The 55776-nt window shown below is 70.2% G+C and carries 53 protein-coding genes (2 of these 53 cut by a window edge); 32 read left to right on the top strand and 21 right to left on the bottom strand.

All coding sequences use genetic code 11. From position 1 onward, the window contains the following. Positions 1-636, top strand: partial view of a DUF4142 domain-containing protein gene (locus LPC10_RS08120; RefSeq protein WP_231346239.1) — the 3' portion only. Its footprint begins 75 nt before the window's first position; the window shows 636 of its 711 coding nt (coding positions 76-711); the start codon falls outside the window, past its left edge; its stop codon occupies positions 634-636. Positions 637-829: 193 nt separating this feature from the next. On the opposite strand, the gene LPC10_RS08115 is transcribed toward LPC10_RS08120, so the two are convergent. The 3 genes from LPC10_RS08115 to LPC10_RS08105 all read right to left on the bottom strand — a co-directional run bounded on the left by LPC10_RS08115 (position 830) and on the right by LPC10_RS08105 (position 3068). Next, complete coding sequence (locus LPC10_RS08115; RefSeq protein ID WP_231346238.1) at positions 830-1516, bottom strand: carbonic anhydrase; 687 nt, start codon at positions 1514-1516, stop codon at positions 830-832. A gap of 238 nt (positions 1517-1754) precedes the next feature. Continuing rightward, entirely contained in the window at positions 1755-2291 is a 537-nt protein-coding gene (locus LPC10_RS08110) for an NUDIX hydrolase (RefSeq protein WP_231346237.1), read from the bottom strand. Positions 2292-2303: 12 nt separating this feature from the next. Then, positions 2304-3068, bottom strand: coding sequence for a DUF429 domain-containing protein (locus LPC10_RS08105; RefSeq protein WP_231346236.1), 765 nt, complete (start codon positions 3066-3068; stop codon positions 2304-2306). 102 nt (positions 3069-3170) lie between these two features. Here LPC10_RS08105 and dut point away from each other — a divergent pair, with 102 nt between their 5' ends. Together dut and LPC10_RS08095 are read left to right on the top strand one after the other, a co-directional pair. Then, positions 3171-3665, top strand: coding sequence for a dUTP diphosphatase (gene dut / locus LPC10_RS08100; protein ID WP_231346235.1), 495 nt, complete (start codon positions 3171-3173; stop codon positions 3663-3665). Between the two features lie 201 nt (positions 3666-3866). Further along, entirely contained in the window at positions 3867-4067 is a 201-nt protein-coding gene (locus LPC10_RS08095; RefSeq protein WP_096484556.1) for a hypothetical protein, read from the top strand. Between the two features lie 27 nt (positions 4068-4094). Here the strand turns inward: LPC10_RS08095 and LPC10_RS25675 are convergent, their stop codons facing one another. Then, positions 4095-4469 (bottom strand): hypothetical protein, encoded by a 375-nt coding sequence (locus LPC10_RS25675; protein WP_370644717.1) that lies wholly within the window; start codon positions 4467-4469, stop codon positions 4095-4097. A gap of 306 nt (positions 4470-4775) precedes the next feature. Here LPC10_RS25675 and LPC10_RS08085 point away from each other — a divergent pair, with 306 nt between their 5' ends. Further along, positions 4776-5402: a TetR/AcrR family transcriptional regulator gene (locus tag LPC10_RS08085; RefSeq protein WP_231346234.1), complete on the top strand. Its 627-nt coding sequence runs from the start codon at positions 4776-4778 to the stop codon at positions 5400-5402. Between the two features lie 38 nt (positions 5403-5440). Here the strand turns inward: LPC10_RS08085 and LPC10_RS08080 are convergent, their stop codons facing one another. The 3 genes from LPC10_RS08080 to LPC10_RS08070 all read right to left on the bottom strand — a co-directional run bounded on the left by LPC10_RS08080 (position 5441) and on the right by LPC10_RS08070 (position 7252). Further along, positions 5441-5785 (bottom strand): DUF1330 domain-containing protein, encoded by a 345-nt coding sequence (locus LPC10_RS08080; RefSeq protein WP_231346233.1) that lies wholly within the window; start codon positions 5783-5785, stop codon positions 5441-5443. A 2-nt stretch (positions 5786-5787) separates the two neighbouring features. Beyond that, positions 5788-6486, bottom strand: a complete 699-nt coding sequence (gene pyrF, locus LPC10_RS08075; RefSeq protein WP_231346232.1) for an orotidine-5'-phosphate decarboxylase — start codon at positions 6484-6486, stop codon at positions 5788-5790. A 133-nt stretch (positions 6487-6619) separates the two neighbouring features. Continuing rightward, a complete protein-coding gene (locus LPC10_RS08070) occupies positions 6620-7252 on the bottom strand; it encodes a uracil-DNA glycosylase family protein (protein WP_231346231.1) in 633 nt (210 codons plus the stop codon). Between the two features lie 156 nt (positions 7253-7408). Here LPC10_RS08070 and zwf point away from each other — a divergent pair, with 156 nt between their 5' ends. From zwf to LPC10_RS08040, 6 genes are all read left to right on the top strand, one after another. Further along, a complete protein-coding gene (gene zwf, locus LPC10_RS08065) occupies positions 7409-8884 on the top strand; it encodes a glucose-6-phosphate dehydrogenase (RefSeq protein ID WP_231346230.1) in 1476 nt (491 codons plus the stop codon). 331 nt (positions 8885-9215) lie between these two features. Beyond that, complete coding sequence (locus LPC10_RS08060; RefSeq protein ID WP_231346229.1) at positions 9216-10589, top strand: SWIM zinc finger family protein; 1374 nt, start codon at positions 9216-9218, stop codon at positions 10587-10589. Further along, positions 10589-12172 carry a DUF5691 domain-containing protein gene (locus tag LPC10_RS08055; protein ID WP_231346228.1) on the top strand — a complete coding sequence of 528 codons (1584 nt, stop codon included), beginning with the start codon at positions 10589-10591 and terminating at the stop codon, positions 12170-12172. The genes LPC10_RS08060 and LPC10_RS08055 overlap by 1 nt, the downstream gene beginning before the upstream one ends. Then, on the top strand, positions 12169-13269 hold the full coding sequence (locus LPC10_RS08050) for an AAA family ATPase (protein WP_231346227.1): 1101 nt from the start codon (positions 12169-12171) through the stop codon (positions 13267-13269). Before LPC10_RS08055 ends, LPC10_RS08050 begins: the two co-directional genes overlap by 4 nt. An 8-nt stretch (positions 13270-13277) precedes the next feature. Continuing rightward, positions 13278-15605, top strand: coding sequence for a DUF5682 family protein (locus LPC10_RS08045; protein WP_231346226.1), 2328 nt, complete (start codon positions 13278-13280; stop codon positions 15603-15605). Continuing rightward, positions 15602-16771 (top strand): VWA domain-containing protein, encoded by a 1170-nt coding sequence (locus LPC10_RS08040; protein ID WP_231346225.1) that lies wholly within the window; start codon positions 15602-15604, stop codon positions 16769-16771. Before LPC10_RS08045 ends, LPC10_RS08040 begins: the two co-directional genes overlap by 4 nt. A 28-nt stretch (positions 16772-16799) precedes the next feature. On the opposite strand, the gene LPC10_RS08035 is transcribed toward LPC10_RS08040, so the two are convergent. Beyond that, entirely contained in the window at positions 16800-18164 is a 1365-nt protein-coding gene (locus LPC10_RS08035) for a hypothetical protein (protein WP_231346224.1), read from the bottom strand. Positions 18165-18572: 408 nt separating this feature from the next. Between LPC10_RS08035 and LPC10_RS08030 the strand changes: the two genes are divergently transcribed. The 3 genes from LPC10_RS08030 (at position 18573) to mqo (ending at position 22267) form a co-directional block, all read left to right on the top strand. Further along, positions 18573-19664, top strand: coding sequence for a hypothetical protein (locus LPC10_RS08030; RefSeq protein WP_231346223.1), 1092 nt, complete (start codon positions 18573-18575; stop codon positions 19662-19664). Beyond that, entirely contained in the window at positions 19661-20335 is a 675-nt protein-coding gene (locus LPC10_RS08025; RefSeq protein WP_231346222.1) for a hypothetical protein, read from the top strand. Before LPC10_RS08030 ends, LPC10_RS08025 begins: the two co-directional genes overlap by 4 nt. A 267-nt stretch (positions 20336-20602) precedes the next feature. After that, positions 20603-22267, top strand: coding sequence for a malate dehydrogenase (quinone) (gene mqo, locus LPC10_RS08020; RefSeq protein ID WP_231346991.1), 1665 nt, complete (start codon positions 20603-20605; stop codon positions 22265-22267). A 159-nt stretch (positions 22268-22426) separates the two neighbouring features. Here mqo and LPC10_RS08015 read toward each other — a convergent pair whose 3' ends face one another. Both LPC10_RS08015 and LPC10_RS08010 read right to left on the bottom strand, forming a co-directional pair. Beyond that, on the bottom strand, positions 22427-23617 hold the full coding sequence (locus tag LPC10_RS08015) for an AI-2E family transporter (protein ID WP_231346221.1): 1191 nt from the start codon (positions 23615-23617) through the stop codon (positions 22427-22429). A 72-nt stretch (positions 23618-23689) separates the two neighbouring features. Then, entirely contained in the window at positions 23690-24142 is a 453-nt protein-coding gene (locus LPC10_RS08010; protein WP_108939489.1) for a molybdenum cofactor biosynthesis protein MoaE, read from the bottom strand. Positions 24143-24290: 148 nt separating this feature from the next. Between LPC10_RS08010 and LPC10_RS08005 the strand changes: the two genes are divergently transcribed. Then, positions 24291-25313 carry a gamma carbonic anhydrase family protein gene (locus tag LPC10_RS08005; protein ID WP_231346220.1) on the top strand — a complete coding sequence of 341 codons (1023 nt, stop codon included), beginning with the start codon at positions 24291-24293 and terminating at the stop codon, positions 25311-25313. Between the two features lie 49 nt (positions 25314-25362). Beyond that, positions 25363-26355: an iron exporter MbfA gene (gene mbfA, locus LPC10_RS08000; protein WP_231346219.1), complete on the top strand. Its 993-nt coding sequence runs from the start codon at positions 25363-25365 to the stop codon at positions 26353-26355. Between the two features lie 7 nt (positions 26356-26362). Here the strand turns inward: mbfA and LPC10_RS07995 are convergent, their stop codons facing one another. Continuing rightward, positions 26363-27061, bottom strand: a complete 699-nt coding sequence (locus tag LPC10_RS07995; protein WP_231346218.1) for a DsbA family protein — start codon at positions 27059-27061, stop codon at positions 26363-26365. Positions 27062-27166: 105 nt separating this feature from the next. On the opposite strand from LPC10_RS07995, the gene LPC10_RS07990 reads away from it, so the two are divergent. After that, the gene (locus LPC10_RS07990; RefSeq protein WP_231346217.1) at positions 27167-27424 is read left to right on the top strand and encodes a type II toxin-antitoxin system Phd/YefM family antitoxin; all 258 of its coding nucleotides are present in this window, start codon (positions 27167-27169) and stop codon (positions 27422-27424) included. Between the two features lie 192 nt (positions 27425-27616). Here LPC10_RS07990 and LPC10_RS07985 read toward each other — a convergent pair whose 3' ends face one another. Continuing rightward, on the bottom strand, positions 27617-31033 hold the full coding sequence (locus tag LPC10_RS07985; RefSeq protein ID WP_231346216.1) for an acyl-[ACP]--phospholipid O-acyltransferase: 3417 nt from the start codon (positions 31031-31033) through the stop codon (positions 27617-27619). Between the two features lie 281 nt (positions 31034-31314). On the opposite strand from LPC10_RS07985, the gene LPC10_RS07980 reads away from it, so the two are divergent. From LPC10_RS07980 to hisG, 4 genes are all read left to right on the top strand, one after another. Beyond that, positions 31315-31827 carry a TetR/AcrR family transcriptional regulator gene (locus LPC10_RS07980; protein WP_231346990.1) on the top strand — a complete coding sequence of 171 codons (513 nt, stop codon included), beginning with the start codon at positions 31315-31317 and terminating at the stop codon, positions 31825-31827. A gap of 316 nt (positions 31828-32143) precedes the next feature. Further along, on the top strand, positions 32144-33031 hold the full coding sequence (locus LPC10_RS07975) for a TIGR01459 family HAD-type hydrolase (RefSeq protein ID WP_231346215.1): 888 nt from the start codon (positions 32144-32146) through the stop codon (positions 33029-33031). A gap of 106 nt (positions 33032-33137) precedes the next feature. Continuing rightward, complete coding sequence (locus LPC10_RS07970; protein ID WP_231346214.1) at positions 33138-34292, top strand: ATP phosphoribosyltransferase regulatory subunit; 1155 nt, start codon at positions 33138-33140, stop codon at positions 34290-34292. After that, positions 34289-35266, top strand: a complete 978-nt coding sequence (gene hisG / locus LPC10_RS07965) for an ATP phosphoribosyltransferase (protein WP_231346213.1) — start codon at positions 34289-34291, stop codon at positions 35264-35266. The genes LPC10_RS07970 and hisG overlap by 4 nt, the downstream gene beginning before the upstream one ends. A gap of 148 nt (positions 35267-35414) precedes the next feature. On the opposite strand, the gene LPC10_RS07960 is transcribed toward hisG, so the two are convergent. The 3 genes from LPC10_RS07960 to hemE form a co-directional block, all read right to left on the bottom strand. Then, positions 35415-35756 (bottom strand): lysozyme inhibitor LprI family protein, encoded by a 342-nt coding sequence (locus LPC10_RS07960; protein WP_231346212.1) that lies wholly within the window; start codon positions 35754-35756, stop codon positions 35415-35417. A gap of 86 nt (positions 35757-35842) precedes the next feature. Next, complete coding sequence (hemJ, locus tag LPC10_RS07955; protein WP_231346211.1) at positions 35843-36283, bottom strand: protoporphyrinogen oxidase HemJ; 441 nt, start codon at positions 36281-36283, stop codon at positions 35843-35845. A gap of 40 nt (positions 36284-36323) precedes the next feature. Further along, on the bottom strand, positions 36324-37424 hold the full coding sequence (gene hemE / locus LPC10_RS07950; RefSeq protein WP_231346210.1) for a uroporphyrinogen decarboxylase: 1101 nt from the start codon (positions 37422-37424) through the stop codon (positions 36324-36326). A 675-nt stretch (positions 37425-38099) separates the two neighbouring features. Between hemE and LPC10_RS07945 the strand changes: the two genes are divergently transcribed. From LPC10_RS07945 to LPC10_RS07905, 9 genes are all read left to right on the top strand, one after another. After that, the gene (locus tag LPC10_RS07945; protein ID WP_108939478.1) at positions 38100-38930 is read left to right on the top strand and encodes a pyruvate, water dikinase regulatory protein; all 831 of its coding nucleotides are present in this window, start codon (positions 38100-38102) and stop codon (positions 38928-38930) included. A gap of 10 nt (positions 38931-38940) precedes the next feature. After that, positions 38941-40077 carry a DUF563 domain-containing protein gene (locus LPC10_RS07940; RefSeq protein WP_231346209.1) on the top strand — a complete coding sequence of 379 codons (1137 nt, stop codon included), beginning with the start codon at positions 38941-38943 and terminating at the stop codon, positions 40075-40077. Between the two features lie 19 nt (positions 40078-40096). Continuing rightward, on the top strand, positions 40097-40711 hold the full coding sequence (locus tag LPC10_RS07935; protein WP_231346208.1) for a nucleoside triphosphate pyrophosphatase: 615 nt from the start codon (positions 40097-40099) through the stop codon (positions 40709-40711). A gap of 14 nt (positions 40712-40725) precedes the next feature. Beyond that, entirely contained in the window at positions 40726-41727 is a 1002-nt protein-coding gene (locus LPC10_RS07930; protein ID WP_231346207.1) for a cation diffusion facilitator family transporter, read from the top strand. A 28-nt stretch (positions 41728-41755) separates the two neighbouring features. Beyond that, positions 41756-42592 (top strand): shikimate dehydrogenase, encoded by an 837-nt coding sequence (locus tag LPC10_RS07925; RefSeq protein ID WP_231346206.1) that lies wholly within the window; start codon positions 41756-41758, stop codon positions 42590-42592. Further along, complete coding sequence (gene coaE / locus LPC10_RS07920; RefSeq protein WP_231346205.1) at positions 42589-43209, top strand: dephospho-CoA kinase; 621 nt, start codon at positions 42589-42591, stop codon at positions 43207-43209. The genes LPC10_RS07925 and coaE overlap by 4 nt, the downstream gene beginning before the upstream one ends. Before the next feature lie 71 nt (positions 43210-43280). Then, complete coding sequence (gene dnaQ / locus LPC10_RS07915; protein WP_231346204.1) at positions 43281-43991, top strand: DNA polymerase III subunit epsilon; 711 nt, start codon at positions 43281-43283, stop codon at positions 43989-43991. Positions 43992-44193: 202 nt separating this feature from the next. Next, on the top strand, positions 44194-44643 hold the full coding sequence (locus LPC10_RS07910) for a CopG family transcriptional regulator (protein ID WP_231346989.1): 450 nt from the start codon (positions 44194-44196) through the stop codon (positions 44641-44643). Positions 44644-44734: 91 nt separating this feature from the next. Beyond that, a complete protein-coding gene (locus LPC10_RS07905; RefSeq protein ID WP_231346203.1) occupies positions 44735-45991 on the top strand; it encodes a PHB depolymerase family esterase in 1257 nt (418 codons plus the stop codon). Positions 45992-45995: 4 nt separating this feature from the next. Here the strand turns inward: LPC10_RS07905 and LPC10_RS07900 are convergent, their stop codons facing one another. Both LPC10_RS07900 and LPC10_RS07895 read right to left on the bottom strand, forming a co-directional pair. After that, the gene (locus LPC10_RS07900) at positions 45996-46187 is read right to left on the bottom strand and encodes a hypothetical protein (protein ID WP_231346202.1); all 192 of its coding nucleotides are present in this window, start codon (positions 46185-46187) and stop codon (positions 45996-45998) included. Further along, positions 46169-47002 (bottom strand): 4'-phosphopantetheinyl transferase superfamily protein, encoded by an 834-nt coding sequence (locus LPC10_RS07895; RefSeq protein WP_231346201.1) that lies wholly within the window; start codon positions 47000-47002, stop codon positions 46169-46171. The genes LPC10_RS07900 and LPC10_RS07895 overlap by 19 nt, the downstream gene beginning before the upstream one ends. A 55-nt stretch (positions 47003-47057) precedes the next feature. On the opposite strand from LPC10_RS07895, the gene ampC reads away from it, so the two are divergent. Then, positions 47058-48221: a class C beta-lactamase gene (ampC, locus tag LPC10_RS07890; RefSeq protein WP_231346200.1), complete on the top strand. Its 1164-nt coding sequence runs from the start codon at positions 47058-47060 to the stop codon at positions 48219-48221. Between the two features lie 6 nt (positions 48222-48227). Here ampC and LPC10_RS07885 read toward each other — a convergent pair whose 3' ends face one another. Together LPC10_RS07885 and secA are read right to left on the bottom strand one after the other, a co-directional pair. Next, positions 48228-48638, bottom strand: coding sequence for a GNAT family N-acetyltransferase (locus LPC10_RS07885; RefSeq protein ID WP_231346199.1), 411 nt, complete (start codon positions 48636-48638; stop codon positions 48228-48230). Between the two features lie 7 nt (positions 48639-48645). Then, a complete protein-coding gene (gene secA, locus LPC10_RS07880; protein WP_231346198.1) occupies positions 48646-51552 on the bottom strand; it encodes a preprotein translocase subunit SecA in 2907 nt (968 codons plus the stop codon). Between the two features lie 285 nt (positions 51553-51837). Here secA and LPC10_RS07875 point away from each other — a divergent pair, with 285 nt between their 5' ends. Together LPC10_RS07875 and LPC10_RS07870 are read left to right on the top strand one after the other, a co-directional pair. Continuing rightward, positions 51838-52734 carry a peptidylprolyl isomerase gene (locus tag LPC10_RS07875; RefSeq protein ID WP_231346197.1) on the top strand — a complete coding sequence of 299 codons (897 nt, stop codon included), beginning with the start codon at positions 51838-51840 and terminating at the stop codon, positions 52732-52734. Between the two features lie 129 nt (positions 52735-52863). Beyond that, entirely contained in the window at positions 52864-53067 is a 204-nt protein-coding gene (locus LPC10_RS07870) for a hypothetical protein (protein WP_231346196.1), read from the top strand. A 235-nt stretch (positions 53068-53302) separates the two neighbouring features. Here LPC10_RS07870 and LPC10_RS07865 read toward each other — a convergent pair whose 3' ends face one another. Together LPC10_RS07865 and LPC10_RS07860 are read right to left on the bottom strand one after the other, a co-directional pair. After that, on the bottom strand, positions 53303-55321 hold the full coding sequence (locus LPC10_RS07865; RefSeq protein ID WP_231346195.1) for a glycosyltransferase: 2019 nt from the start codon (positions 55319-55321) through the stop codon (positions 53303-53305). Next, on the bottom strand, positions 55303-55776 hold the end of the coding sequence (locus tag LPC10_RS07860) for an HlyD family secretion protein (RefSeq protein ID WP_231346194.1). 762 nt of this gene lie beyond the right edge of the window; only the last 474 of its 1236 coding nucleotides appear in the window; the start codon falls outside the window, past its right edge; its stop codon occupies positions 55303-55305. The genes LPC10_RS07865 and LPC10_RS07860 overlap by 19 nt, the downstream gene beginning before the upstream one ends.

Here is a 55776-nt window from a genome sequence, read left to right as displayed (position 1 = left end):
GATTTCCGCCTGGACGCCATGCAGGCAAATGCCTTCGAGATCCAGTCCGCTCAGATCGCGCTGCAGAAGAGCCGCAATCCGGCGGTGCGGGCCTATGCCCGCGAGGCCCTGCGTGACCATCAGGCCGCTAACGTCGCCCTGGCCGGCGGCGAGCGCAACTACGTGGCTGCCCGTCAGGCCGGCCCCGGCGGTCTCGTCGGCGGCTTGGTCGAGGCTCCGCTCGCCATCGCCGGCGGCGCGGTCGGTGCGGCCACGGGTGTGGCCACCGGCGTGGTCGGCGGCACCCTGCAGGGCGGCCCGGTCGGTGCGATCGAAGGCGCCGGCGCTGGCCTGAGCCGCGGCGCGGCCGCCGGTGTCCGTGCGTTCGACCCGGATACCACCGCGGGCACCACCGTGGTGCAGCCGAACCCGCAGCAGCAGCAGATGCTGGCCGAGCTGAACGCCACCCCGCCCGGAGCCCGCTTCGACCGTCTCTACGGCCAGCAGCAGGTGATGGCGCACCAGATGTCGATCGGCATGACGCAGTCCTACGCCCAGTCCGGCCCGAACCCGGCCCTGCGCAACTACGCCCAACAGGCCCTGCCGGTGCTCCAGCAGCACTACAGCATGGCCCAGCGCCTCCCGGGCGCCCGCTAAGGCGACGTCCCTCCGCTCATGGGGGTTGAAGGCGGCGGACCGGAAGGTCCGCCGCCTCTTTTCGTGCGCGTGTCTCATGAACGAGTTACGGGCGCCGCGCGCCTATCGCGGCTGACGAATACGAAAACGGCGCCTCCAAAATCGGAGGCGCCGCGGGTTTGTCGGAAGCCGTTGGACGCGGCCGCGAGGCGTCTTACGCCTGGGTGCAGCCGATCAGGGCGGAGGCGGAGAGCGTCTGACCGTCGCGCTCGACCACCGACTGGAACTCGCCGGTCTTCGGGTCACGAATGCGCAGCTCGCCGGTGACGATGCCGAAATGCGCGCCGTGCAGGTGCAGCCGGCCGGCCTCGACGGCCTCGCGGATGAAGTCGAAGGTCATCAGGTTCTCGAGGCTCTGGGCGACCATCGCGTATTCGAGGCGGGTGAGGAAGCCTTCCTTCTCCGGGGTGTCGCCGGCCTCGCTGAGCTTCTTCTTCGCCGGCTCGACCAGCGAGACCCAGCGGCCGATGAAGTTGCCGGACGAGAGCGGGTCGGCGCCGAGCCCCGCGGCCTTGATGCCGCCGCAGGTGGCGTGGCCGAGCACGACGATATGCTTCACCTTCAGGGCCTGGACCGCGAACTCGATCGCCGAGGAGGTGCCGTGATAGGCGGTGTCGTGCTCGGCGGGCGGCACGATGTTGGCCACGTTGCGGATCGTGAAGATCTGGCCAGGCCCCGTGTCGAAGATCACCTCCGGGGCGACGCGGCTGTCGCAGCAGCCGATCAGCAGCACTTCAGGCTCCTGGCCTTCCTTGCCGAGCGTCTCGTACTTGCGCCGCTCGCTCGGGAGCCGCTCGCCGAGAAAGCTGCGATAGCCATCGGTCAGAACCTGCGGGAACATGGGCGGTTATCCTTTCATCCTTGCTGTCGTGGGACGCGCTAACCAAACGATCTGACGCTCGAAATCCATCCCCTCCGGCAGATGCGCTTGCGCACATCCTGAGTAGCGGGCGCGATTCCATGGCGCGCCTGAAAGGGCCGGATCGGACACGATCCTGCCGACGACGCGTCAGGCGCCGGGCCTGCACGCGTCGGCAGACCTCGCCGCGAATGGCGGCGGGCCTCCCGCGCGAAAAGGCTCAAGCGTTCTGCCAGTCGAGGCGGACGGGCTGGTCCGGAACGTCGCCGGAGGCGATTCGTTGCGCCAACTCGGCCAAGCCGGCGGGCTCGATGCGCTCGGCCGAGGCAGCAAGTTCGGCGAGCGGCCACCAGCGGGTGCCGCGCACGGGGTTGTCCTCGGTTTCGGCGAGCCGGCTCGTATCGACGGCATCGCTCGCGAGCCGGACCACGAAGTAGCGCTCGCGGGCCCAGCGCGGCTTGCGGAATAGGTGGAACGGCCCGTCGCAGACGGCGACGCAGGGGCCGAGCTCCACCTCCGTGACACCGATCTCCTCCGAGAGTTCGCGCCGGCACGCGGCCTCGTGGCTCTCGCCCGGCTCCAGCCCGCCGCCGGGCATGAACCAGAAGCCGCGGGCCTCGGGCCTCGCCGGATCGATGGGACGGGTGGCCTCGTACTCGATCAGGAGCAGGCGGTTGGCGGGGTCGAAGACCAGGGCGCGGGCGATGTCGCGCTTCGGCAAGTCTGCGGGCAGGCCCGCGTCGGGGCGGTCAGTCACGGGCTCAACTCCTCACGGCATGGGGGCCGGATCGGGGCGATCAGGGGCAGCGGGCGCCCAGATCACGATCGGCAGACCATAGCTGTCGCGCTCGATCGCGTTGGGAAGCGGCTCGGCCCGGTCCGCCGCGATGTCGCGGGCGACGACGAGGGCCGCCATGGCGTCGAGGTGGTCGTCGGCGCCGATCCCCGCCGGCGGTGCCGATCGGACCAGCGCCTCGGGCAGCCCGGCAGCGATCAGCAGCGCCCGGCGCGCGGAAAGCCCTTCGAGGCGGGCCGGGCCCTTCTTGCCCGCGGCGAGACGCCTGTCACCGTTGAGGCGGAAGAAGGCGACCTCCGGATGCACCTCGTGCAGGCGCGTCGCGAGATCCGGCCGCCCGCGCAGCAAGTCGTCGACCTCGCGGACGTAGCGCAGGATGTTCCAGCACTGGATCGAGGGCGCGAAGGGTGGCTCGGATCCAGCCCGCGACAGCGCCTTGGCCGCATCGTAGCTCGCGGCATAGACCGCGGCGCGGGGCGGCACCGGGAAGACGCTGGAACGCCCCGCCCCGAGAAACGCCCGCGCCGCCCGATCGGCGGAGCGCCCGCCACCCCTCACCCGGTCGGGCAGGCCGATCGGCACGTCGATGCCGGCGCAGACCGGTGCCTCCGGCCCGCCGAGCAGATCGATCACCCGCCGGAAACGGGCGCAGCGCCAGCGCGTGGGGGCGTCGAGATCGATCAGGGCACCCGCCCAGGCGCCGCGGCACCCGTCCAGCCCCGCTACCCAGCGCGCCATCCGCTCGTCCCCCCCTGATCCGTCCCCGCCCAGGATTGCCCTGACCGCGCGGTTCGCGGAAAGCTCGTCCCGCCCTCTCATCCGGACGTCGAGAAGACCCCTTTGCCAGATTCCCTCCCGAAGGTCGGCCTCCACCTCCTCGATCCGCGGTTGATCGGATGGGGCTTCCCCCGCTGGGGCAGCGCGGCGGCCGCGGGGCTCGACCTGCATGCCTGCCTCGATGCGCCGCTGCTCCTCGAACCGCAGGCGTCGCCGGCGCTGATCCCCGCCGGCGTGTCGGTCCGGATCGGCGATCCCGACTGGTGCGGGCTGGTCTTCGCCCGCTCCGGCCTCGGCCATCGGGAGGGGTTGGTGCTCGGCAACGGCACAGGCGTGATCGACGCCGATTACGAGGGGCCGCTGATGATCTCTGCCTGGAACCGCAACCCGCCCGGCAGCCGGGCGGCGATCCGCATCGAGCCGGGCGAGCGCATCGCACAGCTCGTCTTCACCCGCGTGTTCCGGCCGGATTTCGAGATCCGCGAGGGCACGGCCGAGCCGGATGCGCCCGCGTCCGGACGCGGGCAGGGCGGCTTCGGCTCGACCGGTCGGCGCTGAGGCAGGATCGGATCAGCCTCCGAAACGACGCGCCAAATCTTGGCAATGCAAATCGGCCGAAGAGCAAGCTTGGCCATTCGAAGCTTCGAAGGACAGAAAGGCAAGCTTGGCCGAGAGAAAAGCGAGAGAAAGGACGGCGGGACGATTGAACTCTTCTGCGCCGCCTCCGTTGGTTCTCCGCACCCACCCGCGAGATGAACCATGGCCGCCCCTCACGACATCCTCGGCTTCTTCGAGCACCGCACCGACGGCGCCTGGGTCTGCGTCCGGCCCTTCACGCTCAACACCCGCTCGACCCAGGTCGATATCCGGCGCGGCATGCGCTTCGAGTACGGCCGGCGTGTCGGTGGCCTCGACCTCGCGGAGTATCTGGAACAGCTCGGCTCGCAATTCGGCTCGTAGTCGCTTCCCGCACACGCTGCTCGGGCGTCACAGCGACGCCTGAGCCTTCGATAGGCTGACCATCCGGTGCGGTGAACGGCAAGGCCGCGCGTGATGTGCGCATGCCGGTTGGGCTGCGGACAAAGTATCCTCTCCGAAATCGGACGTCCTACGGCCGATCATCGGGTCGCTGCCGCCGCAAAACCTGCGGGTAGGCAGCCTGTCGAGCCTTCCGGGATCGCGCGCGGCCGTGTCGAAGGTCGCGGCGACCGAGGTCGGATCGCCGACATCGTTCCGGCCGACATCGTTCCGGATGACGAGCGCCCCTCGGCCGGCGGCCTCACCGTGGGATGCGGTCTCGGCGATGCCCGCCGCATCGGTGTTGCCGGTGATCGCGACATCCGCGCCTTCCTGCGCGAACAGGACCGCCGTCGCCCGGCCGATCCCGGAATCGGCGCCGGTGATCAGAAGCCCCCTTGCCTTCGAGCTTCATGAGAGGTTCCATCCGCGGAAAACAGCCGCTCTCCGATGGTTGCGACGATGCACCGTGCATGACCGGCACGCACTTTCGGAAGCGGCGATTCCGGGGCAAGCACGGCCGGAGCGACCCGGTTCCGGGGCGCAAGCGGGGGCGTTGGAACAGCGTGCCCCTCTGGTGCTTTGTGAAGCCAACCGCTCGCATCAAGCCGCTTTGACGCGGCCGGTGTCGAAGCTTAGGTACAAACAACGATGTCCGCCGCCACGGCCCAGATCCTTCCTCCTGTCGAAGACGCCACCCCGACGACGCGTGACCGGATCGTGGAGACGGCGGCCCGCTCGTTCCAGGAGATCGGCTATCAGAAGACCACGGTCGCCGATATCGCCCGCACGCTGAAGATGAGCCCGGCCAACGTCTACCGGTTCTTCGAGTCGAAGAAGGCGATCAACGAGGCGGTGGTCGAGCAACTGACCGGCGAGATCGAGGCGATGATCGCCACGATCGCCGACGCGCCGAACCTCGATGCCCCGGAGCGGCTCAGCCGGATCATCACCGCGCTTCATGACGATTGCCGCCGCCGCTTCGAGGCGCATCCGCGCGTCCACGAGATGGTCGAGGCAGCGATGAGCGAGAGCTGGGGGGTGTGCCAGGCCCATGTCGATCGCATCGGCGCCGTGCTCGCGCGGGTGGTGGCCGACGGGATGCGCGAGGGCGCCTTCACCGTCGCCGACCCGAAGAGCGCCGCAGCCTGCCTTCAGGCCGGGGTCACCCGCTACTGCCACCCGATGCTGGTCGGCCGGCAGCCCAATACGATCGAGCCGCCACTGCCGGTGATGATCGCCTTCCTGCTCAGTGCCCTGCGGGCAGGGGGCCGCTGAGGCGGCCGGGCGATCTCAGGGATCTGTTCGAGACCTGCTTACTCCGATGCGGTGCCCGGCGTCGGCGCCGGCTCGGAGACGACGGGCTGCGGGCCGTCATAGCCCTCGATCACCAGGATGTCGGCCTCCGCGCCGCCCTTCTGCAGGGCGCGGGCCGATTGGTAGAGGTCGGAGTTCCAGCAGGCCAGCGCGTCGTCGTAGCTCGGGAACTCGACGATGACGTTGCGCGCCCGCGCCTGCCCCGTCACTGCCTCGAAGGCGCCGCCGCGCACGAGGAAGCGGCCGCCGAAGCGGGCGAAGGCGGCACCGTTGGCCGCCGCGTAGGCCTTGTAGGCCTCCGCGTCGCTCACATCGACCCGCACGATCCAATAGCCCTTGGTCATGTCTAAGCGTCCTCCATCTCGGCAACGATTCTCTGCGCGACCGCGCGGGGGTCGTCCGCTCCGGTGATCGGGCGCCCGACCACCACGTGGTCGATGCCCGCCGCCCGCGCCTGCCCCGGCGTCATCACCCGCTTCTGATCGCCGGCCTCCGCGCCCGCAGGCCGTATGCCGGGCGTCACGATCAGCCCCGACGGGCCGATCCGCGCGCGCACCGCACCCGCCTCGGCCGCCGCGCAGACGATGCCGTCGATGCCGATCTCGGCCGCCTGCGTTGCGCGGCGCGCGACGAGCTCGGCGACGGGGAGGGCGTAGCCGGCCTCCGCCGCATCCGCATCGTCGTAGGAGGTCAGCACGGTGACCGCGAGGATCTTCAGGCCGGCGCCGCGCCCGCGTACGGCCGCGCGCATGGTCTGCGGATAGGCATGCACCGTCAGGAAGGTCGCGCCGAGCGCGGAGGCCGAGCGCACCCCCTCCTCGACGGTGTTGCCGATGTCGTGGAGCTTGAGATCGAGGAAGGTCTTCTTGCCCGCGCGCGCCAGCCGCGCGGCGAAGTCGAGCCCGCCCGCGTAAGCTAGCCGGTAGCCGATCTTATAGAAGGTCGCCGCATCGCCGATGCGCGCGACCAGCCGCTCGGCCGCCGCCACATCGGGCAGGTCGAGGGCGACGATCAGGCGGTCGCGGGGGTCGGCACTCTCCGGCATCGGGCTCTCGTCGGTGACACGCGTCGGTGGCTTGGGCGCGGCAGCGATCCCCCCAAGGCGGCTGCCTGTCAACGCTGGAGTTCTCCAGGTGGTGCAGGCTGGCGGTCGTACGGTTGACGCACGCTCCAGAATTTCAATTCTTCGTATCCACCATCACCCGCGCCACCTCGGCCCGCAGCACCGGCAGAAGGTCGGCCTCGAACCACGGGTTCGTCCGGAGCCAGCCGTTGTTGCGCCAGGAGGGATGGGGCAGGGGCAGCACCCGCGGCCGCGCCGAGGCGTCGAGGATTGCGCGCCAGCCCGCAACCGTCTCGGTGAGGCCACCCGGTCGCGGCCCGAGGTGCCAGGCTTGCGCGTACTGGCCGATCACCAGGATCAGATCGAGCCGCGGCAGGCCGGCGAGGAGGTCGGCCCGCCAAGCCGGCGCGCATTCCCGCCGCGGCGGCCGGTCGCCGCCCTTGGCATCGAGGCCGGGGAAGCAGGCGCCCATCGGCAGGATCGCCACCCGTGTGGAGTCGTAGAACGCCGCCTCATCGAGCCCGAGCAACGCCCGCAGGCGCCGGCCCGACGGATCGCTGAACGGGATGCCGCTGCGATGCGCCCGGTTGCCCGGCGCCTGACTCGCGATCAACAGCCGCGCGGTGGCGCTGCCCTGCACCACGGGGCGCGGCTCATGCGGCAGGGGTGCGCCGTAGAGCGGCGCGTCGCGGCAGAGCCGGCAGGCGCGCAGGCGGGCGGCGGTGGCATCGAAGGTTTCGGCAGGCATGGCCCTGGAAATGGGGCGGGCCGGCCGGGCGCGCGATGCGTCACCGCGCCTGGCCGGCACGGACAAGCGCGGGATCGCCCGCACAAGCTTGGCACGAATCGCGCAGGCCCTACCTCACTTACCGCGCGCATCCGGCGCGCCGAAGGGGAGGCACGCTTGGCAGGATCGCGCGCGTCACGGCTGGGGGCGGGCGTCGGCCCGAAACATCCGCAGGTCGTCGTCCTCGTCGGCGCCACCGGCGACCTCGCCCAGCGGAAACTCCTGCCCGGCCTGTTCCACCTGTTCAGCGCCGGCTTCATCCCCGACCTGCGGATCGTCGGCGTGTCGCTCGATGACATCGGCGTCGAGGCGTTCCGCGAACGCGCGCACAAGGCGATCGACCGGTTCTTCACCCGGCAGGCCAAGGACGGGGAATGGGCGGCTTTCGCCGAGCGGCTCGACTACGTGCCGCTCTCGGCCGGCGCCGCGGCGCTCGCCGCGGCGGTGGGGCGGGCCGAGGCGAGCCTCGGTCAGGAGAGCCAGCGCCTGCACTATCTCAGCGTGCCGCCGGCCGCCGCGCTCACCGTGGTGCGCCTGCTCGCCGAGGCGGATCTGGCGGCGGGCTCGCGCATCGTCATGGAGAAGCCGTTCGGCACCGATCTGGAGAGCGCGGTGGCGCTCAACGAACGGCTGCACGAAGTCTTCTCCGAGGACCAGATCTTCCGCATCGACCACTTCCTCGGCAAGGAGCCGGCGCAGAACATCCTGGCCTTCCGCTTCGCCAACGGCCTGTTCGAACCGATCTGGAACCGCACCTTCATCGACCACGTGCAGATCGACGTGCCGGAGACGCTCGGGCTCGGTACCCGCGCCGCCTTCTACGAGGCGACCGGCGCCTACCGCGACATGGTGGTGACCCACCTGTTCCAGATCCTCGGTTTCATGGCGATGGAGCCGCCGACCTCGCTCGAACCCGGCCCGATCTCGGAAGAGAAGAACAAGGTGTTCCGCTCTATGCTGCCGCTCGACCCGCGCGAGGTGGTGCGCGGGCAATATGCCGGCTACCGATCCGAGCCCGGCGTCGATCCGCAATCGGACACCGAGACCTTCATCGCCCTCAAGTGCCGCATCGACAATTGGCGCTGGGCCGGGGTGCCGTTCTTCCTGCGCACCGGCAAGCGGATGGCGGAGGGACAGCGCATCATCTCGATCGCCTTCCGGGAACCGCCCAAAAGCATGTTCCCGGTCAATTCGGGTGTGGGCGCGCAGGGACCCGACCACCTCACCTTCGATCTCGCCGACGCCTCGAAGATGTCGCTCTCGTTCTACGGCAAGCGGCCGGGGCCGGGGATGCGGCTCGACAAGCTCTCGCTCCAGTTCAACATGAAGGACACCGGCCTGATGGGCGAGGTGCTGGAGGCCTACGAGCGGCTGATCCTCGACGCCATGCGCGGCGACCACACGCTCTTCACCACGGCCGAGGGCATCGAGCGGCTGTGGGAGGTCTCGACGCCGCTGCTCGAGGCGCCCCCGCCGGTACGGCTCTACGCGCCGGGCTCCTGGGGCCCGAAATCGATCCACCAGCTCGTGGCGCCGCAGGCTTGGCGCCTGCCCTTCGAGCGGGAATGGCGCAACACCGACGAGCAGGGCTGAACGCCGACCACGATCCAAACGGTTCGGGGTGCTCACAAAGCGCCTGCCGTGCCGTCGCGTTCGAAGAGAAACGCCCGATGACCGGGAGACTTACAATCGCGGCGGACAGCTAAGCTATGCCGGCCACGCCGTCACCGATGCGGCCGCCGGCGATCTGTCCGGGGACATTCTGGAATAATTCTTAGATTAGTCGCGAATCATTCGTCGGCAAGACGTTTGTCGGCGTACTTGAACAGGAGAGAATTCCGCATCGAACTTGCCCGTCGGTCTGATTTGTCTAGACTGAGCCTGATTAGCTGATTCGATTGACGGACATGACACCGCACGCCGCATGAGCCTGACGACTGCCCAGATCCTCGATCTCGCCCCCGACGCATCGAGCCGCAAGGCCGGACAGGATCAGGCGAAACCGCAGAAATGGGTCGGCCTCGGCCGGGCGGGCACGGTCATCTGGGGCGAGATCAAGGGCAGCGGGGCGAGCCCCTACCGCACGGTGGCGGATCTCGCCGGCCCGGCCTCGAAATGCACCTGCCCGAGCCGCAAGTTCCCCTGCAAGCACGCCCTCGGCCTGATGCTGGTCGATGCCGCTTTGGCCATCGCCGAGGCAGAGCCGCCGGACTGGGCCGCCGCCTGGATGAAGGGACGCGACAGCCGCGCCGCCGCGGCCGAGACCCGGGCGAAGGAACCCGCCAAGCCGGTCGACGAGCGGGCGCAGGCCAAGCGCCGTCAGGCCCGCGAGGACCGGGTCGCGGCGGCGCTCGATGAACTCGATCTGTGGCTGCGCGACCTGATGCGGCGCGGGCTCGCCGCCGCGCGGGGCGAGCCCTACGCCTTCTGGGACCGCATGGCCGGCCGCCTCGTGGACGGGCAGGCCCCCGGCCTCGCTCGGCGCGTGCGCGCCCTGCCGGGATTGATCGCCGCCGCGCCCCAGCCCGGCGCGCCCCGGCCGGAAGCCGCGCTCGGCCTCGGCCTCGGCCGCCTCGCCCTGTTGCTGCGGGCCGCGCGCCGCCTCGATGCGTTGACGGCCGAGCAGGCGGCGGGGGTGCGCGCCGCGCTCGGCTACCCCGTCACCGCCGAGGAGATGGCGGCCCGGCCGGACCAGGCCGACACCTGGGCGGTGCTGGCCCACGCGGTCGAGGAGGAGGACCGGCTCACCGCCCGCTCGGTCTGGCTCGTCGGCCGTGAGAGCGGCGCCCTGGCCCAGGTGATCGATTACGGAACCAGCGGTTCGCCCCTGCCGCCGGCCCCCGCCGCCGGCCAGGATTTTTTCGGCAGCCTCGCCTTCCAGCCCGGCGATCCGCCGCTGCGGGCCGTCTTCCGCGAGGGCCGCGCCGGCTCCGCGGCGCAAGCCGTGCTGCCGGGTGCGGCCAGCGTCGCGGCGGCGCGGGACACCTTCGCCGAGGTGCTGGCACGCGCCCCCTGGCTGGAGCGCTGGCCGGTGCGGCTCGCGAATGTGCGTCTCGGCCGTCTCGCGACTGCAACCGGGGGAAGGGCGGCCTTCGCGGCAGGCGACGAGACCGGCAGCCTCGCGCTCGGGGCCGATCCGCGCCTGCCGAGCCTACTCGCGGTGGCGGCGGGCCGGCCGGTCGATCTGTTCGGCCTCTACGATGGCTATGGCCTCCATCCGCTCGCTCTCATCGCGCAAGGTCGCCTCTACGCGATGCCGGCGCAGGGTGCGCAGCCGGTCCTGCTGCAGGTGGCCTGATGGACGCTGCCGATCGCGTCACCGACGGCTGGGAGCCGACGCTCGCCGCCGCGCTTCTCGGGGCCGAGCGCGCCCCGCCGCCCGCGCCCGGTCCGCTGACCGCACTTGTCGCGGAGAGCGATCCCGGCGCAGCCCTGCTGGCGCGGCTCGCGGCGGAGGGCGTCCACCATCTCGCCGGCACGGAACTCGGGCCGGAGGCGCTGGCGCCGATCGAACCGCGCGAGGCCTTCGGGCCCGAATGTCCGCCCGCGGCCGCCACGCGGCTCTACGGCCTCCTCACCGAGGGATACAGCGCGCGCAGCCGCGTCGAGGAATGGTTCGAACTCGCCGCCGCCGCGGGCTCGCGCCCGCCCGCTTGGCTGTTCCAGGTGCTGATGCAGCAGCGCGACAGCCTGCCGACGACCGCCCCCGCCGTCATCGGCGCCGAACTCGACTGGCTCGCCCGCGCCTGCGGCGAGGCCCCGGACCAAGGAGCGGAGACCGCGGACGCATCGGATTGGACCGAGGGCACGGTGGCCGAGCGCCGCGCCGCCTTCACCGCCCTCCGCGACCGCGATCCGGAAGGCGCGCGCGCCGCCTTGGAGCCGGTCTTTCGCAAGGAGAAGGCCGACGCGCGCGAGGCCCTGGTCCACGCCCTGGCGACCGGCCTGTCGCAGGCCGACGAACCCTTCCTCGAGGCCTGCCTCGATGACCGCGCCAACGGGGTGCGGCTGGCCGCGCAGCACCTGCTGCCGAGGCTTCCCGACTCGCGCTATGCCGAGCGCATGGCAGCGCGCGCTCGCGCCGCACTGAGTGTCGAGAGCAAGCGCAAGCTGCTGGGCGGCACCACGCACAGCCTCGTCGTCACCCTGCCGGAGGAGAGCCCGGAACTGGCCCGCGACGGCGTCGAGGCGAACCAATGGGAGCGGCGCGGCGGCGGCGCCCGTGCCGGCCTGCTGCGGGCGATCCTGGCACGCGCGCCGCTGCACGCCTTCGCCGAGCATCCGCCGCGGCTCTGGATCGAACTGGCACTCCGCAGCGAGTGGGCCGACCCGGTCTTCCACGGGCTGTTCTCGGCGGCCAAGCGCACCCTCGACCCGGCCTGGGCGGAGGCGATGGCCGACATCACCGCCGAGGCCTACGAGGGCAAGGTCACCGGCGTCCGCCGCACCAACGAGGTTCTCGGGATGTGGGCGGAGGCGCTCGACCTCCTGCCCGACGCCGCGTGGGAGGCCCGCGTCGGCGCGCTGATCCGCGCCCGCAAGATCGAGGTGGTGCTGGCGGTGCTGGCCCAGGGCCCCGAGCATTTCTCGGAAAGCTTCAGCGCCACCCTGCTCGACTGGCTCGCCTTCGTCACCCGGGGCTCGGACGCCCTGCGGCGCGATCTGGCCAAGCCCTGGGTGATCGCCCGCCTCGGCGACCGGCTCTGGCCGAGCGACGACAGTGCCGCCTCCGCCGCCGCCATCCTGGCGCGGCTGCCGGAGGAGGATGCGGATCGCCTGCGCACGCAGCTCACGGGATTGACCGGCGTGCTGGAACTGCGCGCCGCGATCCGGCGCGATTTCCGACCGGAGACCACCACAGGGGGAACGGCCCAAGGATGACATCGACCCACGCCGTCAAGACCGCGCAGCTGCGCCAAGCCGCCGAGGACGCCTTCGCCGAGGAGATCGCGGCGCTGCGCGAATCCGACGACCGGCCGCGCCCGCCGAACTGGCAGATGTCGCCGCAGGCCGTCGTCACCTACCTGCTCGGCGGCCGGCTCGCCTCCGGCTTCGAGGTCACGCCAAAGTATATCGGCGACCGGCGCCTGATGGAGGTCGCGGTGGCCACACTCGCCACCGACCGGGCGCTGCTCCTGCTCGGCGTGCCGGGCACCGCCAAGAGCTGGGTCAGCGAGCATCTGGCGGCGGCGATCTGCGGCACCTCGCGCCTGATCGTGCAGGGCACCGCCGGCACCAGCGAGGAGGCGATCCGCTACGGCTGGAACTACGCGCTGCTGCTGGCCAAGGGCCCGAGCCGCGAGGCGGTGGTGGCCTCGCCGATCATGCGGGCGATGAACGAGGGCCGCATCGCCCGCGTCGAGGAGCTGACCCGCATCCCCTCCGAGACGCAGGACAGCTTCATCACCGTCCTCTCGGAAAAGACCCTGCCGATCCCTGAGCTGAACGAGGAGGTGGCGGCGCAAAAAGGCTTCAACCTCATCGCCACGGCCAACAACCGGGATCGCGGCGTCAACGAATTGTCGAGCGCCTTGAAGCGCCGCTTCAACACCGTGGTGCTGCCCCCGCCCGCCACGATCGAGGCCGAGATCGCCATCGTCGAGACCCGCGTCGCCTCGCTCGGCCGCGCCTTCGAGATCCCGGCCGAGCCGCCGGGCGCCGAGCAGATCCGCCGCGTCGTCACGATCTTTCGTGAGCTGCGGGAGGGCGTCACGGCGGACGGCAAGAGCAAGGTGAAGCAGCCCTCCGGCACGCTCTCGACGGCGGAGGCGATCAGCGTCGTCGGCAGCGGGCTGGCGCTCGCGGCGCATTTCGGCGACGGCCGCCTCTCGGCGCACGACCTCGTCTCGGGGATCGCCGGCGCCGTGGTGAAGGACCCGGTGCAGGACGCCATCGTCTGGCGCGAATACCTCGAGACCGTGGTCAAGGAGCGCGCAGACTGGAAGGACTTCTACAAGGCCGCCCGCGCGAGCGCGTGACCCGAACGATGTCCGACATCCGTCTCTTCGGCATCCGCCACCACGGCCCCGGCTCGGCCCGCTCGCTCCGGGCGGCACTCGAAGCCTTCACCCCCGACTGCCTGCTGATCGAGGGTCCGCCGGACGCCGACGCGCTGATCCCGCTTGCCGTGCGGGAGGGCATGGCGCCCCCCGTCGCGCTCCTGGTCTATCGGCCCGACCGGCCCCGCGACTGCGCCTTCTTCCCTTTCGCGGCGTTCTCGCCGGAATGGGTAGCGATGCGCCATGGCATCGCGGCCGGCGCGAATGTGCGCTTCATCGACCTGCCGCACGCGAACCAGCTCGCCGACGGTTTCGGCGTGCCGAACACCTCACCCGAGGCCGCGCCGATCGATGCGGAGCCGGTTTGCGAGGCGGCCGAAGCGCCGTCCGAGCACGGGCCCGATCCGGCGAAAGCCGCGATCCGGCGCGACCCGCTCGGCGAACTCGCCGCGCTCGCCGGTTACCCGGACGGAGAGCGCTGGTGGGACGCCCTGGTCGAGAGCCGCGCGGGCGCTGACGGCGACGTCTTCGCCGCGATCGGCGAGGCGATGGGAGCGCTACGCGAGGGCGCCGAGCCCGACCCCGACGACGCCTTCCGCGAGGAGGCGCGCGAGGCGCATATGCGCAGCGTGATCCGGAAGGCGGCCAAGGAGGGGTTCGACCGCATCGCCGTGATCTGCGGCGCGTGGCACGTGCCGGCGCTCGCCCGCCACGACGTCAAGGGTCAAGCGACCGCCGACGCTGCGACGCTCAAAAACCTGCCCAAGACCAAGGTCGCCGCCGCCTGGGCGCCCTGGTCCTACGAGAGGCTGGCCTTCGCCTCCGGCTACCGCGCCGGGGTGCTCTCGCCGGAATGGTACGACACCCTGTGGCACCACGAGGGTCGGGTGGCTGCCCGCTGGCTGGCGCGGGCGGCCGCGCTGCTGCGCGAGAACGATCTCGACGCCTCGCCGGCCTCGGTGATCGAGGCGGCCCGGCTCGCCGAGGCGCTGGCGGGGTTTCGCGGCCGGTCCCGGCCCTCCCTCGACGATCTCGATGAGGCCGCACAGGCCACGCTCTGCTTCGCCGATCCGGCGCCGATGGGGCTGATCCGGCGCAAGCTCGTCATCGGCGAGCGCCTCGGCGCCACCCCGCCGGACAGCCCCGGCACGCCGGTCGAGACGGATTTCGCGGCCCAGTGCAAGCGCCTGCGCCTGAAGCCCGGCGCGTCCGCCGGCGAGATCACCCTCGACCTGCGGAAAGAAACGGATCTCGCCCGCAGCCATTTCCTCAACCGGCTCACCCTGATCGGCATCCCGTGGGGGGAGCGGCGCGAGGCGCGCGGGCGCGGCACCTTCAAGGAGGCGTGGTTCCTCGCTTGGCAGCCGGAATGGGTGGTGGAGCTGGTGGCGGCCTCCGCCGAGGGCGGCACGGTGGCCGAGGCCGCCGCCGGCCGGGTGCGGGTGCGGGCTCGCGAGGCGACCCGCGTCGCCGACCTTTCCGGCCTGATCGGCACGCTCCTCGACGCCGATCTGGCTGACGCCACGGCGGAGGTGATCCGCGCGCTCAACGACCGCGCCGCAGTCTCGGCCGACGTGTTCGACCTGATGGACGCGCTGCCCGCGCTCGCCGAACTCGCCCGCTACGGCTCCGTGCGCTCCTCCGACACCGAACCGGTCCTCGCCGTGGTGCGGGGCCTCGTGCCGCGGGCCGCCGCCGGGCTGGTCGCCGCCTGCCAGAGCCTCGACGACGACGCGGCGGCCGCCGCCAAGGCGCGCATCGTCGCCGTCTCCGGCGCGGTCGCGCTGATCGAGGAGCCGGAGCTGAAGGCGGTGTGGCGGGAGGCGCTGCGGGCGTTGGCCGATCAAGAGCACGTCCACGGCCGCGTCGTCGGCCGCGCCGTGCGCCTGCTGTTCGATGACCGCGCCATTACGGCCACCGAGGCCGGCGAGCGGCTGCGGCTCGCCCTCTCGCGGGCCTCGGGCGCAGGGCCGGCCGCCGCCTGGATCGAAGGTTTTCTCGAAGACAGCGGCACCGTGCTGATCCACGGGCGCGAGTTGCTCACGGTGGTCGACGAGTGGCTCTGCGGCCTCGACGAGGCCCTGTTCATCGAGCTGCTGCCGCTGGTGCGCCGCACCTTCGCGACCCTGGCGCCGGCGGAGCGCCGGACAGTCGGCGAGGCACTGGCCCGGCCGGGCGGCGCGTCGCCGGGCGCAGCGGAAGGGTCTCACGGCTTCGACGCGGGGCGCGCGGCCAAGGTGCTGCCGCTCCTGCGCCTGCTGCTCGGCCCCGAGCCGGCCCGAACCGCGGGCGAAACCACCGGAGACGCCGCATGAGCGAAGCCGTGAGCGAGACGGAACGCCTGCGCCGTTGGCGCCTCGTCCTCGGCGGCGGGGCGGCCGAGGGCACCGGCTGCAGCCTGAGCGAGCGGGACGGGCGGCTCGACCGGGCGATGGGCGCCCTCTACGATTCCGACCGCAAAGGGGGCCTCGGTGCCTCCGCCCCCTCCGTGCCGCGCTGGCTCGGCGACATCCGCGACTACTTTCCGGCCTCTGTGGTGCAGGTGATGCAGCGCGACGCCTTCGAGCGGCTCGACCTCAAGCGGATGCTGACCGAGCCGGAGATGCTGGAGGCGGTCCAGCCCGACGTCTCCCTCGTCTCGACCCTGATCTCCATGCGCGGCCTGCTCGGCGGGCGCACCAAGGAGACAGCCCGCCTCGTGGTGCGCAAGGTGGTGGACGCGCTGATGAAGCGGCTTGAGGAGCCGCTGCGGCAGGCGGTGACCGGGGCGATCGATCGCGCCAGCATCAACCGCCGCCCGCGCCACGCCGAGATCGACTGGAACCGCACCATCCGGGCGAACCTGCGCCATTATCAGGCGGAGTACCGCACCATCATCCCGGAAACCCGCCTCGGCCACGGGCGAAAGAGCCGCGGATCGCTCAAAGACGTGATCCTGTGCATCGACCAGTCGGGCTCGATGGCCAACTCGGTGGTCTACTCATTCATCTTCGGGGCGGTGATGGCCTCGCTGCCCGCCGTCTCGACCCGGCTCGTGGTGTTCGACACCGAGGTGGTCGATCTCTCGGATGAGATGGACGATCCGGTCGAGGTGCTGTTCTCGGTCCAGCTCGGCGGCGGCACCGACATCAACCGGGCGGTCGGCTACTGCGCCTCGCGCATTACCCGGCCCGAGGACACGGTGCTTGTGCTGATCTCCGATCTCTACGAGGGCGGAGTCGAGGCCGGGCTGCTGGCGCAGGCGCAGCGCCTCGTTGGCGCAGGTGTGCAGGTGGTGGCGCTCCTGGCGCTCTCCGACGAGGGCGCGCCGGCCTACGACCGGGGGCTCGCCGCGCGGCTCGCGGCGCTCGGCGTGCCCGCCTTCGCCTGCACGCCCGACCTCTTCCCCGACATGATGGCGGCGGCGATCCGCAAGCAGGATCTCAACGCCTGGGCCGCGGGCGCCGGCATCGCCGCGGTCCCGGCTGCCCAAGAAGGCTGAGATGGCGCCGGCGCCACCCGCCCGCCGCTCACTTCGTCTCAGACCCGGTTCTGGGTTCAGCGGCGCGGATCTCCGCTTCGAGCTCCCGCGCCCATTCGAGATACTGCGTCGCGCCCGCCCGTTCGAGCACCGGCACGGCCTGCGCGGTCCGGGCCAGCGCCTGCTCGCGACTCTCCGCGGCGATCCGGATCAGCACGTCGCGCCGCAGCGCCGCGTCGCCGGCCCGGCTCGCCGCGAGGTCGCGGGCGAGACCGTCGGCGGTCTTCGCCCGGTCGAAAAGATCCTGCGCCAGCCGGTAGCGGGCGAAGGCGGCGTCGAACGTCTCGGAGGCCGCCTCGTAGCCCTTGATCGCCGCGCGCTGGTCGGCCACCGCCCGGTCATGGATCGCAAGGTCGCGCTTGCGCGTCGCGATCCGGCTGCGGGCGCGGCCCATATTGGAGCGGGCGCGGGCCAGGGCCCGCCGGTCGTCCCGGGGATCGAAAAGCGGGATCGCCCGCTCGTAGAGAGCAACGCCACGCTCGAAATCGTTCAGGTTCCGGGTCAGCGCCGCGCGGTCGACATAGGCCGCGCCGAGATTGTGCCACAGCCGTGCCGAGGCGAAGGACGGCGCCTGCGCCTCCGCGCTCGGCAGCGCCCGCTCGTAGGCCGCCACCGATCGCTCCATAAAGGGCCGGCGCTCCGCCGGTTCGGCGAAGGCGGCGGCGTAGCTGTAGGCGGCGCCGGCCGCGTTGCGGGCCTTGAACAACCCTCTTTCGTCGAGCTGGCGGGGTTCCGGCCCCTCGCCGCGCTCGGCCCGCTCCGCCATCTCGCCGGCCCGCCGCAGTTGATCGACGTCGTTGTGCCAGCGGCCGGCCTGCACGAACTCATCCGCCGAAGCGGTCTCGGCCCCGGCGCGGCAATGCCCGTCGGCCGCGTCGCAGAACGCGGTCTGGGCCAGCAGGAGTTCGCCGGCAATGGCGAAAGGAGTGCTGTCGCGGGCCTCTTCGCCAAAGTCGGAGAAGCGGCTGGCCAGGGATTCAAGCAGCCGGCCTTCGCCGCGGCGCAGACCGGCGAGGATCAGCCCGTTCACCGCCCGCAGCGGCGTCTCGCGCTCTGCGGCGGGCCGATCCTTCAACGCGTCGAGCCGGTCCGCCGCGAGCATCAGGGCGGCCTCGCCCGGCGTCGGCGCCCCGCTGCCGTTCTCGGTCGTCTTCCCCTGCTCGGCGTCGCAGATCAGGGTGAGCAGGAAGGCCTGCATCGTCTCCGTCTCCGGCGGCCCGCCGCAGATCTCGGGCAGCGGGGTCGCCCCGAAGCGCTGGAGCGCGTCGAGGCGGACCCCATGCACCGTGTCACCGATGGGGATCCTGATCGGATCGGGTTTCGCCGCAGTGGGCGGCGCCTCCGGGGTGGCCACGGCTGCCCCCGCCCAGAGCAGCGCCCCGGCCGGCCACCCGGTTCGGAGGCGGCGGAGCGAGGGGAGCGAATGTCGGATCGGCATGCGCGCGCATGTAGCGCGGGTAATGCGATTCACAATGCAACTGCCAACCCTGCCAGGCGTCATCCGGCAATCGGCGGCGGCTCCCCAGTCCCGGTTCGATGCGCGCGCCGCTGAACCGGCATCCGCTTCGCCCGAGAGCGCTCCAGCCCACGAGGTCCACCCCTGTCCGTCGTCCCCTCCATTTCCGGCCGCCCGCCCGTTCCGGAGGCGCCGCTCACCTTCGAGGCGCCGCTCACCTTCGCGGACCGGATCACCGGCAACCTCTACGCGCAGCGGGAGCCGCTCGCGGCGCAGCGGCGGCGCATCCTCACGCTCGGCCTGCCGGTGGTGTGGTTTCTCATCCTGCTCGGCGCGGTCTCCGGCTGGGCGACGGCGGGCGGGCGCCGCACCCTGTCCGCATTCTGGCGCGACCTGTCCGGCTTCGATCCGCTGCCGCTCGCCGCTTATCTCGGACTGATCACGCTCGCTCTGCTTGCGACTTACGCGCTCCACCCCTGGTTTGCCCGCCGCCGGGTGCGGGCCCTGATGGGGCCGCCGGGCGGCGACGGCCACGATCCGAGCCCCGTGCCAGTGCGCTACCGGCTCGACGGCGCCGGGCTGACCCAGACCGCGCCGGATCTCACGAGCTTCGTGCCCTGGCCGCACATCGGCGCGCTCGGGGAGGACCGGCACCACCTCTTCCTGCCGACGGAGATCGGCGAGGTCCCGATCGTCCTGCCCAAGGCGTCTCTGAGCCCGGAGACGATCGCGGGCATCCGGCGCTGGGTCCAGGCCTGCGCCGGCCGACCCGCTCCCGCACTGCCGCCGGCCGAACCGGCCGCCGGGCCCGAGGCTTTGCGCGCGACGATGCGCCTGACGGCCGACGAACGGGTGCCGCTCATCCTGCGCAGCCTCGGCAATCCCTGGGCCCGCCGCGCCCGGCTCACCGGCGCCGCCGCGTGGCTCGTTGGCCTGACCCTGCTCTATCCGGCCCTGCTGATGATGCTCTGGGCGGTCGATCCCTACCGGGTGCCGCTCGCCGACGCGCTGCCGCTCTTCGCCGAGATGGTCGCGAACGACGTCTGGAAGCCCGCCGCCTTCACCGCGGCGGTGATCGTGGGGTTCTTCGCGGTCCATCCCCGCGCGAGCCGCTGGTTCGCTGGCGATCTCGCCCGTCAGCTCGAGGCCGAGGCGCCGCCCGGCGCGGCCGAGATCGTGATCGACGAATCCGGCATCACCACCGCGAAGGACGGCGCCCGCGCGCATCTCGGCTGGCCGCTGTTCCGCGGGCGCGAGCGCGTCGGCGACCTGATGATCCTGCCGATGCGCTGGGACGAGGTGCTGCCCGTGCCGCTGCGGATCTTCGAGCCGGAGGCGCGCGCCCGCGTCGAGGCTCTCGCCGAACGCCACATCCCAGCGGAGACACGCGCCCGATGACCGATGCGTCCGCCCACCGCCTGCGCGCGGCCCTTCTCGCCTCCTACCTGTTGGCCGGCTTATCCGCCTTCACCCCGGCCTGGGCCGAAGAGATGCCGGACTCGACCGAGGAACCGGCACCGGATGTGAGCACGGACCCGGCGGATACCCCGGCGGGCCCGATCACGCTGCGCCTGGATCAGGGCTTCCGGCTCGATCTGCCGCCGGGCTGGGTGCTGGAGGAGGCGGGCGGGGATCCCGGTGATGCCTCCGGACGGCGCGTGGTGCGGATCGTATGCGAGACCCCGGCCTGCGCCCGCACGCGGGAGGCCTGCACGCTTCGCCTGCGCCCGAAGGCGGTCGAGGGCGAGGACGACGCCGCCCGCCTCGCCGGCCTCCACGCCACGCCGCTCTCCCGCTATGTCCGCCTGCGCGCGGTCCTGAAGAGCACGAGCGCGAGCGCCTCGATCCGCAAACCGCTCGGGCCGGAGCGGTTCGGCGCCCGCGACTGGATCGCGGTCGAGACCGAGGCGGCGCCGCGCTTCAAGTCGGGCCTGTTCGCCGAGACGGTGGTCGACGGCCGCTATCTCGGAGCGATCTGCAAGACCTGCGAGACCGGCGCGGTCCGGCACGAAGCGGCCCGTTCCATTCTCGCCAGCGTGCGGCGGGTCGAGCGCTCGGCCGCACGCTGACGTTTCCAAGAGAGGAGCGCCAGTCATCTCAGGTCGCCCTTGATTCAGGCCCGGGCGGGGCCGAACGATCTCTCCCGTGAGGCCTGACAATCCGCCGTCCCTGTTCAAGTTTTCAGGGCATGGCAGCCATGTAATCACCGGATTGTGGCTGGCCCAATCCTGTTGTAGCGCACCCACGGGACCAATAAATTTTTGAGCGGCGCGTAAAATAAAATGAACGCTGACGATAAAATGCACATTCGCTCCGCCAATGTGCAACATAGCCCAATGCCGATGAACCGGCGTCAAGTCCTCGGCGGCGCCCTGGCCGGTCTGGCCGCAACCGCTCTGCCGGCGTCGCCCCTGCTCGCCGCGGGCGAGGCCCGCAAGGTCGATGTCCTGCTGATCGGCGGCGGCATCATGAGCGCGACGCTCGGCGTCTGGCTGCGCGAACTCGAGCCCGACTGGTCGCTGGAGATGGTCGAGCGGCTCGACGGCGTGGCGCTGGAAAGCTCCAACGGCTGGAACAATGCCGGTACCGGCCACTCGGCCCTCGCCGAGCTCAACTACACGCCGGAGGATTCCAAGGGGAACATCCAGATCAAGAAGGCCGTCGAGATCAACGAGGCCTTCCAGGTCACCCGCCAGTTCATGGCCTGGCAGGTCCGGCAGGGCGTGCTCAAGAACCCGCGCAGCTTCATCAATTCCACGCCCCACATGAGCTTCGTCTGGGGCGACGACAACATCACCTACCTGCGCAAGCGCTACGAGGCGCTGAAAGCCAGCCCGCTCTTTGCCGGAATGGAGTTCTCGACCGACCCCGAGCAGCTCAAGAAATGGGTCCCCCTGATGATGGAGGGGCGCGACCCGAAGCAGAAGGTCGCCGCCACGTGGTCGCCGCTCGGCACCGATTGCGAGTGGGGTGAGGTCACCCGTCAGTACATCGCCTCCCTGAAGAGCCAGCCGAAATTCGACCTGCGCCTCTCGACTGAGGTCGAGAGCTTCGAGCGCATCAAGGACGGCAAGGACGGGTACACGTGGCGCGTCACGTCGAAGAACCTGAAGGACGGCAGCCGGTCCACGGTCGATGTCAAGTTCGTGTTCATCGGCGCGGGCGGCGGCGCCCTGCACCTGCTCCAGGCCACCGGCATCCCCGAGGCTGACGACTATGCCGGCTTTCCCGTCGGCGGCTCGTTCCTCGTCACCGAGAACACGGAGGTGGCGATGCGCCACCTCGCCAAGGCCTACGGCAAGGCCTCGGTCGGCTCGCCGCCGATGTCGGTGCCGCACCTCGACACCCGCGTGCTCGACGGCAAGCGCGTGATCCTGTTCGGACCGTTCGCGACCTTCTCGACCAAGTTCCTGAAGGAGGGCTCGTATTTCGACCTGCTGACCTCGACCACCACCAGCAACGTCTGGCCGATGGTCCGCGTCGGCGTGGAGCAGTACCCGCTGATCGAGTACCTCGCCGGCCAGGTGATGCTGTCCGACGAGGACCGCTACCAGGCCCTGCGCGAGTACTTCCCCGACGCGAAGAAGGACGAGTGGCGCCTCGTCCAGGCCGGCCAGCGCGTGCAGATCATCAAGCGCGACGCGGAGAAGGGCGGTGTCCTGAAGCTCGGCACCGAGGTGGTGTCGGCCAAGGACGGCAGCATCGCCGCGCTGCTCGGCGCCTCGCCGGGCGCCTCCACCGCCCCGCCGATCATGCTGAACGTGCTGGAGAAGGTGTTTGCCAAGCAGGTCGCCAGCCCGGAATGGCAGGCGAAGATCCGCCAGATCGTGCCGAGCTACGGCACCAAGCTGAACGACGATCCGCACCGGGTCTACCAGGAGCTCGCCTATACCAGCGAGCAGTTGCAGCTCACCCCGCCGCCGCAGATCGGCACTCCGGCCCAGCCGACCCCCGCGGCCGAGATGGGTACGGTCAAGCCGGTCCCCGACATGGCGCCGTAAGGACATGGCGCCGTAAGAAGGACATGGCGCCGTAAGGCGGTCGGATCAGACGATCGAACGGTTTCCTGATGATCATTTCGGAAGCCGTTGGTTCCCCTCTCCCCGCACGCGGGGAGAGGGACATACCACTTGTCCCGAAGCGATCAGCGGGACATCGCGTCAGGCTCCCTCCGCGCCGTCCTCGATGTAAAGCTCGTCCAGCAGCACCTTGATCACCGCCACGAGCGGCAGGGCGAGCGCCACGCCCCACAGGCCGAACAGCACGCCGAACAGGAGCTGGCCGGCGAAGATCGTCGCCGCCGGCAGGTCGAGGGCGCGCCGCTGGATGAACGGCGTCAGTCCGTAGCTCTCCGCCGTCTGCACCGCGAGGTAGACGCCGAGCGCGCCGAGCAAGCCGTTCAGCCCGGAGGCGAGGCTGCTCAGCAGGATCACCACGCCCGCGATCAGCGGCCCGATCGTCGGCACGAAGGCGAGCAGGCCGGCCTGGAGCCCGAGGATCAGCGCGCCGCCGATGCCGAGGAAGCTGAGGCCCACCCAGGTCAGCACGAAGATCGCCGCCATGGTCACGAGTTGGCCGAACAGCCAGTGCCGCAGGGTCTCGCCCGACCCGTCGAGGACGCGCGCGGCTTTCTCGCGGCGGCGCCGGGGCACGAGCCGCAGGGCGCCGTCGCGGTAGCTCCCCGGATCGGCAGCGATCGCGACACCGAGGAAGATGATCACGAGCACGTTGCCGAGCGCGTTGAACAGCGCGATCACCACGGTCGTGGCCGGGCCGAGCACGTTGCCGGCATCCGAGAGGAGCGAGCCGGGGCTCTTCAGGGCGCCCGAGGCGAGGCCCGCGAGACCGCCCTGCTTCTGTCCCTTTCCGTCCTGGCTCTTTCCGTCCTGGCTCTTTCCAGCTTGGCCCTCGTCCTTCTCGCCCTGACCGGACTCGGCACCGGCACCCTGGGGCGCCGGGGTCGCTTGAGACAGGTCGATCTCAATGCCGCGCTCCTTCAGCCAATCGCGCACGGTCTCCGATTGCTGGCGCACCGTGGTGCCGAGGTCGCGCGCTTGGCTTGCCACGGTGGCGCCGCCGAAGGCCGTGAGACCCAGCGCGAGGGCGGCGAGCACGAGGCAGGCGAGAGCAAGGCGCCAGCCCCGCCCGATCGGCAGCACGTGGCCGAGACCGCGGGTGAGCCCGTCGAGGAAGACGGCGAACAGGATGCCGGAAAAGATCAGCAGCAGCGTCGCCGCCGCGGTCCAGGCGAGCCAGAGCGCAGCGGCGAACGCCACGACCGCGATGCCGGCGACCGCGAGGCGCCGTGCGCCGGGCGGGTCGGCCGGCGGGCTGAAAGGGGGAGCCGTCATGAGGTCGGGAATCCGTTCGCGGTTCGTGTGAGGCGGCTGGCCCGGGACGATCGATCGTTCAGGCCCAGATGTTCACGTCCAAGCCTGCGCGGCGGCGGCATCGGCCTCCGTCGCCTCGACCCAGCCGCCGGTGGTGCCGTCGGCGAGGTGCTCGCGCTTCCAGAAGGGCGCGCGGGTCTTGAGGTAGTCCATCAGGAAATCGGCCGCCGCGAAGGCGGCCTTGCGATGGGGTGAGGCGGTGACGACGAGGACGATGCCCTCGCCCGGCCGCACCAGCCCGTGGCGGTGGATCACCCGCAGGGCCTGGACCGGCCAGCGCGCGCGCGCCTCCTCGACCACGCGGGCGATCTCGGCCTCGGCCATGCCGGGGTAATGCTCCAGTTCCAGCGCCGCGAGCCGGCCCGCCTCGTCGCGGCACAGGCCGGAAAAGGTCACGACCGCGCCCGCCCGCCCCGCCAGTTCCGCCTCGATCCGGGCGATCTCGGCGGCGGTGTCGAAGGGCTCGGACTGGATGCTGACCGTCATGATCGCCTCTTCGGGAACGCGTACGCGGGCAGGCATGGTGCGGCGAGCGTTTTCACGCCGGCCCGTTACTCCATTTGCCCGTGGGCCTATATGGCTCAAGAAGAGGACCGCGCCACCGGCGCCGTTTCGAAGAACAGCGAGCCGCGACGTGACGCCCGACCTGATCCTGCCCCATGACGGCATCCTGCCCGTCTTCGCCAGCCGCCCCGTCTGGTGCGGGCGCGCCAGCACGGTGATCGGCACTGCCACCCTCGGGTCCCAGGCCTGGCTCGGGGACGACAGCGTGATCCGCAGCGACGGCCAGCCGATCACCGCGGGCGACCGCTTCTGGCTCGGCGCCCGCTCCACCGTCCACATCGCCACCGAATCGCTGCCGACCCATATCGGCGACCGGGTCACGGTCGGCCGCAACGCGGTGGTGCATGCCTGCACCGTCGGCTCGGACGTGGTGATCGAGGACGACGCCATCATCCTCGACGGAGCGATTGTCGGCGACAACGTGCTGATCGAGGCGGGCGCGACGATCTTCCCCCGCTCGAACCTCGAGAGCGGCTTCGCCTATGGCGGCAACCCGGCCAAGCGATTGCGCCCCGTCACGCCGGAGGAACTCGCCGAGCGGGCCGAGCGCCTGCGCGAGGCTTCGGGCGAGACGGCGAACCAGCCCGCGCCGGCCGAGCCGCCGGAGACCGACGCCAGTGTGTTCGTGGCCCGCACCGCCCGGCTCTCCGGCCGCATCGCGCTCGGCGCCGGGGTGACGGTGCTGTTCTCCTGCGAACTCGCTGCCGAGGTCGGCCCGATCGTGGTCGGCGCCGACACCAACATCCAGGACAACACCGTGATCCGCAGCCGCGGCGAGGGCGTGGTGATCGGGCGCGACACCACCATCGGCCACAATGTGCGCATGGCCGATTGCCGGATCGGCGCCCGCTCCCTCATCGGCATCGGCTCCGTGCTCGCACCGGGCACGGTGGTGGCCGACGACGTGATGCTGGCCGGCGGCTCGACCACCGATCCGGGCCAGTTGCTGGAGGGCGGCCATCTCTGGGGCGGGCGGCCCGCGCGCATCCTCGGCGCGCTCGATGCGAAGAAGCGCGCGCTGATGAGCCACATCGTCGAGGGCTATTGCCGCCACGGCCGCGAGTACCGGCTGCTGCAGGAGCAGGAGGGGTGAGGTCACTCAGACCTGCTGCGATGCGCCCTCCCTGGAGGTCGACACACCGATGATGAGCCGTCTCTCGATGCTGACGCTCGGCGGCCGGAAACGGTTCGACGATCTCAGCGAGCAGGAGATCCTGGCCCTCGCCATCGGCTCCGAGGAGGAGGACGGCCAGATCTACCGCGCCTACGCGGCACGCCTGCGCGCCGACTATCCCCATTCCGCCGCCCTGTTCGACGCGATGGCGGAGGCCGAGGACGAGCACCGACGCCGTCTGATCGCGCGTTACAAGGCGCGCTTCGGCGACTTCATCCTCCCGATCCGGCGCGAGCACATCGCCGGCTATTATGCCCGCAAGCCGCTCTGGCTGATGCGCAATCTCGGGCTCGACCGCGTCCGCGAGGAGGCCGCCGCGATGGAGCGGCAGGCGCGCGACTTCTACCTCGCCGCCGCCCGGCGCTCGACCGACGCCGACACGCGGGCCCTGCTCGGCGACCTCGCCGCGGCGGAGAGCGCGCACGAGCGCACGGCCGAGGCGCTGAGCGAACAGCATCTGGACGGGGCCGGCCGCGACGCGGAGGATGCGGTCGCCCACCGCCAATTCGTTCTGACCTGGGTCCAGCCGGGGCTCGCCGGCCTCATGGACGGCTCGGTCTCGACGCTCGCCCCGATCTTCGCCACGGCGTTCGCCACGCAGAATCCGTGGACGACCTTCCTCGTCGGCCTCTCCGCCTCGCTCGGCGCCGGCATCTCGATGGGCTTCACGGAAGCCGCCCACGACGACGGCAAGATCTCCGGACGCGGCTCGCCGCTCAAGCGCGGCCTCGCCTCCGGCATGATGACGGCGATCGGCGGCCTCGGCCACGCGCTGCCCTACCTGATCCCGAATTTCTGGCTGGCGACGAGCATTGCCTTCGCCGTGGTCTTCGTCGAGCTCTGGGCCATCGTCTGGATCCAGAACCGCTACATGGAGACGCCCTTCCTGCGGGCGGCCTTCCAGATCGTGCTCGGCGGCGGCCTCGTGCTCGCGACGGGCATCCTCATCGGCGGCGCCTAAGGCAGGTCTACCCGCAGGCGATCTGATCGCAGCGCCGCACCGCTGCGATCATCTTCGCCAAAGACTTCACGCCGGGATGGCCGAGCACGCCGGTATTGCCGAGGACGTAGGAGGGCGTGGCGGAAAGCCCGAGATTGGCCGCGACGTTCATATGCGCGCGCATCGCCTCGCGCACCTCGTCGCTGTCGGCGATCTGTTCGAGTTCAGCGCGCGACACGCCGGCCTTGGCGCTGGTCTTGGCGGCAATATCCAGCGCCTTGAGCCCGTCGATCTGACCCTTGGTCGACAGCAACTGGCCATAGAAGGCGAAGGCCGCCGCCGAGCCGAACTTGCGCTGCACCGCGAGCGAGACCTTGGCGGCCTGGGCCGACATCGGCGACAGGATCGGGTTGTGGACGAGACCGATGCGCAGGGCGGGATCGCTGCCCGCGAGCGCGGTGACGTCGGCGGCGGCCTTGCGGCACCACGGGCAGTTGTAATCGAAGAACTCGTAGAGGGTCACCTCGGCCTCGCGGGGCCCGACATAGGTGACGCCGCGCAATTCCTGGATCTGCCCGGTGATCTCGCCGGGCAGCCGCATGTTGGTCACCGGCCGGCCCTCGTCGTTCTCGACCTTGAAGGTCTGGCCGTAGCTCTGCGCGGCGGCCGGGCCGGCGATGGCGAGGCCGAGCGAGGAGGCGAGGAAGCGGCGGCGAGAGAGGGGCATCGGCAACGGACCAGCGTATGGTGAGGCGGCCGAGGATAGGGTCAAGAATGGTTTAAGTTCGACTTCCGTGCGGTCGAGACCGGAGCGCTGCGACAGGAGGAGCCAATGCGCGTTTCCGTGGCGGATGCCGAGGATCGGTTACGGGATCTTGTTCGGCGCGCCCAAGCGGGCGAGACCATCGTCCTCACGCGGGAGGGGCAGCCCGTCGCACGTATCGAACCGATCCAGCCTGCGCCGGATCGCCGAGCACGGCGGGCCGTGCTGGACGAGGCTCGGCGTTCCGCCGCCGTGACAACGCTCGCTGGACCGGACGGTGGCCGCAGCCAGGATTTCCTCTACGGCGAAGACGGATTGCCGCTATGACCGAGTGGTCACTGCGCGAAGGATGAGCAGAGGCCGCTTCCTGTCCTCACCCTCAGCCTGAGGTGGCAGCGCGAAACGTCGCTCTTGAAGGATCATCCCGAAATCGCGCGGGATCCGGAAGATCCTTCGAGGCCGCTCCGGCAGCCTCTCAGGATGAGAGGAGCGAAGGGGAGCGGCCGCGCATCCCGATTCTCACGCGGCTTCCGCCGTCGCCGCCCGCTCCCGCGCGAGCTTCGTCACGCTTACCTGATCGATCTTGCCGGTGCCGAGCATCGGCAGCGCCTCGACGACGACCACCTCGGCGGGAATGGCGACGTCGGCCGCGCCTCGGCCCTTGGCGTGGCTCTGGTAGGCGGCCCGCGTCGCGCCTTTGGCCTCAGTGAACAGGATCAGGCGCTCGCCCTTGCGGGCATCGGGCACGGCGGCCACCGCGCTCGGCGTGTCGGGCCAGAGTTCGGAGGCGAGCGCCTCGACGCTGGCCAGCGACACCATCTCGCCGGCGATCTTGGCGAAGCGCTTGGCCCGGCCCTTGATCGTGACGAAGCCGTCGGCGTCGAAGGCGACGATGTCGCCGGTGTCGTACCAGCCGTCAGGCGGCGGCTCGAGCACGCCGGGATTCTCCGCGCGCAGGTAGCCGAGCATGATGTTGGGGCCGCGCACCGCGAGGCGTCCGCCCTCGTCGATACCGGGCACTGGTTCGAGCCGCGACTCGATCCCCGGCAGCAGCCGGCCGACGGTGCCGAAGCGGTTGAACATCGGCGTGTTGAGGGCAAGCACCGGCCCGCACTCGGTGACGCCGTAGCCCTCCAGGATGCGAAGGCCGAACTTTTCCGCCCAAGTCTTGCGGGTCGCCTGCTTCACCGGCTCGGCGCCGGCCACGACGTAGCGGAGGCTCCGCAGGTCGTAGGAATGGGCCATCTTGGCGTAGCCGGTGAGGAAGGTGTCGGTGCCGAACAGGACCGTGGCGTTGGTGCCGTAGATGAGTTCGGGCACGATCCGGTAGTGCAGCGGCGACGGATAGAGGTAGACCGGCACGCCCGAGATCAGCGGCAGCACCAGCCCCGCCGTCAGCCCGAAGGCGTGGAAGACCGGCAGCACGTTGAACACCTTGTCGCGCGGCCCGAAATCGATGCGGGCGGCGACCTGCGCCGTGTTGGCGAGCATCGCCCGGTTGGCGAGCACCACGCCCTTCGGCGTGCCCTCCGAGCCTGAGGTGAACAGGATCGCCGCTGGGTCGGTCCCTTTTCGCGCGACGAGCGGCCGCCGGGGGCTCAAGAAACCGCGGATCTTGTCGCCCGTGGTGACACCCGCCCGCACGTCCTCCAGGTAGATCAGGCGGATCGTCCCCTGGACGCCCTCGATCAGGGTGCCGAGGCGCCCCTTCTCAATGAAGGCGCGCGAGGTGAGGATGGTGTCGACCTGCGCCGCCCGGCAGGCCGAGAGCACCGCGGCGGGGCCGGCGGAGAAGTTGATCATCGCCGGCACGCGGCCGGCGCTGGCCAGCGCGAAGAACGTCACCGCCGCGCCGTTGGCGTTGGGCAGCATCAACCCGACCGGCTTCTTCGCATCCGGCAGCAGCGCCTGGAGCTTGCGGCCGAGGATGTTGGCGCCCATCACGAGGCGCGCATAGCTCATCGTGCCCGTCACCGGATCTTCCAGCGCCGTGCGCCGCCAGCCGTGGAGCTGGCCCGCCTCGATCAGCGCGGAGAAGACGCCGCGCTCGATATCGGCAGTCTCGAACACGAGGTCCGACATGATGTCGTAGAGCGCGGCACCGGCGGCGCGACGGCGGTTCTTGCCCTTGAGTTCTGGATCGACGTGGAGGCGCACCGGCGGCATGATCGTCACCGTCACCTTCGGCCACCACGCGCGGCGGACCTGATCGCGCTTCAGGCGCGAGAAGATCGTGCGCTCCGGCCCATCGATCTTCACCGGCACGACCATGGCGCCGGACTTGTCGGCGATGAGCCCCGCGCCGTCATAGACCTTCATCAGGCTGCCGGTGACGGTGAGCCGGCCCTCGGGGAAGATGATCAGCGTCTCGCCACTCTTGACCGCGTTGATCAGCGTGCGGGTGGCGAGCGGCCGCGTCGGGTCGAGCGGCATCGCCTTCGTCACCTTGAGGAACGGCTTCACCCACCAGCGCTGCGCGATGCCGTGATCGATGGCGAAGACCGGCTCCTGGTCGAGGAGCGAGAGCGCCAGCGGCGCGTCGAGGAAGGAGACGTGGTTGAGGGCGATGATCGCGTTCGGGCCCGCCTTCTCGACATTCTCCAGGCCCTTCACCTCCAGGCGGTAGAAGGCACGGAACAGGATCGAGAGGGCGTCGCGCAGGGGGTTCGTCGGCAGGGTCACGAGGATCACCGCGCCGACGATCAGGTTGAGCACCGCCACGAGGCCGAGAAGCTGGGCCATGCTGAGGCCCAGGCCCTGGAGCACGGCGAGGGCGAGCGTTCCGCCGACCATGAAGGCGGCGGTGAGCACGTTGACCGCGCCGATGACGCGGGCGCGCTTGGCCTTCTCGGTCCAGGCCTGCACGGCGGCAAACGAGGGCACGACGTAGAGCCCGCCGGCCACGGCGATCCCGAAGAAGTCGGTGGCGATGCGCAGGCCGTGGCCGCTGGTGATGAAAGCGAGCGCACCGATCGGCTCGCCCGCGGGCGGGGGCAGGTGCGAGACCGTCCAGGCGAGATCGAGTCCGAACAGGCCCATCAGCACCGCGCCGACCGGCGTCGGCAGCAGCACGATGCGCCCGCTGGCCAGCCACGATGCGAGGCCGGAGCCGACCGCGATGCCGACGGAGAAGATCGCCAGCAGGGTGGTGGCGACGATCTCGGTGCCGTTCAGGGTCTGGCGCACCAGCACCGGCAGCAGCGAGAGGATGACGACGCCGACGAGCCAGAACCAGCTCACGATCACCGAGCCGCGCCACAGCCGCGTGTCGGACCACAGATCGCGCAGGAGCTCGGCGGTGGAGCGGGCGACGTTGCGGTCGACGTGGAGATCCGGCGCGCCCTCGCCGGTGGCCGGGATCATCCGCGCGGCGAGCCAGCACAGGACCGCCATGCCCATCAGCCCGGCACCGAGCCCGAGCGCGTGGCCCCCCATCGCCATGGCAAGCCCGGCGGTGATGGTACCGAGCAGGATGGCCAGGAAGGTCGCGGCCTCGACCAGCGCGTTGCCGGCGGTCAGCTCCTCGCGCTTCAGGTGGTCGGGCAGGATGCCGTACTTGATCGGCCCGAACAGCGCCGCGATGATTCCGAACAGGCCGAGCGCCCCGAACAGCAGCGGCACCGAGTGCAGCCAGAAGCCGAGCACCGAGAGCAGGGCCGCGAAGATCTCTGCGAACTTCAGCCGCTTGGCCAGCAGCGCCTTGTCGTAGCGGTCGGCCATCTGACCGCCGAGGCCCGAGAGGATGAAGAACGGGCCGATGAACACCGCGCTGGCCAGCGTCACCAGCACCCCGCCCGAACTCTCGCCCTGGGCGCTGACCTGGAACAGGATCAGCAGGGCGAGCGCGTTCTTGAGGAAATTGTCATTGAAGGCGGAGAAGAACTGGCACCAGAACAGCGGCGCGAAGCGTCGCGTCGTCATCAGTGTGCGGAACATCGTGGTCTCTCCCGGCTCCGGGCATGACTGCCTGCCGACGGCTTAGGCGTCAAATCCGCTTTTTGCACGGTGTTCAAATTAAACGGGGCCGAAAGCCGCGCAAGCTTGATTTTGAACATCGTGCAATCTAACCCCGACGTCGGGTGCGGGCCCGCACGGTGGCGAGTGCCCCCAAGCAGCGAGGCGTTGAATTGGCGGGAAAGACGCGCGGCACCGGTCCGAGGGGCGAGCACGATCGCGAGGGCTTCATCGCTCTCGTGGCGGGCACGGCGGAGAGCCTCGTGCGCAACGAGGGCTTTCGCGCGCTCGGCATGCGGCGGCTGGCGGCGGCGATCGGCTACGCGCCGAACTCGATCTACAACGCCGTGGGCGACCTCGATCAGGTGGTGCTGCGTGTCAATGCCCGCACGCTCGCCCGCCTGCACGCGGCCCTGGAGGCGGTGATCGATCCGAAACGGGCGGCACGGGACAACGCTTTGGCGCTGGCCGACGCCTACCTCGTCTTCGTCGCCGCCGACCCGCGGGTCTGGAGCCTGCTGTTCGAGCACCTCGCCGCACCGGATCAGCCGTTTCCGGACTGGTACGCCGCCGCCCTGGCCGAGCCGGTCGGGCTCGTGGACAGGGTTCTGGCACCGCTGATCGCCGAACCGGACGAGCGCCGCCGGGCGGTGGCCGCCCTCTGGGCCGCCCTGCACGGGCTCGCCTCGCTCTCGACCTCGCGCAAGCTCGCCGTGCTCACCCCCGATCCACCGCGGGATCTGGCGCGGCTGCTGGTGGGGCGATTTTTGGGGTGATCTTTTTCTGCAATCCCGTTGGGAGGGGGTTGCGAACTCAGGTCAGCGACATGGGCGATCTGGACGTGGCGCCCAGGATGCCTGACGCGCGTCATTCCGGGGCGCTGATAAGCGAACCCGGAATCCATGACTGGCCTCGACCCCATGCTTCCGCGCCGCATCACGGGTGGATTCCGGGTTCCGCTCTGCGGCTCCGGAATGACGGCGAAGTTGAACTGGGTTGCAACCCGGCCCTCTGCGGGGAAGGTTTACAGCCTTCAGCGGTCCGCAAACCCCGCTATAGAGCCCGCATTCTCACCGCCGACCGGACCCTTCGATGACTGCACCCTCCGTCCCGACGCTGCGCCACTTCGAGGCGGTGGCCGAGCGCTACGACCTGATCCTGTGTGACGTGTGGGGTGTGCTGCATGACGGAACCCGCGGCCACGTCGCGGCCGGCGAGGCGCTGATCCGCTTCCGGGGGCTGCCCGGCCCACGCCCGCGCCGCGTGATCCTGGTCTCGAACGCCCCCCGACCGTGGCAGGGCGTGCAGAAAATCTTGGACGGCTACGGCGTTCCGCGGGAAGCCTACGACGCGATCCTCACCTCCGGCGACCTGACGCGGCGGCTGATCGCCGAGCATCCGGGCGAGCGGGTGTATCACTTGGGGCCGGAGCGCGACGCGCCGGTCTTCGACGGCCTCGACCTCACCCTGGTCTCGGCCGACGACGCCCAGCGCATCGTCTGCACCGGCCTGTTCGACGATGATACGGAGACGGCGGAAGATTACCGCGAAGCACTGGCGGCGTTCCGTCGCCGAAACGTGCCGATGATCTGCGCCAACCCCGATCTCGTGGTCGAGCGCGACAAGAAGCTGATCCCCTGCGCCGGCCTGATCGCCCAGGCCTACGAGGCCATCGGTGGGTCGGTCGTCTACGCGGGCAAGCCCTACCGGCCGGTCTACGAGACGGCGCTCGCCATGGCCGGCGAGCTCGATCGCATGCCTGCGCCCGAGGTGGGCCGCACCGTGGCGGTGGGCGACGCGATCCGCACCGACATCGCCGGCGCCGCCGGCTACGGCATCCCGGCGATCCTGGTGGCTCGCGGCATCCACGCGGAAGAACTCGGCGTGACGGCCGAGCACCACAGCCTCGGCGACATCGCCGAATGGCTCGGCCGCCAGCCCGTGCGGCCCGACGCGGTGATCGAGCGTCTGGTGTGGTAGGCGAAGCGGCCCTTACGCAGTCCGATCCGCTCGGAAATGCCTCTCCACGGTCGCCAACCGGTGACGCGGTTGCTATGGGGGCCGAAATCAAGCTGGATCCGAGACGATGACGAGACCGGAGGCAGGTGGCCCGAGCGGGGCGGAGGCGTTGCGCCATGTGCGGCTGTCGGCGCATTTTTCCGCCTGCGGATACGTGCCCGCCTCGCCCCCCGTGCTGCAGCCGGTGGAGCCCTTCCTCGAATTGTCGGGCGAGGACATCCGGCGGCGCATCTTCGTGACGCAGGATGTGACCGGGGCCGAACTCTGCCTGCGGCCGGAATTCACGATTCCCGTCTGTCGCCTGCATCAGGCCACGCGGCCGGGTGAGAGCGCCGATTACAGCTATCTCGGCCCGGTCTTCCGGGTCGCCGCGGGCGAGCCCGACGAGTTCGTGCAGGGCGGCATCGAGTCGATCGGGCGCAGCGACACCCCGGCGGCGGATGCGGAGGTGCTCGGCCTTGCCCTCGAAGGGCTCGACCTGCTCGGGCGCGCCGACGTCGCGGTCCGGCTCGGCGATATGGGCCTGACCCATGCCTTCCTCGACGCGCTCGCCGTGCCGCCGGTCGCCAAGCGGCGGACCCTGCGGGCCATCGCCGCCGGGCGCTCCCTCGACGAAGTCGCCAACGCGGCGCAGACGGAAGATCGCCACGCCGGCCTCCTCGCGGCGATCCAGGGCCAGGATGCCGGCGCCGTGCGCGCCTTCGTCGAGGACGTGCTGTCGATCGCCGGCATCTCGCAGGTCGGCGGGCGCAGCGCCGGGGCCATCGCCGAGCGCTTCCTCGCCAAAGCATCGGCGCAGGCACACGGAGGTGCCGGCCTCAACGCGGGCAACCGCGAGATGATCGAGCGCTACTGCGCGATCTCCGGCGATCCCGACGCCGCGGCGGCGGCGGTGCGGGCGCTCGCCCGCGAGGCGGGGCTGGCCCACGAGGGGCTGGAGGCCGCACTCGCCCTGTTCGAGGAGCGCACCGGCTTCATGGCCGCGCGGGGCCTGGCGGTCGAGCGCTTCCGCTTCAGCGGCGGGTTCGCGCGCAACCTCGACTATTATACCGGCTTCATCTTCGAGGTGACCGGTGCGCGCGGAGGGCCGACGCTGGTCGGCGGCGGTCGCTACGACGGTCTGCTGCAGCAGCTCGGCAGTCCGGTGCCGCTGCCGGCGGTGGGCTGCGCGTTCTGGCTGTCGCGCTGTACGGACGGAAGCGCTGAAGGAGGTGTCGCGTGACCGATGGGCCCCTCGTCCTCGCCGTCCCCTCCAAGGGCCGGCTGCAGGAGAATGCCAGCGCCTTCTTCTCCCGCGCCGGGCTCAAGCTCGTGCAGAAGGCGGGCGGGCGCGAGTATCGCGGCACGCTCGCGGGCCTGCCCGGCGTCGAGGTGCGCTACCTCTCGGCCTCCGAGATCGCCGGCCAGCTCGCCAGCGGCGCCGCCCATCTCGGCGTCACCGGCGAGGATCTGATCCGCGAGATGCTGCCCGACCCAGGCGCAAGCGTCGAACTTTTGACGCCGCTCGGCTTCGGCCATGCCAGCGTGGTGGTGGCGGTGCCCCAGGCCTGGATCGACGTGCGGGCCATGAGCGACCTCGACGAGGTCGCCAGCGAGATGCGCCTGCGCCAGGGCCGGCGGATGCGCATCGCCACCAAATACGTGAACCTGACGCGCCGTCACTTCGCGGAAGCCGGGATTGCCGATTACCGCATCGTCGAGAGCCTGGGAGCGACCGAGGGTGCGCCGGCCGCGGGCTCGGCGGAGATCATCGTCGACATCACCACCACCGGCACCACCCTCGCGGCCAACGCGCTGAAGGTTCTGGACGACGGGGTGATGCTGCGCTCGGAGGCCAACCTCGTCGCCTCGCTGAAGGCGCCCTGGGGCGAGACCGCGCGGGCCGCCTTGCGCACCGTGCTCGGCCGGATCGCGGCCGAGGAACGCGCCCGCACCACCCGTGAAGTGCGCGCCGGCCTGCCCGAGACCGGCGGGATCGATCTGGCGACCATCGCCGGCCTGCACGAGGCGGAGTTGCCCTACGGCGCCCCGCGCGGCGCCGACGGCGAGATCGTGATGCGCTGTCCCGTGGACGCGGTGTTCGACCTCTCCGACGCCCTGGTCCAGGCCGGGGCGCGGGCGGTGACGGTGCGGCGGATCGATTACGCCTTCGCGGCGGAGAACCCGCTGGCGGAGCGGTTGCTGGCGCGGTTGTGAGAGAGGCACCCCCACCCACGACCTCATCCTGAGGTGCCGACGCGCAGCGTCGGCCTCGAAGGATCCTCCAGGGATCGCGCGGGATCTGGAAGATCCTTCGAGGCCGCTTCGCGGCACCTCAGGATGAGGGGTTTGGTGGGAAAGCGCCCTACTGCCCGCCCTGCTTGGCGAATTCCGACAGCACGCCCCGCAGCACCTTGAGCCGTCCCTCGTAGGCCGCGGTGAGACAGGCGACGTCGGTGCCGCAGGCGCGGCGGTCCTTGAGCCACGCCTCCTGATCGTCCTGCATCTTTGTGCGGTTGCCCATCGGCAGCAGGTCTTTGAGGATGTCGAAGCGCACCGCCATCTCGACGTCGAGATCGTTGAGGGCGCGGGTGTCGCAGACCGTCTTCTCGTCGGGCGTCTCGGCCTTGGCGCAGGGAAAGCTCGCCGCCGCCGCAGGGGAGGCCGCGGCGAGGCTCAAGGCGAGGGCGAGAAACAGGCTACGCATCGGACAAGCTCCATCGCGGGCAACGGCCACGCTTTGCCCTTCCAACGGCCCGTTCCCGTCCCGGTGCCCGCCTCTGCGAAAAAGAATCAGCTCCAGGGCTTCACGATCGCGAGGATGACGATGCCGATCATCAGGAGCGTCGGCACCTCGTTGATGACCCGGTAGAAGCGCTGGCTCCGGGTGTTGCGGTCGGCGGCGAAGTCCTTGACCGTGCGGGCGAGGAAACCGTGCACGCCGCTCATCGCCAGCACCAGGGCGAACTTCGCGTGCAGCCAGGGCGCGGCGTAGTAGCCGCTCTGCCACGCGAGCCAGAGCCCGAGGACCCACGTGACGATCATGGCCGGCGTCATGATCGCCTTCAGCAGGCGCCGCTCCATGACCTTGAAGGTCTCGGACTGCACCCGCGAGCCGGCGGGCAGCGCCGCGTGATAGACGAACAGGCGCGGCAGGTAGAGCATCGCCGCCATCCAGGCGATCACCGCGATGACGTGGAAGGCCTTGATCCAGGGGTACAGGGTCTCGAGCACCGGCTGAGAAACTCCTCGATACGCAACGCGAAAAGAACGGTCAGCGGCCGGCCCGGAGGCGGGCCAGCATCTGCTCGACATGGGCGATCGGCGTCTGCGGGGTGATGCCGTGGCCGAGGTTGAAGATGTGCGGCAGGCCTGCGGTCGCCTCCAGGATGGCGTCCACGGCCGCGTCCAGAGCCCGCCCGCCCTCGATCAGCGTCTCGGGGTGGAGGTTGCCCTGCGTCACCGTCGAGGCCGGCACACGGGCCCGCAGGGCCGCCAGATCGACACCCCAATCGACGCCGACGGCACTCGCGCCGGTCTCAGGCACGACGCGGGCATGGCCCTCCAGCCCCGATCCCTTGGCGAAGACGATGATCTTGGCGTCCGGCACCTGCGCGCGGACGCCCTGGACCATCCGCGCGATCGGCCCGAGCGAGAAGCGCTTGAGGGCGTCGCCGTCGGAGGAGTCCGGCAGCACGCCGGCTTTTTGCTCGAGAGCCGGCAGCACGCCGGCATGCGACTCGAAGATCTGCACCGCGTCGGCGCCGGCGCGGAGCTGTCGCACGAGATACTCGGTCTGGACGGCGACAAGCCGGTCGAGCAGCGCGTCGAGCAGCGCCGGGTCGGAGGCCGCCAGCGCGCGGGCCGGGGCGAGATCCACCGTGCCGCGCCCGCCGATCATGTAGCTCGCCACGGTCCAGGGCGCACCGCAGAAGCCGAGCAGCGTGGTCTCGTTCGGGAGGGCACCCCGAATGCGCTCCACCGCCTCGAAGACCGGGGCCAGATGCGAGAAGATCGCCGGGTCGCCGGCCTCGCGCAGCCGCTCGAACTGCGCTCTGCCCTGCAGCGCGTCGAGGCGCGGGCCCTCGCCCTCGACGAAGCGCACGTCCTGGCCGAGCGCGTGGGGGATGACGAGGATGTCGGAGAACAGGATCGACGCCTCGAAGCCGAAGCGGCGGATCGGCTGGAGCGTCACCTCGGTGGCGAAGGCCGGGTTGTAGCAGAGATCGAGGAAGGAGCCGGCCTCCGCCCGCGTCGCCCGATATTCCGGCAGGTAGCGGCCGGCTTGGCGCATCATCCAGGCCGGGGGCGGGGAGATCGCCTCTCCCGACATCACCCGCAGCACCGGCCTGTCCGCCGTCCTTGCCTCCGCCATGCCTGAAGCCCGCATCCTGCCTGGTTGCCGTTCGGGGGAGTCCGGAGAGGTCGCGACCGCGCCATCCCCACCCCGGCCCTACTCAAAGAAAGAGAGATTCTAGAATCTCTGTTTTTTCTCTTGGACGTTGGATCGTGATGTCGCAAGCGCGTCCACAGGCCCTCCCCACAGCCGCGGCGTTAATCGCCTCTTAACGGATTGGATCTAATGTCCACGATAGGCCAAGCTCAGCAGAGGCTTGCGTGGGCCTGCATGCCCTGATGGCCGCCTCGGTCCCGGATTCTCCCAATCCGGCGACTCCAACATGTGCTCGCGGTCGGCATGTTGAGGGCGGAGTCGACGGTTTTCGGGACAACTGGCCGCCGCGTGTCCAAAGGGCCCGATTTTCCCCACTTGTCGACTCCCTGGACGCGGGCTGGGGATGGTACGGCGGTAGCGGGACCTCAAATATCTGAAAACACAGCGGAATGCGCAGCGACGGTGCGACTTTGACCGATGGCGCGACGATGCTCGAAACGGTCTCCTCGGGCTCCATCCCCTCGTGAGGATCCCGAAGCCCGTCGGCGGACAAACGGCAATTCGGCGTCGCGCTTGTCAGAGAAAATGCTCTAAGCATCTCCAGGGGCGGCCAAGTCGTCCCTGTGACCGACGCGTCATGGCAGAGACGGGCCGACGATGAGCCGCAGCTACTTTCATCTCCACCTCGTCTCGGATTCCACCGGCGAGACGCTGATCAATGTCGGGCGCGCCGCGGCGGTGCAGTACGAGGGCATCTCGGCGATCGAGCACGTCTACCCGCTGGTGCGCTCGGGCGCGCAGCTCGAACGGGTGATTTCCGAGATCAAGGCGGCGCCGGGCCTCGTGCTCTATACCCTCGTCGGCCACGAGCTGATCGAGCGCCTGGAGGAGGCCTGCCGCGAGACCGGCTCGCCGACGCTCAACGTGCTCCAGCCGGTGCACGCGCTGCTGCGCTCCTATCTCGGCGCGACCTCGACCGAGCGGCCGGGCGCGCAGCACATGCTCAACGCCGAGTATTTCAAGCGCATCGACGCGATGAACTTCACGCTGGCCCACGATGACGGGGCGCTGCCCGACGACCTCGACGAGGCCGACGTGCTGCTGATCGGCGTCAGCCGCACCTCGAAGACGCCGACCTCGATCTATCTCGCCAATCGCGGCCTCAAGACCGCCAATCTCCCCCTGGTGCCGTCGATGCCGCTGCCGCCGAGCTTCGAGCGGGCGAGGAAGGTGCTGATCGTCGGGCTGATCGCCAGCCCGGAGCGGATCGTGCAGATCCGCCAGAACCGGCTCCTGAGCCTCAAGGCCGATGAGAATTCGGCCTATGTCGATCGGGAATCGGTCGCCGACGAGATCGCCGCCTCGCGCCGGCTCTGCGCCAAGTACCGCTGGCCGACCATCGACGTGACCCGCCGCTCGATCGAGGAGACGGCGGCCGCGATCCTCGATCTCTACCGAGAGCACCGCCTCAAGTTCATCGCGACCTGAAGGCGGGGCCATGGAAGACGCGGGCTTTCCCGCGGCCGATCTGCGCGAGACCGTCGAGGCCGGGCGCGGGCGCTGCACCGATCTCAGCCTGTCCTACCGGGACTGGGCACCCCCGCCGGACCTGCTCGTCGGCGCGGTGACGCCGACGCTGCTGCGCGTCTACCACGAGCAGACCACGGTGCTCGGCACGAGCCTCTACGAAGTGCCGGGCGCCGAGGTGACGGAGGAGGGCGTCGTCCTTCTCGACGGCGTGTTCCAGTACGCCGCCCAGCTCAACATCTTTCCCGTCAATTTCGAGGGGCATTTCCGCGCCATCGCCGCGCGGCTCCCTGATCTGCGGCGGATCACCGTCGAGGAGCCGGTCGTGCTGCTGACCGGGATGGGTCACCAGATGTACGGCCACTGGCTGGTCGATTTCCTGCCCAAACTCTTCCTGCTCGACCGGGCCGGTCACGACATCACGCGTCTGCGCTACCTCCTCCCCGCCGACACGCCTGGTTTCGCCCGTACCTGGCTCGGTCTGCTCGGTGTCGGCGAGGACCGCCTCGTCGTCTACGACCGTGTCCGGGACTGCGTCGCCTGCCGCTCTCTGCTCGTGCCGACGGCGCTCCGCTTCGTCAGCCGCGCCTCGCCGCTGATGCGGCAGGCCCGCCGTTTCCTGCTCGACCGCGCGGCCCCCGATCTGCGCCGGCGGCCTTTTTGGCGACCCGGCCGCCGGCGCGAGACGCCGGGGACGGAGAAAATCCTAATCTCCCGCTCGGACAATGCCGATACGCGCAACCGGCGGACCCTGGCGGAGCGGGCCGATTTCGAGGCGAAGGCGATCGCCCGCGGCTTCACCCGCGTGCAGCCCGAGCGGCTGAGCGTGCCCGAGCAGATCGCCCTGTTCCGCTCGGCCGGCACGATCATCGGGGAATACGGGTCGGGGCTACACGGCTCGCTGTTCGCGAGCCCCGCCACCACCGTGGTGGCCCTGCGCGACAACGGGCTCGAACTCGGCTTCCTGCAAAGCTCGATCGACCACGCGCTCGGCCATGCCAGCGGCTACGTGATCGGCTCGGAGCGCTCGGAGGAGGGGTTCTTCTCCGTGGCGCCGCAGGATATCGACTTCCTGTTCGACTGGCTCGACTGGCGCGGCTTGCGCTGACGGAAATTTTTGGGTCCCCGTGAACGCCTCCCCGCTCTGGCTTGCCCCCGCACCGCTTCTTCTCGCCTCGGCGAGCGCCACTCGGCGCGACCTCCTGACGGGCGCCGGCCTGCCGGTGGAGACGGCGCCGGCGCGGATCGACGAGCGCGCGCTGGAGGCCGAGGGCGGCGAGCTCGTCCCGGCGGACCTGGCGCGGCGTCTCGCCCGCGCCAAGGCGGAGGAGGTGGCCGCCCGTCATCCCGGCCGCATCGTGATCGGCGCCGACCAAGTGCTCGAATGCGAGGGCCGGATCTTCCACAAGCCCGCCGATCTCAAGGCCGCGCACGCCCATCTCGCCCGGCTCCAGGGCCGGACCCACCAGCTTCATTCGGCGGTGGCGATCCTGCGCGACGGCAGGGCGGAGGACTTCGTGGAGACGGCGCGGCTGACTATGCGCCCCCTCGATGCGGAGGCCATCGACGCCTATCTGCGGCTCGCGGGCGTCGCGGTGACGACGTCGGTCGGCGCCTACCAGCTCGAGGGGCTCGGCATCCACCTGTTCGAGCGGGTCGAGGGCGACCATTCGACGATCCTCGGCCTGCCCCTAACGCCCCTTCTCGCGCGGCTGCGGGGCATGGGCCTGCTGGCATTCTGACACGGCGAGGGACGATGGACGACCATCGGCAGGGTCAGCGGCAAGGTCATCAGCACGATCACGCCCCTTCGGATCACGGACATGATCAGGCCGGGCACGGTCATGCCCACGCTCACGGACATGGGGGGCATGGTCACGCCCCCAAAAATTTCGGACCGGCCTTCGCCATCGGCATCGCGCTGAACCTCGGCTTCGTCGGGGTTGAGGCGTTCTACGGCTGGCTGTCGAACTCGATGGCGCTGGTGGCCGATGCCGGCCACAACCTCTCCGACGTGCTCGGCCTCGTTGCCGCCTGGATCGCCGCGGTCCTGGTCAAGCGCGCGCCCTCGGCCCGCTTCACCTACGGCCTGCGCGGTTCCTCGATCCTCGCCGCCCTGTTCAACGCAGTGGTGCTTCTGGTCGCCACCGGCGGCATCATCGTCGAGGCGGTGCAGCGCTTCCTCGAACCGGCGCCGGTCGCCGGCACCACGGTGATGGTGGTGGCCGGCATCGGCATTCTCATCAACGGCTTCACCGCTTGGCTGTTCGCCTCCGGCGCGAAGGGCGACATCAACATCCGCGGCGCCTACCTGCACATGGTCGCCGACGCGGCGGTCTCGGCCGGCGTGGTGCTCGCGGGTCTCGTCATCCTCGCCACCGGCTTCGACTGGCTCGACCCGCTGGTGAGCCTCGTCATCGCCGCGCTCATCATCGCCGCGACCTGGGGCCTGCTGCGCGACAGCGTGGCGATGGCGCTCGCCGCGGTGCCGCCGGGCATCGACCCGGAGGCGGTGCGCGCCTGTCTCGCCGCCCGCCCCGGCGTGCGCGGGCTGCACGACCTGCACATCTGGCCGATGAGCACCACCGAGCCGGCGCTCACCGCCCATCTCGTCGTCGCGGGCGAGGCGAACCATCCGCATTTCCTCAGGGAGACCGCGGACGAATTGCGGGTGCGCTTCGGGATCGGCCACGCCACCCTTCAGATCGAGATCGAGGGGCAGACCGCCTGCACGCTGCCGAAGGGCTGCGCCGCATGATGTCCCTCGACGTTTTCGGCAGGATTCCATGACCCTCAGGGCCTTCGTCGTCGGCCACCCGATCCGGCATTCCCGCTCGCCGCTGATCCACGGCCACTGGCTCGCCGAGCACGGGCTCGACGGCACTTACGAGCGCATCGACGTGGCGCCCGACGCCTTCGAGGTGTTCTTCCGCGGTCTGCCCGGTTCGGGCTTTGCCGGCGGCAACGTCACCATCCCGCACAAGGAGGCGGCCTACCGCCTCGCGGATTCGCTGACGCCGCGTGCGAAAAGAATCGGGGCGGTGAACACGCTGATCGTCGAGGGCGACCGCGTGCGCGGCGACAACACCGACGCGCCGGGCTTCATCGCCCATCTCGATCAGAGCCTCGGTGAGGGCTGGCCCGAGCGCATCGGCGGGACCGCCCTCGTGCTCGGCGCGGGCGGTGCGGCGCGGGCCATCGTCGTCGGGCTGGTGGAGCGGGGGCTCTCGGTCCGCGTCGCCAACCGCAGCCCCGAGCGGGCGCGGGCGCTGGCCGAACTCGACCCCGATCACGTCGCGGCGCTGGCCTGGGAGGCCGTGCCCGAGGCGCTCGCCGAGACCGGGCTCCTCGTCAACACCACCTCGCTCGGCATGGCCGGGCATCCGCCGCTCGCGCTCGACCTCACTCCGCTCCCGGACCGCGCGGCGGTGGCCGACATCGTCTACGTGCCGCTGGAGACGCCGCTTCTGGCCGCGGCGCGGGCGCGGGGGCTCGCGGCGGTCGACGGGCTCGGCATGCTGCTGCATCAGGCGGTGCCGGGCTTTGCCGCGTGGTTCGGCCTGCGCCCAGCGGTGACGCCGGCCCTGCGCCAAAAGATCGTCGCGGATCTCGCCGCGGCATGAGCGCGACCGACCCATCCCGCCGCCCCGTGGTGCTCGGCCTCACCGGCTCGATCGGCATGGGCAAATCGGCCACCGCGGCGATGTTTTCCGCCCGCGGCGTCCCGCTCCACGATTCGGACGCGGCGGTCCACGCCCTCTATGGACCGGGCGGCGCCGCAGCGCGGGCGATCGGCGACGCCTTTCCCGGCACCCTGACGCCGGAGGGCGGTGTCGACCGGCCGGCGCTGCGCGCAGCGGTGCTCGGAAATTCCGAAAAGCTCGCGCGGCTGGAGGCGATCGTGCATCCGCTGGTCCGCGACGTGAGCCGCGCCTTCCTCGCTCGCCACGCGGACGCGCCGCTCGTCGTCCTCGACATCCCGCTCCTGTTCGAGACCGGGGCCGAGGCCCGCTGCGACGCCGTCCTCGTCGTCACCGCGCCGCCGGAGGTTCAGCGCGCCCGCGTGCTCGCCCGTCCCGGCATGACCGAGGCGGCGTTCGAGGCAATCCGCGCCAAGCAGATGCCGGATGCCGAGAAGCGGGCGCGGGCAGACTTTCTGATCGATACGAGCCGCGGGTTCGGCCACGCGGAAGCCGAGGTGGGGCGGATCGTCGAGGAACTGGCCAGCCGAACCCGCTGACGGGCGCCGCCAGTTAACGCATCCTTGGCGACCCGCACGCAGGCTGTTTCCCTGCATCGGATCGGAAAAACATGCTGCGCGAGATCGTCCTCGATACCGAGACCACCGGCACGGATGCCAAGAATGGCGATCGGCTGATCGAGATCGGCTGCGTCGAGCTGATCAACCACGTCCAGACCGGCAAATTCTATCACCAGCTCATCAACCCGCAGCGGGCGGTGTCCGAGGGGGCGTTCGCGGTCCACGGCATCTCGGATGCGATGCTCGCCGACAAGCCGGTCTTCGCCGATGTGGTCGATGCCTTCGTCGCCTTCTGCGGCGATGCGCGGCTGGTGATCCACAACGCGCCCTTCGACGTCGGCTTCCTCAACATGGAGTTCGCCCGGCTCGGGCCCGCCGCACCGAAGCCGATTCCGCTGGAGGACGTGGTCGATACCCTGCTGCTCGCCCGCCGCAAGCATCCGGGCGCGGCCAACAACCTCGACGCGCTGTGCAACCGCTACGGCGTCGACACCACCCGCCGGGTCAAGCACGGCGCGCTGCTCGACGCGCAGATCCTGGCCGAGGTCTACGTCGAAATCCTGGGAGGCAAGCAGACCAGCCTGGGGCTCAGCATCGCCGAACCCGCCGGAAGCGTGACGGTCGCGGCCTCGGCTGATTCGGGCCCGGCCGGACCGCGGCCGATGCGCAGCCGGCTCACCGAGGCGGAGCGCCTGCGGCATGGCAGCTTTGTCGAGAGCCTCGGAACAAACGCCGTCTGGCGGGAATACTTGGAGCCGTGAGGCGGCGTTCTGCCGTTACGCCTCGCTAAGTCGCTCTTCGAACGCACGCTTCCGCGTTGGATCGTCCGACGGTTCGCCAGGGACGATCGCCGACATCCCTCGAAGCCGACGCCGCCTCTTGCTGCAATGCAAAAAATTTTACCTTGCGATGCAGCATGAGCGTTCCCATACCATCCCTGTGGATGGCGCGGGGATGAGCGCGATGATGGATGGGATGCAGGCGAGCCGGCCCAAAGCCCCGATCGTGATGCGGGGCGGGGCGAGATCCGGCGACCATGAGAAGATCACGGTCAATCTCGGCTTCGTCGATCTCGGACATGTCGACCTGCTCGTCTCGGAAGGCGTTTACGCCAACCGCAGCGACTTCATCCGCACGGCGGTCCGCAATCAGATCGAGCGGCACGCCGACATCACCCGCCAATCGGTCGCCCGCAATCCGATCGAAGTCGGCCTGCGCCGCTATGGCCGGGCCGAACTGGAGACGGCGCGGGCGATGGGGACACGGCTCGACATCCGTGTCCTCGGCCTCGCCGTCATTGCCGACGACGTCCCCGCCGACCTCGCCAGCGCCGCGATCGCCTCGATCGAAGTGCTCGGCAGCCTCCAGGCCAGTCCCGCCGTGAAGCGGGCCCTGGCCGATCGCCTGCTCTGACCCCGGACAACCATGAATCCGGATACCTCTCTCCCCTCGTGACCCGCTGCGCTCGCGCGCGCCCGTCGCCGACCCGGAAAGCGAGACCCGCATGACCGAACGTCACAACGCCTTCTTCACCGATATGGCCGAGGCCACCCGCCTGACCCAGGCCGGACGGCTCGGCGAGGCGACGGCCCTGATCCAGCGCAGTCTCGGCGCCGCAGGCATGCCGTCCGAGAGGCCGCAACCAGCCGATCCGTCGGCGGCTTCCCACACTCTCCCGCGGCTCGAAGGCCCGGCGGGTCGGCTCGAGGCGGAGGCGGAGGCGCCGCACGCGACGCCGATCCCGGAGCGGCTCCGCGGAAGCATCGACCAGATGATGCAGAGCCTGCGCACGCTGGCCCCCAACCTGCGGGATCTGGTGGGCGGCGGTCTGCACGCACCCGGAGCCAACGGCATCGAATCCGAGGGTCTCGAGCCGGAGGGCGGCCAGTTCGTCGCGCGTAGCTTCTCCAACGCGGCCGGCGCACGGGACTACAAGCTGTTCATCCCAAGCCCGCGGAGCGGACGACGCCCGCTCGTCGTGATGCTGCACGGCTGCACCCAGTCGCCGGACGATTTCGCGGCGGGCACACGCATGAACGCGCTTGCCGAGGAGGAGGGGATCTACGTCGTCTATCCCCGCCAATCGAGCCGGGCCAACGCGCAAAGGTGCTGGAACTGGTTCGAGCCCGGCGACCAGGGCCGGGAGTCCGGCGAGGCCGGCATCATCGCCGGGCTCGTCCGTGCGGTCTGCGCCGAGCACCCGATCGACCGCTCGCGCATCTACATCGCCGGGCTCTCGGCGGGCGGGGCGGCGGCGGCCAACATTGCCCGGGCCTATCCCGATCTGTTCGCCGGGCTCGGCGTGCATTCGGGGCTCGCGGCGGGCTGTGCCCGCGACCTGCCCTCGGCGCTCTCCGCGATGCGGGTCGGTGCGCCCGGCGCGGCCGAACCCGGCGGGGCCGCCGGCTTCGGCGCGGGCTCGGTGACGCAGGCCCTGCGGGTGCCGACCATCGTCTTCCACGGCGAAGGCGACGGCACCGTCCATCCCCGCAACGCCGAGGCCGTCCTGGCGCAGGCCGGCGTCGAGGCGCTGACGCCGCAGCGGGAGAGCGGCACCGGGGGCGGCCACAGCTACACCCGCACCCGCTACGCCGACGAGGCGGGCCGGGTGCAGGTCGAGGCGTGGTCGGTGCAGGGCGCCGGCCATGCTTGGTCGGGCGGCAGCCCGGCTGGCAGCTACACCGACGCGAACGGACCGGATGCCTCGCGGGCGATGCTCGACTTCTTCCTGAGCCACCGCCTGCCGGGCGCGCAGGGGTAACCCTTCACCGCGCGGCCAGCGCCGCCGCGAGCCCATCGGGAAACAGGGCGACGTCGGCTGGCAGGGCGGCCGGGGCGAGCCAGCACGCGGTGCAGGCCGTGCCGTCGCCCGCGTTGAAACGGATCATGTCGCGGTCGTAGAGGGCCGCGTCGTGCAGGCGGATGCGGATGGGGCCTGCTACGCGCCCGGCTCCCACGCCGCCGCTTCGCTCAGGGCCTGTTGGAACGCCTTCCATTCCCTCGCATCGAGGGCCAGCGTCACCGCCGGCGGGCGCGGCAGCACCAGGGCGGCGGCGAGATCGCCGGCCGCGAGGCTCAGGCCCTGATATTGCGCGAAGTTCGCGAAGGTGACGCCGAGCCCCGTTGCCTTCGCCTCGACGCTGCCGATGGCGAGAAGGTCGAGCGGCACGGTGAGGCCGCAGCGCAGGGCCTTGGACAAGGCTTCCTTCAGGCACCAGAGCCGCGTCAGCCGCTCGGCCTCCGGCCCCACGAGATGGGCGGCGAGGAGGCGCCGCTCGGTCGCATGGGTCTGGCCGGTCAGGAGCGCGACGTTGGCCGGCCGGATTCGCTCCAAGTCGATTCCCATCGGGCAGGCCTCGGGAAAGGCAACCGCCACCGCGACCGGGCCGGCATGGGACAGGCTGATGCCGAGATTTTTGTCCGAACCCGCGCCGGACAGGACCGGCTGCTCCAGCACGCCGGGCCGGATCGCCAGCGCCCGAGGATCGAGATCGGGCCGGAGCGCGGCGAGCGCGCATTTGGCGGCGTAGCGCCCGATCAGCAGGCCGTGGCGGCGCCGGGCGTGGAGACGGTCGGTGAGAAGCGCCGCCTCGTCCGCGTGGAGAAAGCCGGCGCGATGGGCGTCCAGCCAGTCGAGCGGCCCGCAGGCGAGGGCGAGCGCGGCCTGCATCGGGCCGGTCCGGGGCGCGTCGAGGCCCAGGCGCAGGCTCCGCACCAGCGGGCGGGCGGCCTCCGGTCCTGCCGCGCTTTCGGCACTTTCCTCGCCCGTCATGGCCGCCCGTCCGCCTCGCTCGCCTCAGCCAAGAAGGAAACACGCCATTTCCGCAATGCGAAAGGTGGGGTTCTTCGCCCTTGTCCTGAGCGGCCTGCTGCGCAGCTCAGGTCCCGCGGCGGCCGAAGACCCGCCGGCACGGATCGCCGCCGCTGTGGAACGCAGCTACCGCCCGCTCCTGAAGGCATACGACGTGCCCGGCCTCGCCGTCGCCGTGACGCGGAGCGGGCACTCCGCGGTCTTCACCTTCGGCCTCGCCGACCGGGAGCGGCAGCGCCCGGTGACGCGGGACACGCTGTTCGAGATCGGCTCGGTCAGCAAGACGTTCACCGCGACGCTCGCCGCTTACGCGCAGGCGCTCGGCCGGCTCTCGCTCGCCGACGCGCCGAGCCGGTTCCTGCCGCCGCTGCGGGGCAGCGCCCTCGACCGTGTCAGTCTGCTCGATCTCGGCACCTACACCGCGGGCGGCCTGCCGCTACAATTCCCCGACGGCGTCACCGACGCGGCGGCGATGTTCGCCTATTTCCGCGAGTGGCAGCCCTCCGCGCCACCCGGAACGCAGCGGCTCTACTCCAACCCGAGCCTCGGCCTGTTCGGAGCCGCCACCGCGGTGGCCATGGGTGGCGAATTCGCCGACCTGATGGAGAGGCGGCTGTTTCCGGGGCTCGGCCTCGCGCACAGCTTCATCCGCGTGCCGGCCTCGGAGATGGAACGCTACGCCTGGGGCTACGGTCGGGATGACAGGCCGATCCGGGTCGGCCGGGGCGTGCTCGATGCCGAGGCCTACGGCGTCAAATCCAGCGCCGCCGACATGATCCGCTTCATCGAGGCCCATCTCGATCCGGGCCGCCTCGACCCGCCGCTGCGGCGGGCGGTCGAAGGCACCGGTGTCGGATATTCCCGGACCGGGGAGATGGTGCAGGCGCTCGGCTGGGAACTCTTGCCCTATCCGCTCACGCTCGAGCGCCTTCAGGCCGCCAATGCCGATACCATGCGGTTCGAGGCGCAGCCCGCCGCGCGGCTCGATCCGCCGGAAGCGCCGAAGGGCGCCACGCTGTTCAACAAGACCGGCTCCACCAACGGCTTCGGCGCCTATGTCGCCTTCGTGCCCGCAAAGCGCATCGGTCTCGTCATGCTGGCCAACCGCGCCTTTCCGATCCCGGCGCGCATCGCGGCGGCGCATGCCGTGCTGGAGGCGCTGGCGGACGAGGCGCCTTGAGCCCGCTCAGCGTTCCTTGTCATAGCGGAAGGCGTGCGGCACGCGCGGCATGCCGATGGCCTCGTAATAGTCCTCGACGCCGGGTGCGGCGGTGAGCAGCAGGGAGGCCTCGGGCCCGGCCGCCGCCCGCGTCTCGGCGATGAGCCGGCGGCCGATGCCGAGGCCCTGGCAGTCGCGGGCGACCGCGAGGTCGGAGAGGTAGGCGCAGAAGGCGAAGTCGGTCAGCGTGCGCGCCACGCCGACAAGGCGCCCGTCGCGTCGGGCGGTGACGATCAGGTCGGAGCCCCTGAGCATCCGGTCGAGCCGCTCAAGATATTCGGCCGGCCGCCGCGGCGCGAGGCCGGATTCGACGAGGACACCCTGAAAGGTCTCCGCGTCGAGATCCGGCTCCAGCCCGTAGACGATGGGGCCGCTCACGGAAGGCTCACGCCTCGGTGGCGAAGCGGCCGTGGCAGTGCTTGTACTTCTTGCCCGAGCCGCAGGGGCAGGGCTCGTTGCGGCCGACCCGGCCCCAGGTGGAGGGGTCGTCGGACTTGCGCTCCAGCACCGCCGTATCCGACGAGAGGTCGCGCGCGGCAAAGCCGTAGGCGCCCCCCGCTCCGCCGTCGCTGCCGCCATAGGCGAACTCGTTCTCCCCGGTGGTCGGATCGCGATGCTCGGCGAACATCGGCGGCAGCTGCGGCTCGCCGAAACCCGCCCCCTCGAATCCGGCGCCGGGGAAATCCTCGGGCTGCTGCTGCATGATCTCGACATGGGCGAGCTGCGCGGTCACCTGCTCGCGCAGGGCCGCCACGAGGCCGTTGAACAGCTCGAACGCCTCCGACTTGTACTCGTTGAGCGGGTCGCGCTGGGCAAAACCGCGCCAGCCGACCACCTGCCGCAGGTGGTCGAGGGAGACGAGGTGCTCGCGCCAGAGGTGGTCGAACACCTGCAGCACCACCTGCTTCTCGACATAGGCCATCACCTCGGCGCCGTTGCGCTCGACGCGGGCGGCATAGGACTCGTCGGAGGCCTTGCGCAGGCGCTCGCGGATCTCCTCGTCGGCGATGCCCTCTTCCTTGACCCACTCCTCCACGGGCAGATCGAGGTTGAGCACATCGAGGGCGCGCTGCTTCAGCCCTTCCGCGTCCCACTGCTCGGCATAGGCGTTCTCGGGGATGTGCACGGCCACGAGGTCGTCGATTACGCCGTGGCGCATCTCGTCGATGGTGTCGCGCACACTGTCCTGGCCCATCAGGTCGCGGCGCTGCTCGAACACGACCTTGCGCTGGTCGTTCATGACGTTGTCGTACTTGAGCACGTTCTTGCGCATGTCGAAGTTGCGCGCTTCGACCTTCTGCTGCGCCTTCTCGATCGCCTTGTTGATCCAGGGGTGGATGATCGCCTCGCCCTGCTCCAGGCCGAGCCGCTGCAGCATTCCGTCCATGCGGTCGGACCCGAAGATGCGCATCAGGTCGTCCTTGAGGGACAGGTAGAACTTCGAGCGGCCCGGATCGCCCTGGCGGCCGGAACGGCCGCGCAACTGGTTGTCGATGCGCCGCGACTCGTGGCGCTCGGTGCCGATGATGTAGAGCCCGCCCGGCAGATCCTTCTTACGGCCCGCCTCCGGGTCGGCCTTCTCGCCCGAGGCCAGCACCTTGGCGCGGTTCTCGGCGATCTCGGCCTTGAGTGCCTCGATGGCGGCGTCGCGCTCCGGCCCCTCGGCGAGCCCGCCGAGCTCCTTCTCAATGCGCATTTCGAGGTTGCCGCCGAGTTTGATGTCGGTGCCGCGGCCGGCCATGTTGGTGGCGATGGTGATCGCGCCGGGCACGCCGGCTTCCGCCACGATGTAGGCTTCCTGCTCGTGGAAGCGGGCGTTGAGCACGGCGAAGCGCTTCGTCACCCGGTTCTCGCGGGCGGCGGCGTAGACGTCGGTCAGCGCGTTCGGGTCGGAATAGTCGAGCAGCGTGTAGCCGGCCTTCTTGAGCAGCTCGCCGATCAGCTCCGACTTCTCGATCGAGCCGGTGCCGACCAGCACCGGCTGCAGGCGGCGATGCGCCTTGTCGATCTCCTTGATGATCGCCTCGTACTTCTCCTCGACGGTGCGGTAGACCTCGTCGTCCTCGTCGACGCGCTCGATCTCCTTGTTGGTCGGGATGTCGACCACGTCGAGCTTGTAGATCTCGGCGAACTCGTCCGCTTCCGTGGACGCCGTGCCGGTCATGCCGGCGAGCTTCTTGTAGAGGCGGAAGTAGTTCTGGAAGGTGATCGAGGCGAGCGTCTGGTTCTCGGGCTGGATCGTCACCCGCTCCTTGGCCTCCAGCGCCTGATGGAGCCCTTCCGAGTAGCGCCGGCCCTGCATCATGCGGCCGGTGAACTCGTCGATGATGACGACCTCGTCGTTCTTGACGATGTAGTCCTTGTCCAGCGTGAACAGGGTGTGGGCGCGAAGCGCCTGGTTCACGTGGTGGACGAGGGTGACGTTGTGGGCGTCGTAGAGATCGCCCTCCTTGAGGATGCCGGCCTCGCGCAGGGCCTCCTCGATGAACTCGTTGCCGGCCTCCGTCAGCGAGACTTGGCGCTGCTTCTCGTCGAGGTCGTAATGCTCGGGCAGCAATTGCGGCATGATTGAATCGACCGCGACGTAGAGTTCCGAGCGGTCATCGACGGGGCCGGAGATGATGAGCGGCGTGCGCGCTTCGTCGATGAGGATCGAATCGACCTCGTCGACGATGGCGAAGTGGTGCCCCCGCTGCGTCATCTGCGAGAGCTCGTACTTCATGTTGTCGCGAAGGTAGTCGAAGCCGAACTCGTTGTTGGTGCCGTAGGTGATGTCGCAGGCATAGGCGTCCTTGCGCTGCCCGTCGTCGAGCCCGTGCACGATGGTGCCGACGGTGAGCCCCAGGAAGCGGTAGACCCGGCCCATCCACTCCGCGTCGCGGGAGGCGAGGTAGTCGTTGACGGTGACGACGTGGACGCCCTTGCCCTCGAGCGCGTTGAGGTAGACCGGCAGGGTCGCGACCAGCGTCTTGCCCTCGCCGGTCTTCATCTCCGAGATGCCGCTCTCGTGCAGCACCATGCCGCCGATCATCTGCACGTCGAAATGGCGCTGGCCGAGCACGCGCTTGGCCGCCTCGCGCACGGTGGCGAAGGCGGGCACCAGCAGGTCGTCGAGGCGAGTGCCGGCGGCGAGCTGATCGCGGAAGGCTTGCGTGCGGGCGCGCAGCTGCTCGTCGGTGAGCGCGCTGATTTCGGGCTCCAGCGCGTTGATGGCCGCGACGCGCGGGCGAAAACCCTTGACGCGGCGGTCGTTGGACGAGCCGAAAATCTTCTTGGCGAGGGCACCGAGCATCGTGAACCTGCGGTCGTGAGGTCGTCGCGGGCGGCATATGAGGGGCCGCCGGCCTGCATTGAGCGGGCTTATAGAGGTAAATATCCGCAGGCGCATCCGGTAGTGCCGGGGCATGGTCACGAGCGCGCGCGGTGATCAAGGCCACGCTTGCCTTTGCCTCGAAGAGATTCCACCTGTGTCCGCGCTTCGCGGCACCTGCCGCATCCCGACGAGCCCCGCGGGACGAAGCCGGACGGCGTTAAAGACCGGCTCGGCGGGGACGACGCCCAAGGAACGACGCTTCCGATGCCGATTCCGTTCTCCCTCCGGCGCGCGAGCGCCCTCGCGCTGATCCTCGCCGCGCCGTGCCTGTCCGGCGTTGCCCTCGCCCAGACGCCGGCCCCGAAAGCGGCGACGCCGGCGCCTGCGGCGGCCTCGCCCGATACGGTGGTGGCGCGGGTCAACGGGCAGCCGATCACCGGTGCCGACCTCGCGCTCGCGGGCGAGGATCCGGCCCTATCGCTGCCCGGCGTCGACGAGAGCGCCAAGCAGAACCTGCTGGTCGATTACATGATCGATCTCAAGGTCGGCGCGCAGGCGGCCGAGGCCGCCAAGGTCGGCGACAGCCCTGAGTTCAAGCGCAAGCTGGCCTATTTCCGCGACAAGCTTCTGCTCGACGACTACCTCGAGCGCGAGGCCAAGAAGGCGGTGACGCCCGAGGCCGCCAAGGCGCTCTACGACCAGACTGTGAAGTCGATGAAGCCCGAGGAGGAGGTGCGGGCCCGCCACATCCTCGTCGAGAGCGAGGATGAGGCCAAGAAGATCGCCGCCCGCATCAAGGGCGGCGAGGATTTCGCCAAGATCGCGGGCGAAGTGTCGAAAGATCCCGGCTCCAAGACCGAAGGAGGCGATCTCGGCTGGTTCACCCAGGAGCGGATGGTGAAGCCGTTCGCGGACGCTGCCTTCAAGATGACGCCGGGCCAGGTCTCGGACCCGGTCAAGACGCAGTTCGGCTGGCACGTGCTGCGCGTCGAGGAGAAGCGGACGAAGCCGGTGCCGACCTTCGACGAGATGAAGGAGCAGATCGACCAGTACCTCACCCGCAAGGCTCAGCAGGACACCATCGTCAAGCTGCGCGAGGCGGCCAAGGTCGAGCGCACAGGCAGCAGCGCCCCGGCCGCAGGCGAGACCAAGAAGCCGTAAGGAGAGGAGGGCGAGCCGGCGCGCCGCCATGCGCCGGTCGCATATCGGCGTTTCGGTATCTGGTATACCAAGTTCCAGGGTGCGGTGCGATATAGGATTTATCGCATCGCACCAAAGGACGTGCCCGCCATGATCGCCCTCATCGTTCTCGCCGCCGCCATCGCCAACGTGACCCTGGTCGTGATGCTGGCCGAGCGCTTCGGCTCCGAGGGTGGCGCGCATGTCTCCGCCGGGGAGATGACCAGCATCCAGGCGACCCACCGCGCTCCGGCTACCGCCGTTCGGCTGGCCAACGAGAACACCGTCATCGGCGCGACCAAGATCGCCGCCTGACCTCTTTTTCCTTCGGACGATCAGAACCGCCCCCGCGCCACTCGGCCGGGGGCGGCTTCGTTTTTGGGCGCCGTGCGATCGGGCGCGTCACTTCGAACCGAGATCGACCGACACGATCGGACGGGAGCTGTTGCGGGCGGGAAGCCGTGATCGGATCGCCGCTTTCAGTTGACACTCGGCCTCGCGCTGATCCCGGCCGTCAGGGGGCTTCGGTGTCGCCTAAGCGAAGGTCGGCTCAGGCCGGACCATAGGTTCCGCCTCGCCCGAAAAGGCGGTGCCACAGGCCGTGGGCAATGGCTGACTTGTCGATGTCGTCGATGTCCTGCGAGTACTGGCCCGTGTAGAGCCTGACGATCATCGCGTCGCGGCGTTCGCCCGCGAGAGCGTAGGAGAAGCGGAGGCAGGCCGGTTTGCGACGCCGGCCGGGCGTCACGTCCTCGACCGTGGCGTCAAGGTGGGGGAAGCGCTCCATCTCGATCCGGATCCGGTCACCGGGGCGCAGGCCGGGATCTGTCGGGAACGACGCGACACCCCGGTCGAGCGACAGGCTGACGATCCGCGCATCCAGGGTCCGGTCCGCGGCGACGATTCGGGCCGGCTCGTCGGTCGCGAAACTGTCGAGGAGCGGGCGCGACTTCTCGAAACAGATCAGGGCCGCCACCAGCAGAACGAGGATGTTGAGGGCCGCCCAGTAGGCCGAGACGAGCGAGAACTCGCCCTCGCCGATGCGCGACCATTCCGGCACGATGTTGATGACGAGGCCGAGCGCCGTGACGGCGATCCAGAAGGCGATCGAGAAGAAGGTGTAGGCGTCGAAGGCGTTCTCCTCGTTGCCGCTGCCCTTCGGCGTCACGCGAAACGGCACGCCGAAGGGCTTGATCACGCTGGAGATCACCACGGGGAGCATGCGGAAGGTCGCGAAGGTGCCCACCGCACTCGACACCAGCGGCAGGTAGCGCGTCGGCGTCAGCCATCCCATCAGCAGGAAGTAGGCCGTGAGCACGGGCAGCTGATAGAAGACGATGTCCTGCGAGCCGGTGAAGTAGAGTGGTGCCGCGCCGGTCCAGAGGTAGACGGCCGGGACCACGAGAATCACGAACCGCGTCGTGTATTGCATCAGCCACGACAGCGGCAGGAACATCGCCCGCTGGAACAGGTTCAGGCCCGGCCCGCGCAGGGGGCCGTTATGCAGGTAGATCGTCTGGATGCCGCCGCGGCACCAGCGGCCCCGCTGAACGAAGTATCCCTTCAGGTTCTCCGCCGCGAGGCCCATTGACAGGCGCTCGTTGAGGTAGCGGGTCTTGTAGCCCTTGTTGAGCATGGCCAGCGTCGTGAGCAGATCCTCGGTGATCGAGTCGTGGGGAAACCCGCCGATCACGTCGAGCGCGGCGCGCCGGGCGATCGAGCAGGAGCCGCAGCAGAAGCTCACGTCCCAGGCATCGCGACTCGCGGCCATCTCGTCGAAGAACAGCCGCTGCTCGTCGGGCCAGACCTTCTCGAGCGAGAGGTTCGACTGGACCGGATCCTTGTTGAAGAAGTGCTGCGGAGTCTGAACGATGCCGATCGTCGGATCGGTGAAGAAGGGCAGCGTGCGGCGCAGGAAATTGCGGTAGGGCACGAAATCCGCATCGAAAATCGCGATGAAATCGCCCGAGGAGACCTTGAGGCCGTTGTTCATGTTGCCGGCCTTGGCGTGGGAATTGTCCGGCCGGGTGACGTGGATCGCGCCCTTTTCCTCGCAATACTTTTTCAGCCAATCGCGCCGCTTGTCATCGAGGACGTAGACCTTGAGCTTGTCTCGCGGGTAATCGAGTGCGAGCGCCCCGACGATGGTCCGCTCCAGCACGTCGAGCGGCTCGTTGTAGGTCGGGATGAAGACATCGACCGTCGGCAATTCCGATTCCGGGCGCGCGAAGAAGGCCTGCTCCAGCCGGCTCGCCTCGGCGCTCCGATCGACCGAGCGGCTCATCACCACGAGGAAGAGCAGGATGTCGGCGAAGGCGCCGAGTTCCACGCAGAAGACGGCCCAAGTCCAGATGAAGGCAAAGCTGCCGTCGACGGGATGCGGCAGCACGGTGTGGAAGAAGCGCCAGAGGAGATAACGCACCGCCACCGCGAGAACGAAGGCGCAGGCGATGCTCCGTGCCCAGGTCTTCTCCCGGGGCCAGTTCGTCACGAAGACGTAGAAGAACGCTCCGACGAGGCAGGTCGGGGCGAGAGGAGCGAGGTCCAGCTCTAGGAGATACTGAACCACAGGCTCTTCACCCAATTGACGAACGGCAGCGTAGCCGCGGACCGTGCGAACCGGACTTGGACGGTGCGTCCGACATGGCAGAAGTTTTCGTAGTCGGTCTGCATCGCGTTCTGATCGAGGATGAGCCGGACGCGGGCATTCTTGCCCTTGCTCTTCGGGGGAACGGCTGCGAGGGTCACCTCCTCCACCGCCGCACTCGCCCCGCGCACGGAGTTCACGCGTCCGGCGATCACGTCCGAGGTTCCGAGAAGGCGCACTTCCGCAGGATCGCCCGGCTTGATCTGGTCGTAATCGACCTCGTCGAGCAGGATATCGACGAACAGGTCCCGGCAGTCGAGCAGGCGGGTCAGCTCATTGCCGACAACCACATTCGAGCCGCCGACGACGTTGTTGCGCCAGATCACGCCGCGAAACGGGAGCCGGATGGAGGCACTCGACAGCCTGTCGTTGCGGGC

It is taken from the genome of Methylorubrum sp. B1-46, from assembly GCF_021117295.1.
GTDB lineage: Bacteria > Pseudomonadota > Alphaproteobacteria > Rhizobiales > Beijerinckiaceae > Methylobacterium.
The sequence above is the reverse complement of the archived record's forward strand: the minus strand, read 5'-3'. Positions and strand labels throughout refer to the sequence as shown.

Excerpts from the sequence above, each read along its gene's own strand:
- LPC10_RS08115 (WP_231346238.1), bottom strand. The coding sequence starts at position 1,516 with ATGTTCCCGCAGGTTCTGACCGATGGCTATCGCAGCTTTCTCGGCGAG.
- LPC10_RS08105 (WP_231346236.1), bottom strand. The coding sequence starts at position 3,068 with ATGGCGCGCTGGGTAGCGGGGCTGGACGGGTGCCGCGGCGCCTGGGCG.
- LPC10_RS08095 (WP_096484556.1), top strand. The coding sequence starts at position 3,867 with ATGGCCGCCCCTCACGACATCCTCGGCTTCTTCGAGCACCGCACCGAC.
- LPC10_RS08085 (WP_231346234.1), top strand. The coding sequence starts at position 4,776 with ATGTCCGCCGCCACGGCCCAGATCCTTCCTCCTGTCGAAGACGCCACC.
- LPC10_RS08080 (WP_231346233.1), bottom strand. The coding sequence starts at position 5,785 with ATGACCAAGGGCTATTGGATCGTGCGGGTCGATGTGAGCGACGCGGAG.
- pyrF (WP_231346232.1), bottom strand. The coding sequence starts at position 6,486 with ATGCCGGAGAGTGCCGACCCCCGCGACCGCCTGATCGTCGCCCTCGAC.
- LPC10_RS08070 (WP_231346231.1), bottom strand. The coding sequence starts at position 7,252 with ATGCCTGCCGAAACCTTCGATGCCACCGCCGCCCGCCTGCGCGCCTGC.
- LPC10_RS08060 (WP_231346229.1), top strand. The coding sequence starts at position 9,216 with ATGAGCCTGACGACTGCCCAGATCCTCGATCTCGCCCCCGACGCATCG.
- LPC10_RS08055 (WP_231346228.1), top strand. The coding sequence starts at position 10,589 with ATGGACGCTGCCGATCGCGTCACCGACGGCTGGGAGCCGACGCTCGCC.
- LPC10_RS08050 (WP_231346227.1), top strand. The coding sequence starts at position 12,169 with ATGACATCGACCCACGCCGTCAAGACCGCGCAGCTGCGCCAAGCCGCC.
- LPC10_RS08045 (WP_231346226.1), top strand. The coding sequence starts at position 13,278 with ATGTCCGACATCCGTCTCTTCGGCATCCGCCACCACGGCCCCGGCTCG.
- LPC10_RS08040 (WP_231346225.1), top strand. The coding sequence starts at position 15,602 with ATGAGCGAAGCCGTGAGCGAGACGGAACGCCTGCGCCGTTGGCGCCTC.
- LPC10_RS08025 (WP_231346222.1), top strand. The coding sequence starts at position 19,661 with ATGACCGATGCGTCCGCCCACCGCCTGCGCGCGGCCCTTCTCGCCTCC.
- mqo (WP_231346991.1), top strand. The coding sequence starts at position 20,603 with ATGCCGATGAACCGGCGTCAAGTCCTCGGCGGCGCCCTGGCCGGTCTG.
- LPC10_RS08015 (WP_231346221.1), bottom strand. The coding sequence starts at position 23,617 with ATGACGGCTCCCCCTTTCAGCCCGCCGGCCGACCCGCCCGGCGCACGG.
- LPC10_RS08010 (WP_108939489.1), bottom strand. The coding sequence starts at position 24,142 with ATGACGGTCAGCATCCAGTCCGAGCCCTTCGACACCGCCGCCGAGATC.
- mbfA (WP_231346219.1), top strand. The coding sequence starts at position 25,363 with ATGATGAGCCGTCTCTCGATGCTGACGCTCGGCGGCCGGAAACGGTTC.
- LPC10_RS07995 (WP_231346218.1), bottom strand. The coding sequence starts at position 27,061 with ATGCCCCTCTCTCGCCGCCGCTTCCTCGCCTCCTCGCTCGGCCTCGCC.
- LPC10_RS07990 (WP_231346217.1), top strand. The coding sequence starts at position 27,167 with ATGCGCGTTTCCGTGGCGGATGCCGAGGATCGGTTACGGGATCTTGTT.
- LPC10_RS07985 (WP_231346216.1), bottom strand. The coding sequence starts at position 31,033 with ATGTTCCGCACACTGATGACGACGCGACGCTTCGCGCCGCTGTTCTGG.
- LPC10_RS07975 (WP_231346215.1), top strand. The coding sequence starts at position 32,144 with ATGACTGCACCCTCCGTCCCGACGCTGCGCCACTTCGAGGCGGTGGCC.
- LPC10_RS07970 (WP_231346214.1), top strand. The coding sequence starts at position 33,138 with ATGACGAGACCGGAGGCAGGTGGCCCGAGCGGGGCGGAGGCGTTGCGC.
- LPC10_RS07960 (WP_231346212.1), bottom strand. The coding sequence starts at position 35,756 with ATGCGTAGCCTGTTTCTCGCCCTCGCCTTGAGCCTCGCCGCGGCCTCC.
- hemE (WP_231346210.1), bottom strand. The coding sequence starts at position 37,424 with ATGGCGGAGGCAAGGACGGCGGACAGGCCGGTGCTGCGGGTGATGTCG.
- LPC10_RS07945 (WP_108939478.1), top strand. The coding sequence starts at position 38,100 with ATGAGCCGCAGCTACTTTCATCTCCACCTCGTCTCGGATTCCACCGGC.
- LPC10_RS07940 (WP_231346209.1), top strand. The coding sequence starts at position 38,941 with ATGGAAGACGCGGGCTTTCCCGCGGCCGATCTGCGCGAGACCGTCGAG.
- LPC10_RS07930 (WP_231346207.1), top strand. The coding sequence starts at position 40,726 with ATGGACGACCATCGGCAGGGTCAGCGGCAAGGTCATCAGCACGATCAC.
- LPC10_RS07925 (WP_231346206.1), top strand. The coding sequence starts at position 41,756 with ATGACCCTCAGGGCCTTCGTCGTCGGCCACCCGATCCGGCATTCCCGC.
- coaE (WP_231346205.1), top strand. The coding sequence starts at position 42,589 with ATGAGCGCGACCGACCCATCCCGCCGCCCCGTGGTGCTCGGCCTCACC.
- dnaQ (WP_231346204.1), top strand. The coding sequence starts at position 43,281 with ATGCTGCGCGAGATCGTCCTCGATACCGAGACCACCGGCACGGATGCC.
- LPC10_RS07910 (WP_231346989.1), top strand. The coding sequence starts at position 44,194 with ATGATGGATGGGATGCAGGCGAGCCGGCCCAAAGCCCCGATCGTGATG.
- LPC10_RS07905 (WP_231346203.1), top strand. The coding sequence starts at position 44,735 with ATGACCGAACGTCACAACGCCTTCTTCACCGATATGGCCGAGGCCACC.
- LPC10_RS07895 (WP_231346201.1), bottom strand. The coding sequence starts at position 47,002 with ATGACGGGCGAGGAAAGTGCCGAAAGCGCGGCAGGACCGGAGGCCGCC.
- ampC (WP_231346200.1), top strand. The coding sequence starts at position 47,058 with ATGCGAAAGGTGGGGTTCTTCGCCCTTGTCCTGAGCGGCCTGCTGCGC.
- secA (WP_231346198.1), bottom strand. The coding sequence starts at position 51,552 with ATGCTCGGTGCCCTCGCCAAGAAGATTTTCGGCTCGTCCAACGACCGC.
- LPC10_RS07875 (WP_231346197.1), top strand. The coding sequence starts at position 51,838 with ATGCCGATTCCGTTCTCCCTCCGGCGCGCGAGCGCCCTCGCGCTGATC.
- LPC10_RS07870 (WP_231346196.1), top strand. The coding sequence starts at position 52,864 with ATGATCGCCCTCATCGTTCTCGCCGCCGCCATCGCCAACGTGACCCTG.